This is a genomic window from Streptomyces sp. NPDC046308, from assembly GCF_055588065.1.
In genome coordinates this window covers 54,411-106,708 of the sequence record NZ_JBVJFB010000005.1, presented here as the reverse complement: position 1 = coordinate 106,708, position 52,298 = coordinate 54,411, and the positions used below count along the sequence as shown (strand labels likewise).

The 52,298-nt window shown below is 73.4% G+C and carries 60 protein-coding genes and 2 pseudogenes (1 of these 62 only partly in view); 35 read left to right on the top strand and 27 right to left on the bottom strand.

The genetic code is table 11. From position 1 onward, the window contains the following. Positions 1–392, bottom strand: the 5' portion of a protein-coding gene (locus ACZ6JT_RS21135) for a DoxX family membrane protein (protein WP_469211767.1). It extends 154 nt beyond the left edge of the window; the window shows 392 of its 546 coding nt (coding positions 1–392); the start codon lies at positions 390–392; its stop codon lies beyond the left edge, outside the window. 90 nt (positions 393–482) lie between these two features. Continuing rightward, positions 483–791: a hypothetical protein gene (locus ACZ6JT_RS21130; protein ID WP_365478770.1), complete on the bottom strand. Its 309-nt coding sequence runs from the start codon at positions 789–791 to the stop codon at positions 483–485. Between the two features lie 220 nt (positions 792–1,011). Between ACZ6JT_RS21130 and ACZ6JT_RS21125 the strand changes: the two genes are divergently transcribed. Then, complete coding sequence (locus ACZ6JT_RS21125) at positions 1,012–1,269, top strand: WhiB family transcriptional regulator (protein WP_469211765.1); 258 nt, start codon at positions 1,012–1,014, stop codon at positions 1,267–1,269. A 359-nt stretch (positions 1,270–1,628) separates the two neighbouring features. Beyond that, positions 1,629–2,063 (top strand): VOC family protein, encoded by a 435-nt coding sequence (locus ACZ6JT_RS21120; RefSeq protein WP_469211764.1) that lies wholly within the window; start codon positions 1,629–1,631, stop codon positions 2,061–2,063. 8 nt (positions 2,064–2,071) lie between these two features. Here the strand turns inward: ACZ6JT_RS21120 and ACZ6JT_RS21115 are convergent, their stop codons facing one another. Together ACZ6JT_RS21115 and ACZ6JT_RS21110 are read right to left on the bottom strand one after the other, a co-directional pair. Further along, complete coding sequence (locus ACZ6JT_RS21115) at positions 2,072–2,611, bottom strand: GNAT family N-acetyltransferase (protein WP_469211762.1); 540 nt, start codon at positions 2,609–2,611, stop codon at positions 2,072–2,074. A gap of 310 nt (positions 2,612–2,921) precedes the next feature. Further along, the gene (locus ACZ6JT_RS21110) at positions 2,922–3,557 is read right to left on the bottom strand and encodes a VOC family protein (RefSeq protein ID WP_469211760.1); all 636 of its coding nucleotides are present in this window, start codon (positions 3,555–3,557) and stop codon (positions 2,922–2,924) included. Positions 3,558–3,989: 432 nt separating this feature from the next. Here ACZ6JT_RS21110 and ACZ6JT_RS21105 point away from each other — a divergent pair, with 432 nt between their 5' ends. Then, complete coding sequence (locus ACZ6JT_RS21105) at positions 3,990–4,523, top strand: hypothetical protein (protein ID WP_469211758.1); 534 nt, start codon at positions 3,990–3,992, stop codon at positions 4,521–4,523. Positions 4,524–4,816: 293 nt separating this feature from the next. Continuing rightward, positions 4,817–5,032 (top strand): hypothetical protein, encoded by a 216-nt coding sequence (locus ACZ6JT_RS21100; protein ID WP_469211756.1) that lies wholly within the window; start codon positions 4,817–4,819, stop codon positions 5,030–5,032. 107 nt (positions 5,033–5,139) lie between these two features. Here ACZ6JT_RS21100 and ACZ6JT_RS21095 read toward each other — a convergent pair whose 3' ends face one another. From ACZ6JT_RS21095 to ACZ6JT_RS21085, 3 genes are all read right to left on the bottom strand, one after another. Then, positions 5,140–5,580: an STAS domain-containing protein gene (locus ACZ6JT_RS21095; RefSeq protein ID WP_469211754.1), complete on the bottom strand. Its 441-nt coding sequence runs from the start codon at positions 5,578–5,580 to the stop codon at positions 5,140–5,142. A gap of 241 nt (positions 5,581–5,821) precedes the next feature. Further along, entirely contained in the window at positions 5,822–6,859 is a 1,038-nt protein-coding gene (locus ACZ6JT_RS21090; RefSeq protein ID WP_469211752.1) for a DUF5954 family protein, read from the bottom strand. A gap of 125 nt (positions 6,860–6,984) precedes the next feature. Continuing rightward, a complete protein-coding gene (locus ACZ6JT_RS21085) occupies positions 6,985–7,428 on the bottom strand; it encodes a DUF3224 domain-containing protein (RefSeq protein ID WP_469211750.1) in 444 nt (147 codons plus the stop codon). Positions 7,429–7,555: 127 nt separating this feature from the next. Between ACZ6JT_RS21085 and ACZ6JT_RS21080 the strand changes: the two genes are divergently transcribed. The 3 genes from ACZ6JT_RS21080 to ACZ6JT_RS21070 all read left to right on the top strand — a co-directional run bounded on the left by ACZ6JT_RS21080 (position 7,556) and on the right by ACZ6JT_RS21070 (position 9,965). Beyond that, the gene (locus ACZ6JT_RS21080) at positions 7,556–8,665 is read left to right on the top strand and encodes a helix-turn-helix transcriptional regulator (RefSeq protein ID WP_469211748.1); all 1,110 of its coding nucleotides are present in this window, start codon (positions 7,556–7,558) and stop codon (positions 8,663–8,665) included. Positions 8,666–8,736: 71 nt separating this feature from the next. Next, positions 8,737–9,447, top strand: a complete 711-nt coding sequence (locus ACZ6JT_RS21075) for a helix-turn-helix transcriptional regulator (protein WP_469211746.1) — start codon at positions 8,737–8,739, stop codon at positions 9,445–9,447. Between the two features lie 89 nt (positions 9,448–9,536). Further along, a complete protein-coding gene (locus ACZ6JT_RS21070) occupies positions 9,537–9,965 on the top strand; it encodes a hypothetical protein (protein ID WP_469211745.1) in 429 nt (142 codons plus the stop codon). Positions 9,966–10,191: 226 nt separating this feature from the next. Here ACZ6JT_RS21070 and ACZ6JT_RS21065 read toward each other — a convergent pair whose 3' ends face one another. After that, positions 10,192–10,653: a hypothetical protein gene (locus ACZ6JT_RS21065; RefSeq protein WP_469211742.1), complete on the bottom strand. Its 462-nt coding sequence runs from the start codon at positions 10,651–10,653 to the stop codon at positions 10,192–10,194. A 127-nt stretch (positions 10,654–10,780) separates the two neighbouring features. On the opposite strand from ACZ6JT_RS21065, the gene ACZ6JT_RS21060 reads away from it, so the two are divergent. Next, positions 10,781–11,077: a hypothetical protein gene (locus tag ACZ6JT_RS21060; protein ID WP_037806522.1), complete on the top strand. Its 297-nt coding sequence runs from the start codon at positions 10,781–10,783 to the stop codon at positions 11,075–11,077. Positions 11,078–11,089: 12 nt separating this feature from the next. On the opposite strand, the gene ACZ6JT_RS21055 is transcribed toward ACZ6JT_RS21060, so the two are convergent. Then, a complete protein-coding gene (locus ACZ6JT_RS21055) occupies positions 11,090–11,929 on the bottom strand; it encodes a MerR family transcriptional regulator (protein ID WP_469212546.1) in 840 nt (279 codons plus the stop codon). 99 nt (positions 11,930–12,028) lie between these two features. Continuing rightward, positions 12,029–12,484 (bottom strand): hypothetical protein, encoded by a 456-nt coding sequence (locus ACZ6JT_RS21050; RefSeq protein ID WP_469211740.1) that lies wholly within the window; start codon positions 12,482–12,484, stop codon positions 12,029–12,031. A gap of 190 nt (positions 12,485–12,674) precedes the next feature. Here ACZ6JT_RS21050 and ACZ6JT_RS21045 point away from each other — a divergent pair, with 190 nt between their 5' ends. Next, positions 12,675–13,991, top strand: coding sequence for an MFS transporter (locus ACZ6JT_RS21045; RefSeq protein WP_469211738.1), 1,317 nt, complete (start codon positions 12,675–12,677; stop codon positions 13,989–13,991). Positions 13,992–14,254: 263 nt separating this feature from the next. Then, on the top strand, positions 14,255–15,007 hold the full coding sequence (locus ACZ6JT_RS21040) for a peptidoglycan-binding domain-containing protein (protein ID WP_469211737.1): 753 nt from the start codon (positions 14,255–14,257) through the stop codon (positions 15,005–15,007). Between the two features lie 70 nt (positions 15,008–15,077). On the opposite strand, the gene ACZ6JT_RS21035 is transcribed toward ACZ6JT_RS21040, so the two are convergent. Next, the gene (locus ACZ6JT_RS21035; protein ID WP_469211735.1) at positions 15,078–15,830 is read right to left on the bottom strand and encodes an SDR family NAD(P)-dependent oxidoreductase; all 753 of its coding nucleotides are present in this window, start codon (positions 15,828–15,830) and stop codon (positions 15,078–15,080) included. A 159-nt stretch (positions 15,831–15,989) separates the two neighbouring features. On the opposite strand from ACZ6JT_RS21035, the gene ACZ6JT_RS21030 reads away from it, so the two are divergent. The 3 genes from ACZ6JT_RS21030 to ACZ6JT_RS21020 all read left to right on the top strand — a co-directional run bounded on the left by ACZ6JT_RS21030 (position 15,990) and on the right by ACZ6JT_RS21020 (position 18,832). Then, positions 15,990–17,066: an RNA ligase (ATP) gene (locus ACZ6JT_RS21030; RefSeq protein ID WP_469211733.1), complete on the top strand. Its 1,077-nt coding sequence runs from the start codon at positions 15,990–15,992 to the stop codon at positions 17,064–17,066. A gap of 26 nt (positions 17,067–17,092) precedes the next feature. Continuing rightward, positions 17,093–17,689: an HD domain-containing protein gene (locus ACZ6JT_RS21025; RefSeq protein ID WP_469211731.1), complete on the top strand. Its 597-nt coding sequence runs from the start codon at positions 17,093–17,095 to the stop codon at positions 17,687–17,689. 225 nt (positions 17,690–17,914) lie between these two features. Next, on the top strand, positions 17,915–18,832 hold the full coding sequence (locus tag ACZ6JT_RS21020) for an NADP-dependent oxidoreductase (protein ID WP_469212544.1): 918 nt from the start codon (positions 17,915–17,917) through the stop codon (positions 18,830–18,832). 25 nt (positions 18,833–18,857) lie between these two features. Here ACZ6JT_RS21020 and ACZ6JT_RS21015 read toward each other — a convergent pair whose 3' ends face one another. From ACZ6JT_RS21015 to ACZ6JT_RS21005, 3 genes are all read right to left on the bottom strand, one after another. Continuing rightward, entirely contained in the window at positions 18,858–21,791 is a 2,934-nt protein-coding gene (locus ACZ6JT_RS21015) for a poly(A) polymerase (protein WP_469211730.1), read from the bottom strand. Then, a complete protein-coding gene (locus ACZ6JT_RS21010; protein ID WP_469212542.1) occupies positions 21,778–23,601 on the bottom strand; it encodes an RNA ligase family protein in 1,824 nt (607 codons plus the stop codon). The genes ACZ6JT_RS21015 and ACZ6JT_RS21010 overlap by 14 nt, the downstream gene beginning before the upstream one ends. Before the next feature lie 102 nt (positions 23,602–23,703). Continuing rightward, positions 23,704–24,363 (bottom strand): NAD(P)-dependent oxidoreductase, encoded by a 660-nt coding sequence (locus tag ACZ6JT_RS21005; protein ID WP_469211728.1) that lies wholly within the window; start codon positions 24,361–24,363, stop codon positions 23,704–23,706. Positions 24,364–24,793: 430 nt separating this feature from the next. Here ACZ6JT_RS21005 and ACZ6JT_RS21000 point away from each other — a divergent pair, with 430 nt between their 5' ends. The 7 genes from ACZ6JT_RS21000 to ACZ6JT_RS20970 all read left to right on the top strand — a co-directional run bounded on the left by ACZ6JT_RS21000 (position 24,794) and on the right by ACZ6JT_RS20970 (position 32,015). After that, positions 24,794–26,470: an NAD(P)/FAD-dependent oxidoreductase gene (locus tag ACZ6JT_RS21000; protein WP_469211726.1), complete on the top strand. Its 1,677-nt coding sequence runs from the start codon at positions 24,794–24,796 to the stop codon at positions 26,468–26,470. Next, entirely contained in the window at positions 26,467–28,014 is a 1,548-nt protein-coding gene (locus tag ACZ6JT_RS20995; RefSeq protein WP_469211725.1) for an ATP-binding protein, read from the top strand. Before ACZ6JT_RS21000 ends, ACZ6JT_RS20995 begins: the two co-directional genes overlap by 4 nt. Beyond that, on the top strand, positions 28,011–28,364 hold the full coding sequence (locus ACZ6JT_RS20990) for a UBP-type zinc finger domain-containing protein (RefSeq protein WP_469211724.1): 354 nt from the start codon (positions 28,011–28,013) through the stop codon (positions 28,362–28,364). Before ACZ6JT_RS20995 ends, ACZ6JT_RS20990 begins: the two co-directional genes overlap by 4 nt. A gap of 385 nt (positions 28,365–28,749) precedes the next feature. Next, complete coding sequence (locus ACZ6JT_RS20985) at positions 28,750–29,937, top strand: NUDIX domain-containing protein (RefSeq protein WP_469211722.1); 1,188 nt, start codon at positions 28,750–28,752, stop codon at positions 29,935–29,937. Between the two features lie 82 nt (positions 29,938–30,019). Next, entirely contained in the window at positions 30,020–30,577 is a 558-nt protein-coding gene (locus tag ACZ6JT_RS20980) for an SRPBCC domain-containing protein (RefSeq protein WP_469211720.1), read from the top strand. A 152-nt stretch (positions 30,578–30,729) separates the two neighbouring features. Then, on the top strand, positions 30,730–31,377 hold the full coding sequence (locus tag ACZ6JT_RS20975; RefSeq protein ID WP_469211719.1) for a GNAT family protein: 648 nt from the start codon (positions 30,730–30,732) through the stop codon (positions 31,375–31,377). 167 nt (positions 31,378–31,544) lie between these two features. Further along, positions 31,545–32,015 (top strand): hypothetical protein, encoded by a 471-nt coding sequence (locus ACZ6JT_RS20970; protein WP_469211717.1) that lies wholly within the window; start codon positions 31,545–31,547, stop codon positions 32,013–32,015. A 39-nt stretch (positions 32,016–32,054) separates the two neighbouring features. Here the strand turns inward: ACZ6JT_RS20970 and ACZ6JT_RS20965 are convergent, their stop codons facing one another. Both ACZ6JT_RS20965 and ACZ6JT_RS20960 read right to left on the bottom strand, forming a co-directional pair. Beyond that, positions 32,055–33,542: a DEAD/DEAH box helicase gene (locus tag ACZ6JT_RS20965; RefSeq protein ID WP_469211716.1), complete on the bottom strand. Its 1,488-nt coding sequence runs from the start codon at positions 33,540–33,542 to the stop codon at positions 32,055–32,057. Between the two features lie 67 nt (positions 33,543–33,609). Then, complete coding sequence (locus tag ACZ6JT_RS20960) at positions 33,610–34,104, bottom strand: MarR family winged helix-turn-helix transcriptional regulator (RefSeq protein ID WP_469211715.1); 495 nt, start codon at positions 34,102–34,104, stop codon at positions 33,610–33,612. 92 nt (positions 34,105–34,196) lie between these two features. Here ACZ6JT_RS20960 and ACZ6JT_RS20955 point away from each other — a divergent pair, with 92 nt between their 5' ends. After that, a complete protein-coding gene (locus ACZ6JT_RS20955) occupies positions 34,197–34,565 on the top strand; it encodes an HGxxPAAW family protein (RefSeq protein ID WP_469211713.1) in 369 nt (122 codons plus the stop codon). Here ACZ6JT_RS20955 and ACZ6JT_RS20950 read toward each other — a convergent pair. Next, complete coding sequence (locus ACZ6JT_RS20950; protein ID WP_469211712.1) at positions 34,483–35,508, bottom strand: 2-oxoglutarate and iron-dependent oxygenase domain-containing protein; 1,026 nt, start codon at positions 35,506–35,508, stop codon at positions 34,483–34,485. The genes ACZ6JT_RS20955 and ACZ6JT_RS20950 overlap by 83 nt on opposite strands. Before the next feature lie 198 nt (positions 35,509–35,706). Here ACZ6JT_RS20950 and ACZ6JT_RS20945 point away from each other — a divergent pair, with 198 nt between their 5' ends. Further along, on the top strand, positions 35,707–35,913 hold the full coding sequence (locus ACZ6JT_RS20945) for a cold-shock protein (RefSeq protein ID WP_469211711.1): 207 nt from the start codon (positions 35,707–35,709) through the stop codon (positions 35,911–35,913). Positions 35,914–35,991: 78 nt separating this feature from the next. Here the strand turns inward: ACZ6JT_RS20945 and ACZ6JT_RS20940 are convergent, their stop codons facing one another. The 3 genes from ACZ6JT_RS20940 to ACZ6JT_RS20930 all read right to left on the bottom strand — a co-directional run bounded on the left by ACZ6JT_RS20940 (position 35,992) and on the right by ACZ6JT_RS20930 (position 37,386). Continuing rightward, positions 35,992–36,570 carry a TetR/AcrR family transcriptional regulator gene (locus tag ACZ6JT_RS20940; protein WP_469211709.1) on the bottom strand — a complete coding sequence of 193 codons (579 nt, stop codon included), beginning with the start codon at positions 36,568–36,570 and terminating at the stop codon, positions 35,992–35,994. Then, on the bottom strand, positions 36,567–36,920 hold the full coding sequence (locus tag ACZ6JT_RS20935) for a DUF1304 domain-containing protein (RefSeq protein WP_469211707.1): 354 nt from the start codon (positions 36,918–36,920) through the stop codon (positions 36,567–36,569). The genes ACZ6JT_RS20940 and ACZ6JT_RS20935 overlap by 4 nt, the downstream gene beginning before the upstream one ends. Positions 36,921–37,047: 127 nt before the next feature. Next, entirely contained in the window at positions 37,048–37,386 is a 339-nt protein-coding gene (locus ACZ6JT_RS20930) for a thioredoxin family protein (RefSeq protein WP_469211706.1), read from the bottom strand. 91 nt (positions 37,387–37,477) lie between these two features. Between ACZ6JT_RS20930 and ACZ6JT_RS20925 the strand changes: the two genes are divergently transcribed. The 3 genes from ACZ6JT_RS20925 to ACZ6JT_RS20915 all read left to right on the top strand — a co-directional run bounded on the left by ACZ6JT_RS20925 (position 37,478) and on the right by ACZ6JT_RS20915 (position 39,522). Beyond that, positions 37,478–37,747 (top strand): hypothetical protein, encoded by a 270-nt coding sequence (locus ACZ6JT_RS20925; protein WP_469212540.1) that lies wholly within the window; start codon positions 37,478–37,480, stop codon positions 37,745–37,747. 126 nt (positions 37,748–37,873) lie between these two features. Further along, positions 37,874–38,233 carry a YciI family protein gene (locus tag ACZ6JT_RS20920; RefSeq protein WP_469211704.1) on the top strand — a complete coding sequence of 120 codons (360 nt, stop codon included), beginning with the start codon at positions 37,874–37,876 and terminating at the stop codon, positions 38,231–38,233. 68 nt (positions 38,234–38,301) lie between these two features. After that, positions 38,302–39,522 (top strand): RNA polymerase sigma factor, encoded by a 1,221-nt coding sequence (locus tag ACZ6JT_RS20915; protein ID WP_469212538.1) that lies wholly within the window; start codon positions 38,302–38,304, stop codon positions 39,520–39,522. 30 nt (positions 39,523–39,552) lie between these two features. Here the strand turns inward: ACZ6JT_RS20915 and ACZ6JT_RS20910 are convergent, their stop codons facing one another. From ACZ6JT_RS20910 to ACZ6JT_RS20900, 3 genes are all read right to left on the bottom strand, one after another. After that, the gene (locus ACZ6JT_RS20910; protein ID WP_469211702.1) at positions 39,553–41,031 is read right to left on the bottom strand and encodes a condensation domain-containing protein; all 1,479 of its coding nucleotides are present in this window, start codon (positions 41,029–41,031) and stop codon (positions 39,553–39,555) included. Between the two features lie 450 nt (positions 41,032–41,481). Beyond that, positions 41,482–42,036, bottom strand: coding sequence for a DUF4232 domain-containing protein (locus tag ACZ6JT_RS20905; RefSeq protein ID WP_469211700.1), 555 nt, complete (start codon positions 42,034–42,036; stop codon positions 41,482–41,484). A gap of 111 nt (positions 42,037–42,147) precedes the next feature. Further along, the gene (locus ACZ6JT_RS20900) at positions 42,148–42,660 is read right to left on the bottom strand and encodes a hypothetical protein (RefSeq protein ID WP_365478917.1); all 513 of its coding nucleotides are present in this window, start codon (positions 42,658–42,660) and stop codon (positions 42,148–42,150) included. A gap of 86 nt (positions 42,661–42,746) precedes the next feature. Here ACZ6JT_RS20900 and ACZ6JT_RS20895 point away from each other — a divergent pair, with 86 nt between their 5' ends. After that, positions 42,747–43,832: a DUF2330 domain-containing protein gene (locus ACZ6JT_RS20895; RefSeq protein ID WP_469211698.1), complete on the top strand. Its 1,086-nt coding sequence runs from the start codon at positions 42,747–42,749 to the stop codon at positions 43,830–43,832. Between the two features lie 52 nt (positions 43,833–43,884). Here the strand turns inward: ACZ6JT_RS20895 and ACZ6JT_RS20890 are convergent, their stop codons facing one another. Then, positions 43,885–44,307, bottom strand: coding sequence for a carboxylesterase family protein (locus ACZ6JT_RS20890; RefSeq protein WP_469211696.1), 423 nt, complete (start codon positions 44,305–44,307; stop codon positions 43,885–43,887). 59 nt (positions 44,308–44,366) lie between these two features. Here ACZ6JT_RS20890 and ACZ6JT_RS20885 point away from each other — a divergent pair, with 59 nt between their 5' ends. The 6 genes and pseudogenes from ACZ6JT_RS20885 (at position 44,367) to ACZ6JT_RS20860 (ending at position 46,366) form a co-directional block, all read left to right on the top strand. Beyond that, the gene (locus ACZ6JT_RS20885; protein ID WP_469211695.1) at positions 44,367–45,047 is read left to right on the top strand and encodes a hypothetical protein; all 681 of its coding nucleotides are present in this window, start codon (positions 44,367–44,369) and stop codon (positions 45,045–45,047) included. Beyond that, entirely contained in the window at positions 45,031–45,237 is a 207-nt protein-coding gene (locus ACZ6JT_RS20880; protein ID WP_469211693.1) for a Tn3 family transposase, read from the top strand. Before ACZ6JT_RS20885 ends, ACZ6JT_RS20880 begins: the two co-directional genes overlap by 17 nt. Next, a complete protein-coding gene (locus ACZ6JT_RS20875; protein ID WP_469211691.1) occupies positions 45,234–45,479 on the top strand; it encodes a Tn3 family transposase in 246 nt (81 codons plus the stop codon). Before ACZ6JT_RS20880 ends, ACZ6JT_RS20875 begins: the two co-directional genes overlap by 4 nt. A 79-nt stretch (positions 45,480–45,558) precedes the next feature. Beyond that, the gene (locus tag ACZ6JT_RS20870) at positions 45,559–45,774 is read left to right on the top strand and encodes a Tn3 family transposase (RefSeq protein ID WP_469211689.1); all 216 of its coding nucleotides are present in this window, start codon (positions 45,559–45,561) and stop codon (positions 45,772–45,774) included. Between the two features lie 41 nt (positions 45,775–45,815). Continuing rightward, positions 45,816–45,929: pseudogene (locus tag ACZ6JT_RS20865) on the top strand (Tn3 family transposase); the annotation flags it as partial. 80 nt (positions 45,930–46,009) lie between these two features. Then, a complete protein-coding gene (locus ACZ6JT_RS20860) occupies positions 46,010–46,366 on the top strand; it encodes a Tn3 family transposase (protein ID WP_469211687.1) in 357 nt (118 codons plus the stop codon). A gap of 121 nt (positions 46,367–46,487) precedes the next feature. Here the strand turns inward: ACZ6JT_RS20860 and ACZ6JT_RS20855 are convergent, their stop codons facing one another. Next, a complete protein-coding gene (locus ACZ6JT_RS20855; RefSeq protein WP_469211685.1) occupies positions 46,488–47,159 on the bottom strand; it encodes a response regulator in 672 nt (223 codons plus the stop codon). Then, the gene (locus ACZ6JT_RS20850; protein WP_469211684.1) at positions 47,156–48,331 is read right to left on the bottom strand and encodes a sensor histidine kinase; all 1,176 of its coding nucleotides are present in this window, start codon (positions 48,329–48,331) and stop codon (positions 47,156–47,158) included. The genes ACZ6JT_RS20855 and ACZ6JT_RS20850 overlap by 4 nt, the downstream gene beginning before the upstream one ends. Positions 48,332–48,556: 225 nt before the next feature. Here ACZ6JT_RS20850 and ACZ6JT_RS20845 point away from each other — a divergent pair, with 225 nt between their 5' ends. The 3 genes and pseudogenes from ACZ6JT_RS20845 to ACZ6JT_RS20835 form a co-directional block, all read left to right on the top strand. Beyond that, positions 48,557–49,477: an ABC transporter ATP-binding protein gene (locus ACZ6JT_RS20845; protein ID WP_469211682.1), complete on the top strand. Its 921-nt coding sequence runs from the start codon at positions 48,557–48,559 to the stop codon at positions 49,475–49,477. Beyond that, positions 49,474–50,307 (top strand): ABC transporter permease, encoded by an 834-nt coding sequence (locus tag ACZ6JT_RS20840; protein WP_469211680.1) that lies wholly within the window; start codon positions 49,474–49,476, stop codon positions 50,305–50,307. Before ACZ6JT_RS20845 ends, ACZ6JT_RS20840 begins: the two co-directional genes overlap by 4 nt. Positions 50,308–50,527: 220 nt before the next feature. Continuing rightward, positions 50,528–51,154, top strand: a pseudogene (locus tag ACZ6JT_RS20835) (recombinase family protein); the annotation flags it as partial. 132 nt (positions 51,155–51,286) lie between these two features. Here ACZ6JT_RS20835 and surE read toward each other — a convergent pair. After that, entirely contained in the window at positions 51,287–52,195 is a 909-nt protein-coding gene (surE, locus tag ACZ6JT_RS20830; RefSeq protein WP_469211678.1) for a 5'/3'-nucleotidase SurE, read from the bottom strand. Positions 52,196–52,298 lie beyond the last annotated feature (103 nt).

Below are 52,298 nucleotides of genomic sequence, written 5' to 3'. Positions count from 1 at the left end.
GCGGCGATGAGGAGTCCTCCCAGGGCGGACAGGTCGGTCAGGAAGTGAACGCGCTGCCGCGCGCGCTCCTCCGGATCCTCCACTGTCCAGAAAGCGTGAGCGGCGAGGGAGGTCGGCACCAGCGTGGCCGCGAGCGTGAGCGCGGCCAGGCGCGGGGCACGTCCCGTCGCGAGCAGCAGTCCCGCCCCGGCCTGGATCGCGCCGGTGGCACGGAGGAGTCGCAGCGGATCCCCGGCGAGAGCGGGCACGCGCTTCCCGACCGCCCGGGCGACGGGCTCGAGGAGGGGTCGGGTGACTTCCGTTACGGCCTCTGGGCGGCGCAGGGTGCGCAGTCCGCCGGTGACGAAGGGGGCGGCGAGCAGGGGGCGGGCGAGTTTACGTACGACAGCCATGTCCCGCTGCTGCCCCGTCCCGGCGAGTCCATCCGTCCATCCGGTCCATCCGGTCCATCCGGTCCATCCGGTCCGTGAACTGAAGGGTTCTCAGAACTCGCCTTCGAGCCCCGTGACCGCCGGAGGCCCCAGGGGCGCGTCCTTCTCCGAGAACCCCAGCTCCTCCAGGGCGCCGGCCAGCAGGCGTACGGCTTCGTCCTCGGCCGTGGCGCGGTCCGGGGCCTCGACTTCGAGCCTGGCGGAGAAGGTTCCGCCCTCGTGGACCGTGAGCAGTTCCACGTCCTCGGCCTCGCTCAAGTCGGTGTGGTGCGAAGCCAGCCTCCTCGCCAGCTTGGAGCGGGCTGCGTCGTCGACGTCCTTCAGGAACGTGCCGGGCACGGTGATGACGTAGGTGGTCACTGCTGCCTCCTGTGGGCGGGCAAAGGGCTGCGTTGCCGATGCCCCAGTCTCGCGCCTCGAACCTCCCCGAGCCCGGCACATCGGCCTGCCGGGTGTCGCCGCGCGCCCCCGCACCGGGACGGGGCGGCCGGCAAGCGGTGGCGCCCGTACTGAATAGAGCGGCCGGTAGCGGCCAGGAGGGGAGAGTGAGGATTCGGACGAATTGGATGGAGGAACGACGATGAACTGGCGCCACGAGGCCGCCTGCAAGTGGGAAGACCCCGATCTCTTCTTCCCGGTGGGCTCCAGCGGCCCGGCCCTCGTCCAGATCGAGGAGGCCAAAGCGGTGTGCCGCCGATGCCCGGTGCAGGAGCAGTGCCTCGAGTGGGCCCTCGAAGGAGGGCAGGACTTCGGTGTGTGCGGCGGCATGAGCGAGGAGGAACGCCGGGCAGCCAAGCGGCGCGCGGCCCGGGCCGCCCGCGGCCGATCGGCGGGCTGACCCGCGTCCGGCAGGCGGCCCGCTCGCCCGGACCGGCGTACCGGCGGTGCGTTGCCCAGGTACAGCAGCTGCGGGTGTGCCCGGTACCGGGCGATCTGCGCGTCGTGCCTGTGCCCGTGCCTGCGTGCCCGTGCCCGTGCCTGCGCCGGCCCGGCGAGGCCTCCGTAGGCCACCGCGGTCGCCGACGCGGCCATCGCCCCCGCCCGCACCCGCCGCGGCCACGGCGTAGGGCACCCCCGTCAGGGCGAGCCCCGCGTACTGGCGCTCCCCAGGGGAACGTCCCGGTCATAGGAGGCCAGGTCCGCCAGGACGCCGAGCGTCGGCACCCCGGCCCTCCCTCCGGGCGTTAGCGTGATCGCATGGAACAGCGCATCACCCTGGTCACCCTGGGAGTCTCCGATCTCGCACGTGCCAAGGGCTTCTACGAGGCCTTGGGCTGGCGGGGACAGGAGGTCGAGGAGACGGTCTTCTTCCAGGCCGGCGGACTCGGGCTGGTGCTGTGGGACCGGCACAAGCTGGCCCGCGACTGCGGCGTGGAGCCCGGACCCGCCGGCGGAGTCGGCGGGATCGTCCTGGCACACAACGTCCGCTCCGAGACCGATGTGGACGAGCTGCTCGCCGCGGTACGAGGGGCAGGCGGCAGCGTCACCAAGCCGGCGGCCGTCAACGCGATCGGCTTCTACTCCGGCGCTTTCACGGACCCAGACGGCCACTCCTGGGAAGTCGCCTACAACCCGGGCTTCCCCCTCGCGCCAGACGGCTCGCTCACCCTGCCCGACTTCGGCGGTTCGTGAGCGTACCGTCAGGCCCCGGCCCCACGGGCGATGCGGTACAGCACGTTCCGACGCAAGGGCCCTTCGGGCACGGTGGGGTCGTCGAAGTCGTCGGCCGGATCCCGCGTCATTCCGATGCGCCGCATCACCGCCTGTGAGCGGTGGTTGGTCGCCGTCGTCACGGCAAGGATCTCGGGGAGTCCAAGGGTGTCGAACCCGTGGGCGAGCACCGCCCGCGCGGCCTCGGAGGCGTAGCCCCGGCCCCAGGCCGAGCGGGCGAGCCGCCAGCCGATCTCCACACCGGTGAACGGCATGCCGTCGTCGACCTGATCCAGGCCCGCGAAGCCGATGAACTCACCCGTGGCCCGTACCTCGACCGACAACCACCCGTAGCCCCGCCGGTCGAAATCGGCCTGGAACCGTGCCACGGAGGCGTCGCTCCGTTCGCGGGTCAGCAGGTCGCCCAAGTGCTCCCGGACCTCGGGATCGGCGTTCATCGCCGCCCACGGTGCAAGGTCGGAGTCACGCCATCGACGGACGGTGAGGCGGTCGGTACGCAGTTCGGTCATGCCGCCCAGCCAACGCGAAGACCGGGCCGCAAGGCAATTCCATTTCCGGGTGTCCTCGCACGCGGCCACCGTCCCGCGGACGCGCGGCGACCTCCCGTGGGGAGCCGGGAGGGCGACGGGCCCGGGGTGATCCGGAGCCACACCATAAGCGCCGGGCCCGACAGGCCGATAGGCATATGACACGAGAGATTCCGGATCCGGTGGGCGGCGACGCCACCAGAGCGGTCGTCCGCGGTGGCCCCCCGTCAAAGAGGCACGCGCCGGTCGGGGGACCCCAGCCGACTGCTCCCGCGGGGTGGTCGGGCGCTGGTCAGATCGTGACCGGGCCGCGGGCCGTGGCGAACTCGACCGAGACGAGGCCCGGTTCCTCGTCCTCGACCCAGCTGACGTCGATCTGGTCGAGGGGGTGGTCGGCCGGTTCGCCGAGGAATTCGGCGATGGAGGCCGCGTCGCCGGCGATGGAGACCCCGTGGATGGTGGTGGAGGTGCGCGGGTCGGCGCTCGGGCGCTGCTCGCTGGGGACCAGCCACTGGAGGAAGTAGGGCAGTTGTGGGTCGTCCAGCAGCTCCAGCAGACCGATCTGCTTCCACCGCAGGTCGAACCCGTCGGGGCGGACACGGTGGCCCTCGGCCGAGGTGCGGCCGAGGCGGGCCTCGACCGGGGCGATGTCGTCGACGGAGACCACCCAACCGAGCCAGCCGCCGCCCTCGGCTGCGCGGCGCGCGACCGCCTGGCCGAAGGGTGCGCGGTCGGCGGCGGGGTGGTCGAGCGTGGTGACGACCTCGACGTAGGTGCCGCCGCTCAGCGGGAGGATGAAATTGCGGGTGCCGAATCGCGGGTGTACGCCCCCGTCGACGAACCCGCCGCCGAGGGCCGATCCGATCCACTGGACGGTGGAGACGAAGCTGTCGCGGGCCACCGCATAGGACACGTGATCAAGTCGCACTGAGCCATCATCACCCGACAACCCGCACACATCCCTACAACACGCCCGCCGCCCCGGCCGTGTCTGCGGTGGATTCAGCCGTGGAACGGATCGATCATCCCGGCATGCAGCACCATGCGGACCGCACTTCCGAGAGGCAGGCTCCAGATGGTGCCGTACGGGCCCTTGGCCGCGGCCGATCGCTGGGGGGTGCGGCTGTCACCCGTTCGGGTGCGGCGGATTCCGGCGGAGCGGGAAGCGGTCCGCGCGGGCGAGGGCGCGGGGCGTGCGGCGACGGCCGACGCCCGGCCGCAGGCCGCCGAGGCCCGGCACCTGCGGACCGCCCCTGACTGCCTCGGCGTGCCGGCGGCGCCGGCCGCCGTTCCCGCCAGGGGGGCCGGGTGGGCGATCATGTGTGGCGTGGGGTTCGGCTCGGGCGCGGAAGGTACGGCAATGGAGGCTGCGCGGGAGGCGGAGTTCGTGACGGTCGCGGGGCTGGTCGCGGCGGTGGCTCAGGGGCAGAGCGGCGCGCTGTGGCGGCTGGAAGGCGTCGACCGGCAGTTGGACGCGAACCTGGTGCGCCACCTGCCCGGGACCGGCGGGGCGCCGCACACCGAGGACGAGGTCGACGTGATGCTGGTCGTCCTCGGCGGCGGTGGAACGCTCACCCTCGACGGTGCCCAGTCCCAGCTGGCCCCCGGATTCCTCGGCGTGCTGCCGCGCGGCACGTCCCGGTCGCTGCTGGCCGGCTCCGAAGGACTGCTCGTCCTGACCGTGCACCGCAGGCGCCGCGGCATGCGCATCGGACGGACCACCCCCGCCGCCGCGCCCCGACCGTGCGAGGTGCACCTGGTGTGCGGCCGGTGCCACCGGCACGCGATCGAGGCGGACGCCCGCTACTGCAGCGCCTGCGGCACGGCCCTGCAGCCCGAGAACCCGACGAGGCAGATCGGAGAAGGCAGCGGAGGGCGAGCGCGAGACCGGTAAGTGCGGCCAGGGCCACAGCCGGAGGGACCCGAGCGGGGCGATGGATTCCGCCGGCACCCCAACTGCCCCTGCACGGGCTGGGAACACACCCGCGCCGGTACACCCGTAGATGATCCGCCGTCCCCGGCGCCAGACCGGATCCGTATCAACGTCCCGCACCGCCAACACGCTTGATGCACACAGGGCGTCGGTGGCGTGACCTGCTCTAAACATCACTCAACGTGTTTATCGCAGTCGGTATTGGAAACGCTGAGTAGCTACAGAGATAAGGGTCAACGCGAAAGGCGGGAATCATGTCCGTGAGCATCGGAATCATCCTCGTTGTGGTGACGGCGGTCATCGCTGCGATCGCGCTCGCCCCGGCGGTGGCACCCGCGGAACCCGACCAGGCCGCGAAGCGGTCCGGGGGCGGGGACGCGCGTAGGGCCGACCGGAGCCGGCGTGCTCGTCGCCGGCTGCACCACATCCCGCCGCAGCAGACGGGCGACCGCAGGCGAAGCTTCGGCTGACCGGCGGTCGGCGCCCGGCCCGGCCCGGCGCCCGGCCCCGCCCGGCTGCAGGGACGAGGCAGGCCGGCCGGTGGGCCCGCGGTCATCGCGGGCCCACCGGGCCGGGGTTACCCCATCGGGCCGAAGACCGGGGGCGCCAGGGGCGTCAGTGAGGCGGTCCGGGACGGCTGTTGTGTCGTCGCGGCGGCCGCCCGCAGGAGGCGTCTCACGGCCGGGGAGCGGGTGGCGAGCCTGAGGCGACGCCCGTGCCGGGGCCACCAGTCGAGGACGGCGAGGAGGCCGGAGTCGGCGAAGGTGACGTCGGAGGTGTCCAGCACGAGGCCGGTGTAGCCGTCGTCGGCCGCCGAGGCCAGGAGCGCCCGCAGCGGGGCGGCACTGAAGTGGTCGATCTCCCCGCTGAGGCGGACGATCAGGGTGGCGCCGAGGGTGGTGCAGGAGCGGATGTCTATGACGCCGGGCGCGGTGTCAGCGCCCGAGTCGTGCACGGTGGGAGGGGCCAGGGGCGCGAGAGTGGCGGCCAGTATCGGGGCGGTGCTTGAGGTACTCACATCCCCATCAACGCGTCCCACCCGGTGTCGGGAAACGAGCCACGCGGTCCTTTCACCCCATGTGACCAGCGTCGATCCCCGACAGGAGGAAAGTTTCACCCGGATGAGGCGTCAGGCGCCCGCCGTGCCGCGCTCGCCGCGCCGGCCGGGCGTCCCCATGAGGCATCCCGCACGGGCGTGCCGGTCGGGCGCCCCGGGCAGACACCCCGCTCGGGTGCCGGTCAGGTGTCGGCGGTTCCGGTCAGTCTCCGGGGAGGACGTGACCGTCCTCGTCGAGGGGGAGGTGGATGCGTACGGGGTCCTGGCTGTTGGTGTCGGACGGGCGAGGGCCCTCCGGGCCGTCGGGGCCCCAGCGCAGCAGGCGGCGGGTGCGGGCGATCCGGTACACGGTGTCCTGGAACTCCAGCTGGTTGACGCGCCCGGCCCGCAGGGTGTCGGCGGCCTCGGCGTACGCCGCCAGCTCCGCGGGCCGGGAGGCGGCCGACGCCCCGCCCGGCGCCGTCCAGGTGCGGGCATCGGCCTGCGGGCCGGCGTCGCCGGGGATGTGGCCGTGCATGCGCGGCCACATCCATGTCAGCGCGAAGTCCAGTGACTTGCGGGCCTCGTGCGCGCTCGCGTGGGGGCCGCTGACCGGCCTCCAGCCGCGGGCGGCGCTCTGTTCCACGACGGTGAACGTCGGGGGCAGCAGCAGTACGTCCGGGTGGGTGTCCAGGGCCCGCTGCGCGTCGGCGCGCACGTCTTCGGGGAACCGTTCGCCGGTGTAGCACAGGCCTCGAAGCGCCAGCCGCTCCACGGCCTGGGTGGGGGTGATCGGTGCGTCCGGGTCCAGGAGCAGGTCGTCGTCGACCCCCGGTCCCTTGACGGAGCGGTCCCAATGGGGGGAGAGGGGATCGGGATCGGTGGGACGGGGCTGTTCGATGCCGTCCGGGCCCGCGCCCGCGTACTCCTCGGCGCGTACGACCCGGTACCGGGTCCCCGCCACTTCGAGTTCGTCGACGCGCTCGCTCTCCAGCCGGGCGACCGCCGCCAGCAGTGCGCGCCGTTCCGCCCTGTCGCGGGCATCGTCCTTCGCGCGGAACCACAGCAGCGAGTTCAGCCCGTCGCGCGCCTGCTGCGGGCAGCCGTCCGTCACCGCGAGCACCACCCGCCACCGCGGCCCGTCCCCGGCGCCCTGCGCCGCCACCCCGAACAACGGGCCGCGTACCACCACGCCGGCGGTCCGCGCCACGGCGTCGACCGCGTCGGCCTCCACCGCGGCCTCCACCGGCTCCACGGGCACTCGTACCACCATCGGTCGGGACCCGCCCGGCCCCACATCCCCACGGTCCATGCGCCCATCCTGCCGATCGTGGTACGGCACCGTCCCTGATTCGCCGATTCCCGTCCGGGCGGGGGCGGGATCGACTATGCGGTGGACCCCAGCTCGTACGTGAAGGAGTAGGCGACGGAGGTTTCGCCGTGGCGGTACGTGAATCCTCCCGAGCCCGTCAGGCCGGCGAGGTCCCCGGTGGCGGAGCCGGGCACGACCTCGAAGCGGCAGACGGTGCCCCCGGAGTCGAAGCTGCCGCGCTCCTCCAGAACGAAACTGCCCTTGCGGCCGTCGACGGTGCCGGTGAGCAGTTCCATGCCGCTGTAGGTGCCGACGCTCTCGCCGGTATAGGCGATCGTGTAGTCGCAGGCGGTCTCAGCCGCCACGATCGCGCCGGTGAAGGCATTGGTGACATGGGCGTGGGCGAGCCGCGGGACGGCCTCCGCGGAGCCGACGGGGTTCTCCTCCCAGTTGGCGAAGGTGAAGTGGCCACCGGTCTCTACGGGCGCGGGGGTGGGCGAGGGCGTGGGCGTGGGCATGGTTGTCCTATCGGTCGGCGGTCGGGTGGCCAAACGGAGCGGTCCGCCCGGTGGTTGACCGGGCTGTGCCCCCAGGCTGGCAGGGGTACCTGACACCTTCCGTCAGGTATGGCGGACAATGAGATCCATGCGCGCCGACCGGCTCCTCTCCCTGCTCCTGCTGCTGCAGAACCGCGGCCGGATGACCGCACCCGAACTCGCCGCCGAGCTGGAAGTGTCCTTGCGCACGGTGTACCGGGACGTCGAGGCCCTCGGGGCCTCCGGCGTCCCCGTCCTCGCCGACCGGGGCCCGGCCGGCGGGTACCGGCTGGCCGAGGGCTACCGCACCCGCCTCACCGGCCTCACCGACGCCCAGGCCGGCTCCCTGTTCCTGGCCGGCGCCCCCGGGCCCGCGCGGGAGCTCGGCCTGGGCGCCGACCTGGCCGCCGCCCAGCTGAAGCTCCAGGCCGCACTGCCCGCCGCACTCGCCGGACGGGCGCGGCGGATCCAGGACCGCTTCCACCTCGACGCGCCCGCCTGGTTCCGGGAGGCCGACCCCGTCCCGTACCTCGCGCAGATCGCCCAGGCCGTGTGGGACCAGCGCGTCCTGCGTGTCCACTACCGCCGCTGGCGCGGCGAGGTGCGGCGCGAGCTGCACCCGCTCGGCCTCGTCCTCAAGGCGGGCATCTGGTACCTGGTGGCCGAGGTCGACGAGGGCGCCGTACGGACCTACCGGGTCGCCCGGTTCCTGGCCGTGGACACCGCGGCGGAGGGGTTCGAACGGCCCGTCGGCTTCGAACTCCCCGCGTACTGGCGGGAGTCCACCCGCCGCCTGGACGCCGTACTCCACCAGCAGACCGCGGAGCTGCGCCTGTCGCCGCGCGGACAGCGGCTGCTCCCCATGCAGTTCGGGGCGGCGGCCGACCGGGCCCTGGCCGAGGCCGGCCCGGCCGACGCCGACGGCTGGGTCCGGGTGCACCTGCCCGTCGAGTCGGAGGCGATCGCCGTCGGCGACCTGCTCAGGCTGGGCGCCGAGGCCGAGCTGCTCGGCCCGCCCGAACTGCGCCGCGCACTCACCGAAACGGTGGCCACACTGGCCCGACGCTACGCTCTCCCCGCCCATCCCGGCCGCCCTGGAGGAGCAGACACGGCGCAGGGGAGTGCGGAGGAACGGCCCGGCATCGCCGCCGCGATGGTCGTCCGTGAGGGCCGCGCCCCGGTGCAGAACTACCTGAACACCGCCGCGGCCAAAGGGTGATGGGTTTCGCGTCGGGGTGATCAAGGGCTCGGCGCCTCGTGGTCGCCGGGTATCGGCTACGGTCCTTGGGTGTGAACCGTACCGAGCGTCTGTACGCCCTGGTGGAGGAGTTACGTGCGGTCTCGCCCCGGCCGCGCAGCGCCCGGTGGCTCGCCGAGCGCTTCGGCGTCAGCACCCGCACGATCGAGCGCGACCTCAGCGCCCTGCAGCAGTCCGGTGTGCCGGTCTACGCCGAACCGGGCCGCAGCGGCGGGTACGTCGTGGACAAGGACCACACCCTGCCGCCCCTGACCATCAACCCGGCCGAGGCGGCTGCCCTGGCCGTCGCCCTGCACGGGCTGGCCGGGACACCGTTCGCCGTGGACGCCCACTCGGCGCTGTCCAAGGTGTTCGCCGTCATGCCGCAGCGCGAACGCCAGGCCGCGCGCGAGCTGGCCGCCCGAGTACGGCTCGCCGTGCACCCCGCCCGGCCCTCCGCCCTCCCGCACACCCTGCGCGAGGCGCTCTCGACCCACCGGCTGCTGCGCCTGCGCTACGCCGACGACGTGGACGGCGAGGTCACCGACCGCACCGTCGAACCCCTGGGCTTCCTCGGCGGCGACCCCTGGTACCTCGTCGGCTGGTGCCGGCTGCACTCCGCCGTGCGGGGCTTCCGCCTCGACCACATCCGGGAGGCGCGCGCACTGGAGGAGACGGCGGAGCCCCGTCCCGTGGACCTGTCCGAACTGGGCGGTCTCGGAAGGGATTTCGTCGCGCTCGACGACCTCTACAGTTTCACTTGAGCCGCTGCCCGGAGGGCTAAACACCGACAGAGGGTTGTCGCCTGCGGCCCGGAGGCTGGGTGACCACGAACCGACCCTGGAAGGCACCCATGTCTGTGACGACGATCCCCACCACCGACTCCGCGCCGCTGACCCGGGAGGCCGGCACCCGGCTGGTGGAGGGCTGGACGGCGCTCTGGAACGGAGACCTCGCCCTCGCCGAACAGATCCTCGCCCCCGGCTTCCGGCTGCACTTCGCGGACGACTTCGACGGCACCGGTTCCGCCGCCACCTTCGGCCGGGACGAACTGACGGCGTTCATCTCGGCCAACAGCCTCGCCCTCACCGGCCTGACGTTCGCCGCCGACGCCGCACCGCTGGTCGACACCGAGCGCGGCGAGATGGCCTGCCGGTGGCTCGAAAGCAACACCGGCGGCGCAGACGTCGTCGTCAAGAGCGGCATCGACATGTTCGCGGTCACGGACGGCCGGATCTCCGCCGTGTGGTCACTGACCGGCAACCGTCGCTTCGACGCCTGAAGAGGCGTTCCCCCGGCCGTCACGGGACTCCCAGCGGACCTCGCCGTCCCGGAGCCGCCCGTTCGGGCGCAGTCCGCAGCGCGCGGCGACCACCGCCGAGGCGGCATGCTCCGGATCGGCCGGTGCGACGGTCCGCCTGTGTGTCGAGCATGCCCATCGGGCGAGCCTCGCGACCCGCGGCGCTCCCGGCCACCGGATTTCACCCACCCGGACAGGGCCGGACCCGCTAGCGGTCGGCCGTGCCGGGTTCGACCTCCAGGAAACGGCGCCGGCGCGGGCCCCGGTACAGGAGGCAGACCCACCCCAGCGGTTCCAGCACGGCCGCGCAGGCCGTCAGCCGCTCCTGTTCCTCCTCGGCCGCGCCGCCGCCCGGGGGCCCGAGCCAGGTCACGTGCACCCGCCCGGGATCCGGCGCGGCGGCCACCCGGTACCCCGTCCGCGTGCGCCGGCCCTCCGCGTCCAGTGCCGACGGGGTGATCCCCGACGCCTCCAGTACGAGGGCCACCGCGCGCGGCGGCTGCCGTACCTCCCACGGCGCGGGAACCGCCGTACCCGCCGGGCCGTTGACCAGACGACGGATCTGCAGCAGCCCCTCGTAGGCCGTCCGCAACTCGGCCTCCCGCCGGCCGGGTGGCGCGGCCGGGCCGTCACCGGTGGCGGGCTCGAAGCCCTGCCCGGGTACCGTCATCGGCTCACACCCTCCCGCTCGTCGAGCGCCCGGTGGGCTCCTCGCGCACCCGTCTGAGTACGTCGTGCCCAACGGCCTGAGTATCCGCCCCCATTCCCCGCCGGGCCGCCGCTGGTCGAATGGGGTCATGACTTCCGACGCCCCGCGCAGCGCGACCGTCCGTCCGCGCATGCAGCACGTGACCACCGCAGGCTCGGCCCTGGCCGTGGCCCTGGTCCCGCTCGTCGTCGGCGTCCTGTTCGCCAAGGCGATGGCCGCCGACCCGATGACCCCGGTCAACGCCCTGATCGCGGGCGGCGGCCAGCGCGCCGCCCTGCCGCGGGGCGAGTGGAAGCGGCGCGGCCACAGCACCCTGCGCAGGTTCCGTACGGTGCGGCGTGACACGGCCCGCCGGTGCGCCCACGTCTGCGGCCGCCGCCCCTGACGCCCCCGGGCGTCAGGGCCCGGCGAGGGGCTCCTGCAGTTCGGTGACCCACTGGTCCGGGTCCTCCGGGCAGGAGAGGGTCAGCTCCCGCGCGTACCCCGCCGAGCGGTGGCCGTGCGCGTCGATCCACCGCGCCAGGGCCTGCGCCGTGGGCAGTACGCCGTCCATCGCGCCCCGGTGGACCACGGTCGCGGCCCGCTCCACCCCGGGCAGCGTGACGATCCGCACCTCGCCCCCGAGTTCCTCGGCGCGGACGGAGGCCGCCACCGGAAGACCGGCGTGGACGAGGATCGCCGTTCCGGAATCGGCGCCCGGCGCGTCCTCGTAGTAGGCGGTGCCGGGACCGGTCGGGACGACCCCGGCCTCCTCGACGCGGCGGCACAGCTCGTCGTAGAGCTGGCCGATGACCGGTCCGATGTCCTGCGGGGCGAAACTCCCGGCCGTGCCGGTCAGCTCGGCGAGCCGGACGGGCGGGAGGCTCTTCACGACGATGTCGTCGGCAGGCATGGTTCCCTCGCTTTCGATGGTCCGGAGCCTCGCCTCGACCTGGAGCAGCCGGGCCGCCGCGGCGGCCATGGCGCCCTCCAGTTCCGCCTGCCGCAGCCGCAGCATGCCCCGCAACTCCTCCGCGCCCACGCGCTCGTCGAGGATCGTCCCGACCTGGTCGAGGCTGAACCCGAGTTTCTTGAGCGCGATGACACGGTTGAGGCGGGCGAGCTGCCCGGCCTCGTAGAAGCGGTAGCCGGTGAAGGGGTCGACACGCGCGGGGCGCAGCAGTCCGAGGGCGTCGTAGTGACGCAGCATGCGGACCGACACCCGGCCGTGTTTGGCGAAGTCTCCGATGGTGAACATGACGTGCTCCACTACAAGGTCTGACACAGGGAGAGGGTCAAGCCTCGCATCCGGCACGGGGACGGCCGGCGCCGGTACGGCGGCGGACCGCGGGAACGGTCAGCGGCCGTACTGCCGCAGGCACAGGTCGACGATGGACGGCGGTACGACCCCGTCCGCGGCCGCGCAGAGCTCGTCCATGCGCGCCGGCGGGGCCGGCGGGGCCGGCCGCCGGCGCGGGTGCGGATGCGCGGTCGCGGGCCCGGGCACCCGCGTCCGCCGGGGCGGCACGGCCTTGGCGCGGGTCCGTTCGCGCGACGGCTCGCGCTCCGGGCCGGAGCCCTGTGCCGCCGCTGGTTCCGGTTCCGGGTCCGGGTCCGGGCGCGGGTCGGTTTCGGGCGTCGCGGGCAGTTCCCCCAGGGGCAGTGCCAGGGGGGTGGGGAGCTCGGGCGCGTCGGCGGGCGGTACGGAGCCGCGTACGGGAACCGGAGCCGAATCCTGCGGTGCGACGGAGACACAGCCGGCGCTCGCGAGGAGCGCGAGGAGGGAGAGGGGCACGGCCCGGCGTAACTGCATCCGACCACCTTGCCGTACGGTTCGGCCAGCCTGCTTCCCCGCCTCACGCGTCCGGGTGACACGGCCCCCGTGGTTGCGGCCGAGGCGTGTGGGAAATTGGAACGGCAGTGCGGGTGACGGGGGAGGCGCGACCTCCGGCGCCCCGCGCCGTCGTGTCCAGCCCGCCGAACACCGTACGGAGTGCCCGTCCATGACCTCAGCCGCCGCGCCCGGCAGCCCCACGCCGCCCCCGCAGCCCCCGGCCCGCCCCGCGTCCCCGCCCCCACCCCCGCCCCCGGCCGCGTCCGTCCAAGACGAGGGGAGCGGACTCGGCTCGGGGAGCGGGCTCGCGCCGTGGAAGGGCTGGGCGGCCGTGTGCGCCGTCGCCCTCGGGATCTTCTGCCTCATCACCTCCGAACTGCTCCCCGTCGGGCTGCTCACCCCCGTCGGGGACGACCTGGGCGTCTCCGACGGGACCGCCGGGCTGATGGTCACCGTCCCGGGGCTGGTCGCCGGATGCTGCGCCCCGCTGGTCACCGTCGGGGCCGGCCGGCTCGATCGGCGGCTCGTGCTCTGCGTGCTCATCGCCCTGATGGCTGCCGCCAACCTCGCCGCCGCCCTCGCCCCTCACTTCTCCGTGGTGCTGGCGGCCCGTCTGCTGGTCGGCGTGAGCGTCGGCGGATTCTGGGCCATAGCGGGCGGGCTCGCCGTACGCCTCGTCCCCGCGCCCCAGGTGGCCCGGGCGACCGCGCTCGTCTTCGGCGGCGTTCCCACCGCCTCCGTGCTCGGCGTGCCCGCAGGCACCCTGCTCGGCGAACTCGGTGGCTGGCGCACCGCCTTCGCGGCCGTCGGCGCCCTCGGCCTCGTCACACTCACCGCGCTGCTCCTGCTGCTGCCCCCGCTTCCGCCGACCCGGCACATCACCTTCCCCGAACTGCCGGCCCTGCTCCGCGAGAACCCCGCGGTCCGGGCGGGGGTGATCGTCACGTTCCTGGTGGTGACCGGGCAGTTCGCCGCCTACACCTTCGTCCGGCCGATCCTGCGGGACGTCTCCGGGGTCGACGCCGCATACGTCAGCACGCTCCTGCTCGGCTACGGCGTCGCCGGTGTCGCCGGAAACTTCCTGGCCGGGACCCGTGACGCGTACCGGACCCTGCTCGTGGTCAGTTCCTCCCTCACCGCGATCCTCGCGCTGATCGCCGTCCTCCCGGGACCGGTCGCCGGCACCACGCTGCTGCTCGCCTGGGGACTGGCGTACGGAGGGGTCTCCGTGAGCGTGCAGCGCTGGATGATCAAGGCGTCCCCCGACGCGCCCGAGGCGGCCACCTCGCTGATGGTGGCCGTGTTCAACCTCGCCATAGCCGCGGGCGCGCTGTTCGGCGGTCTCGCCGTCGACGGCATCTCCGTACCCGCCGCCCCGCTCGGCGGAGCCGCCCTGATGCTCGCGGCCGCGTGCACCGTCTGGGCCACGGCGGTCCGCCGCGCCGACAGACGGGATGACCAGGCGGATACCGGACATCCGGCTTGACCCGGACCCCGCCGGAGGGAAAGAGTGCGCCGATCAAGAACCACCGCTTGAGCCGCACTTCGGAGATACGCCAGATGTCCCCATTCGTTCGCACTTCGCTCGCCCCGGCCACGGTCGGCGGTTCTCCGGCACTCGGCACCCCCGGCGTCCCCGCCACCGGTGCCCCCCTGGCTCCCGCCGCCCGGCGGCGCAGAGCCTGACCGGCCGGGTGGGGGCCGGCACCGCACCGCCGCGCCGGCCCCCGTCCCAGCCGGGGAGCCACCATGTCCCAGGACCCTGATGAGAGCGGGCTCGTCCCCGACGACCACCTGCTCGTACGCCCGTACGTCGGCCCCTCGGGCCATCCGACCCGGTCGGCGGCGTCGCCCGCCTGGCCGCAGGCCGGCCCCCTCGCCTTCCCCGGCCCGGCGCGCGGCCCACAGCCCGGTGACCCCGCCGCGGTCCCGGCCGCCGCCACCCCCGCAGGCGTGCGCGAAGCCGTGGACGGTGCGAGCGGCAGCCGCAGTCGACTTCCGCTGGCCGTCGGCACCCTGCTCGCACTCGCCGTGGCCGGAGGCCTGGTGCTCCTGCTGGACGGGTCCGAACCGGAGCCGTCCCGGGCCGGACGGCCTCCCGAGCTGTCCCTGCCCGCGCTCCCGGCGCGCAGCCCGGACGCCGGCGCCAGCGGGAAACCCGGGCCGGCCGTGTCCGCTCGGGCCGGGGCGTCCCCGGCCTCCGCGACGGCGAAGCCTTCCGAGAGCGCGAAGGCGAGCGAGGGACCCGAGCCGACGCGCTCACCGAGCGCGTCCGCGGCGCGAGCGTCGAGTGCCCCCGTGACCCTGCGGATGGGGGACAAGGGGCCCGAAGTGCGCGCGTTGCAGGAGATGCTTTACGGCCAGGGTTTCACGTACGTCTCCGTCACCGGCGTCTTCGACAGCCAGACCAAGCGCGGCGTCAGCCAGCTCCAGCGCGACCGGTCCATCAAGGGCGACCCGCCGGGCGTCTACGGGCCCGCCACCCAGGCGGCCATGAGGTAGCGCCGCCCGCCCCTCGGAGGCCGACCGGCGGCTTCCGGAGGCCACCGGCGGCCTCCGCGCCCGACGGTGCTCAGCGCCCGCCCGCGACCCGCAGCACCGTTCCCGTCGTGTACGAGGCGTCCGGGGACAGCAGCCAGGCAATGGGTCCGGCGATCTCCTCGGGCCGGCCGGGCCGCCCGAGCGGGATTCCGGCCGCGGCCCGTGCCGGCCGGTCCGGATCCCCCATCGCCGCGTGCATGTCGGTCTCGATGATGCCGGGAGCCACGGCGTTGACCCGGATCCCGTCCGGGCCGAGCTCCTTGGAGAGGCCCACGGTCAGCGCGTCGGTGGCCGCCTTGGTCGCCGCGTAGTGCACGTAGTCCCCGGGGCTGCCGAGGGTGGCGGCCGCGGAGGAGACGTTCACGATCGCCCCGCCACCGGACTCCGCCATGTCCCGGGCGGCCCGGCGGCAGCACAGCAGGTACCCGAGGAAGTTCACCTCGACCACTCGTCGCAGGTCCTCGGTGCGGGCGTCGGCGAGCCGGCCGAGCGGGCCGGTCACCCCGGCGTTGTTGACCAGGCCGGTCAGCACGCCCAGTTCGGCGCCGGCGATGTCGAAGAGCCGCTCTACGGCGCACTCCTCGGAGGTGTCACCGCGTACGGTCACACAGCGCGCCCCGGTGGCCCGCACCCGTTCGGCGACGGCCTCGGCGGCCGACTCGTCGCGGACGTACGCCAGCGCCAGGTCGTGCCCGTCGGCGGCCAGCCGCAGCGCGGTCGCCGCACCGATGCCCCTGCTGCCGCCGGTGACGACGGTGACCGGGCGAGGAAGGGGACGTGACACGGGGGCCTCCTGCGGAGCGTGGAACAGAGCGCGCGGTGCGGCAGGTTAACACCGTCATAATCGCTGGACCAGCGAAAATGGCGCCCGGAGAGTGATCGTCACCGACGCGCCGCAGGACCGGCACGTCGTCCGCGTCCCTGACGACTGCAGGAGCCGTCCATGTCGACCTTGAGAGTCACCGCCGAAGAGCTGACCGTCCACGAGCACCCGAACGCCGACGCGTTGGAGCTGGCCCAGGTGGGCCTCTACCGCGCCGTCATCGCCAAGGGCGCCTACCGTACGGGCGAATTCGCGCTCTACATACCCGAACAGGCCGTGCTGCCCGCCGAGCTGATCGAGGAGCTCGGCCTCACCGGACGGCTGGCCGGGGCCTCCGCCGACCGGGTCAAGGCGGTCCGGCTGCGCGGCGAACTCTCGCAGGGCCTGGTGTGCCGCCCGCGCGCGCTCGCCGACGTGGACCTCGTGCAAGCGGCCAAGGAGGGCACGGACTTCGCGGAGCTGCTCGGCATCACCAAGTGGTCCCCGCCCATCCCCACCACCATGAGCGGCGACGTCGAAGCCGCCGCCGACCTGATGCCGTGGGTCGACATCGAGAACCTCCAGCGCTACCCGCACATCTTCGAGCCGGGCGAGCAGGTCGTCCTCACGGAGAAACTGCACGGCACCGCCTGCCTGTTCACGTACGTGGTCCAGGAGGAGCGGTCGATCGTCTCGTCCAAGGGATTCGGCTCGAAGGGGCTGGCGCTCAAGGAGGACGAGCGCAACCTCTACTGGCGGGCCGTACGCGGCCACGGCGTGCCGGCCGTCGCCGCGGCCCTCGCCGCCCGCCTCGGCGCCACCCGGGTCGGCGTCTTCGCCGAGGTGTACGGCGCCGGCGTCCAGGACCTGGCCTACGGGACCGACGTGCGCACCGCCGACACGCCACCCGGATACGCCGTCTTCGACGTGGCCGCCGAGATCGACGGACAGGTGCGCTGGCTGGACCCGACCGCCGTCCTGACGGACGGGGAACTGCCGCTGGTGCCCAGGCTGTACGAGGGCCCGTACGACCTCGACACCGTGCTGGAGCTGGCGAGCGGCCGCGAGACCGTGTCCGGGCGGTCCGTGCACCTGCGCGAAGGCGTCGTCATCCGTCCCTCGACGGAACGCCACAGCCCGGTCGTCGGCGGCCGCGCCATCGCCAAGGCGGTCAGCCCGGCCTACCTGACCCGCAAGGGCGGTACCGAGTACGAGTGATCGTCCGGCGCTCCTAGCATGATCCGATGTCCTGTTCCGATGCCTTGTCGAGGGCGCTCGACACCCCGGGGGAACCGCTGCTGCGGCCCCTTCCGCCCACCGTGTCCACACTGTTGCGCGCGCTGGCCGCCCCGCCCCGGCTGGCCGCGCACCTGCGGCTCGTGCACGACGTCGCGTACGAACTGGCCGACTGGCTGGCCGGGCACTGCCCCGGTCTGGCGTTCGACCGGGAGGCGGTGCTTTTCGGGGCGGCCACGCACGACATCGGCAAGACCGTCCACACGGCCGAACTCAGCGGGCCGGGCTCCGCGCACGAGCCGGCGGGGCGGGAACTCCTGCTCGCGCACGGGTTCACACAGGGGCAGGCCCGGTTCGCCGCGACGCACGCCGCGTGGGGCGAAGACGGTGTGACCATGGAGGAGTTGCTGGTCAGCCTCGCGGACAAGGTGTGGAAGGGCAAGCGGGTCCAGGACCTGGAGGACCTGGTCGTGGACCGCCTCGCCGCGGCGACCGGAGCCGAGCGCTGGGAGGCGTACCTGGAGCTGGACGGGGTGCTCGGGCGGGTCGCCGAGGGAGCGGACGGACGGCTCGACTTCCAGGCGGCCTTTCCCGTCCACGGGTGACCGCCCGCGTCTGACCGGCCGGTCCGTGTCGGCCGGGCAGTGGTGTGGGGCCGGACCGGGCCGAGCAGTGGTGTGGGCCGGGCCGTGGGGGACGCGCCGCGCCGCGTTCGCCCCGCATCGTGGGGCGGGCGCGGCGTGCGTGGTGGGATGGACCGGGGGGTGGGTCCACCAGCACACGGAGAGGTCGGGTACATGTCCCAGTCGGGCCGGAGCAGCCAGGAAACCATGCGGGCGATGGCGTACGAGACGTACGGCGGGACGGAGGTGCTCTCCGAGATCCGGCTGCCGGTGCCCAAGTACGGCCCGGGCGAGGTGCTCGTCCGGGTGAAGTACGCCGGGGTCAACCCCGTCGACTGGAAGATCATGTCGGGCGGGCTCGACGCCCTGATGGACGTCGTCTTCCCCGTGATCCCCGGCTGGGACGTGGCCGGCACCGTCGAGCACGTCGGCATCGACGTCCCCGAGTACGCCGTGGGCGACGAGGTCATCGCCTACGCCCGCAAGGACTACATTCACGGCGGGACCTTCGCCGAGTTCGTCACCGTGCCCGTACGCGCCCTCGCGCGCAAGCCCGCCTCGCTGACCTGGGCCGAGGCGGGCGGGCTCCCGCTGGCCGGGCTCACCGCCTACCAGCTGCTCACCCGCCTCGGCACCGGCAAGGACGACACGGTCCTCATCCACGGCGCCGCGGGCGGTGTCGGCTCCCTCGGCGTGCAGATCGCCCGCGCGCTCGGCGCCCGCGTCATCGGCACCGCCTCCCCGCGCAACCACGACCGGGTGCGCGAACTCGGCGGCGAACCCGTCGAGTACGGAGACGGGCTCGCCGAGCGCGTCCGCGCCCTCGTGCCCGACGGGCCCACCGTCGTCGCGGACTTCGTCGGTGGCGTCGGCGGGGTCACCCGGGAAGTGCTCCACGACGACGGCCGGCACGCCTCCATCGCCGACCCCAGCGTGCTCGGATCGGGTGGCGAGTGGATCTGGGTCCGCCCGGTCGGCAGCGACCTGGCCGAACTGGGCCGGCTCGCCGACGCCGGACAGCTGAAGGTACCGGTGGCCAAGACCTTCCCGCTGGCCGAACTCGCCGCGGCTTTCGAACTCAGCCAGGGCGGCCACACCCCGGGAAAGATCGTCATCGAGGTCTGATCCCGCCCGCAGGACGGTCCAGGGGTCAGGCCAGGTCCGGCACCTCGCCGCAGGCCGCCCGGGTGACCTCGACCCCCCGCAGGCCGGCCCGCCACGGGCCGGCCAGCGCGGCCAGGGCCGCCGCGTCCGGCGGAGCGGAGCCGAGGCCGATCGCGTAACGGGCCAGGCCCGGGGCGGACTCGAAGGGGCGCGGCCAGGCGTGCGCGTCCGTGACACCGGCCTCCTCCAGCGCGCCGAGCAGCGCCCGCAGCCGTCCCCGCACGCGGCCCAGGGTCTCCTCGAACTCCCCACCGGGCGCGCGTACGGTCACCACCGCCCAGGCGGCGTGCCGGCGGTGCAGCGGCGGCGGGGCCACCAGGGCTCGGCCGGCGCCGCCGGGGTCGGCCTCCAGCAGCTCCCAGGCCCGGTACAACTCCTGGACCAGCAGGTCGCGCAGGCCCGCCCCCACCTGGGCGGTGCAGCTGCGCACCGGCTCCGAGGGCGTGAGCACCGTGACCGGGTCGAGGAACGCGGCCGGGTCCGGGCTGCCCACCGCGACCTCGTCCGGCCTGCCCGCCGCGGCCGGGTCATGCCCGCCCTCCGCGGCCTGATCGGCCGTCGCCGCGGTCGACGGCAACAGCGCGACCGGCTCCCGCCAGTCCCAGGCGGCCCACCGGCCGAAGAACTCCCGCAGCAGGTCGTCCGGGGCCCGTGCCCCGGCCTCCTGGACCGTACGCGCCGCGAGGACCGCCCAGGCCAGCCCCGGCAGCCCGCCGAACGGCGCCGAGTCCAGCCCGCGGGCCCGCGCCCACGCCTTCACCTCCCGCGCCAGCCGGGCGAAGGCGGCGTGCTCGGCGCTCACCCGCTCCCGTACGGTGTCGGCGTCGCTCACTGCGCTCAGCGCGACGGCGGCCGCCTCACCCAGCTCGGCCCGCCGTGCTACCGCGTGCGCGGGATCCAGTCCCTCGGCGGCCACCGTCACCAGGTCCACCGGCAGCGTCCCGACGCGGAACCGCAGACCCGGCACCCGTGCCCCCGTCACCTCGCGCAGCGGCCCGGCCTCCGGCAGGGCCGCCGCCAGCCGGTCCCGTACCGCGGTGACCTCGTCCGGCCCGGGCAGCACCGCGACCAGGTCCAGGTCGGCCTCCGGCAGGGCGCAGCCCATCCGGCGCGATCCGGCCAGGTGCACCTGAGCCCCGCCCAGGGCGGCCCGGACGCGGGCGGTGACCTCCTCGGCCAGGTCGGACCCGGACCCACGACCGCGCGCCGCACCCCCGTCCCGGGCCGGCTCCGGCTCCCAGCGCACCTCGCCCGTTCCCAGCGCCACCGTCGCGCGGACCCGCATCGGTCCGTCCCCGCGCCGTGAGAGCACCGCCAGTTCCCCGACCCGCGAGGGCATGCCCTCCCGCAGCCGCGCCGTGAACTCCGCGACCGCCCGCTGCGGGTCCTGGCTGCGCCCGAGCGTCAGGTGCGGGGTGTAGCCCTCGGCGCGCCCCCGGCAGCCTGGGAACCGATCCGTCAGCGCGCGCCGCAGTTCCTGCCACGGCTCCTCTCCAGCGGCCGCCGGGTCCAGCCAGAGGGTGGCGTCCTCACGGTGCCCGAAGCTGTGCACGCCCTCCAGCAGGACGTCGAAGGGCTCCGTCCCGGCGGCCGCTTCGGCCAGCAGCGGCAGGGCCTCGTCGAAGGAGGACTCCGGCACGAAGCCGAAGAGCAGGTTCACGTGCGCGGGCCAGCGGCCGGCCTGCGGGTCGTGCCGTTCGCGCACCTCCCGTACCGCCCCCGGCAGCTGCGGCGGCAGCCACGCCACCGCCGTGCGCGCGGTCGCCGGTACGTCGAGCCGCGCCGGCCCGCCGTCGGGCGCCCCGAACTCCACGGTCGCCTCGACACCGAAGTGGTCGGAGACGAACAGCCCCTCCGCGGCGGGCGCGTCGCCGCGCAGCGCCGCCCGCGTCACCCGCGCCTCCGTGGACCCGAGCAGGATCCGGTCCAGCCGGGCCGCCCGCCCGGACAGGGAGCCCACCGCGGCCAGCGGGTTGGCCGCCGGATCGAAGGTCGGCGTACCGTCGGCCGCCCCGTGTACGTCGCTCCAGGCGTCCCGCATGCCGAGCGCGGCCGCGGGCCCCTCGGCGCCGTGGCGGCCGTCGTTGAAGTCGCCCAGCAGGGCCACGGCGGCCTCGATGCCGCCCAGGCCCTCCGCGAGCCGGGCCAGTTCGGCGTCCCGCCGCAGGTGCCCGTTCTCGGTGTGGTCGCTGGTCAGGTGTGTGGCGGCGACGACCAGGGCGCCGGCCGCGGTGTCCACGGTCACGGCGGTGACCGCCTTGTGCCTGCCGAGCAGGTGCATGCCCGCCTCCCGCACCGGCAGCCGGCTCAGTACCAGCAGCCCGCACTCGGCGACGTCCCGGCCGCCGGGATCCGTACCGAGGGTGTAACCGGCCCGCACCCACGGCGCCGCCAGCAGCATGCCGACCAGCTCGGGCTCGACCTCCTGGAGGGCGATGACATCGGCGTCGGCGGCCGCCAGCTCGGCCAGCAGCAGCGGCCTGCGCCGGGCGGTGGCGATGCGCGGGGCGTCGTACCGGTCCCAGAGCGTGTTCCACGTCAGCAGCCGCACCGCGGCGGGGCCCGCCGAAGGGCCCGGGGACGGCGGCGGCGTCGCGGGCCGCCAGGCGCCGCCGGCCGGATCCCACGCGTACGGGGTGCGCGCGGTGAAGAACGGCGCCCGCAGCAGGCGCGGATCGCGGACCCGCCCCGCCGCGCTGACATCGATCCGGTCCAGGCCCGTGGCCCGGTCCCAGACGAGTTCGCCGTCCGCCTCGACGAACAGCACCCGGTGCCAGGGGATGTCGCCGCCGGGCACGAACGAGGGCAGCGGAACCCGCTTCGGCGCGGCCCCGCGCTGGAGCAGGCCGAGCACGAACCGCGCCGGATCGAACCGGGGATCCCAGCGGACCTGGTGGTATAGCTGCTCACTGGTGCGCATCAGAACTCCCGCAGATCGGATCCGGGCCGTCCGCGAGGCCGCCCGCCGTGTCCTCGACGGCCCCGCCCCCACCGATGTACCACGTACGGTGCGCCTGGCCGGCGTACGGGGGGCTGAACCGGTGCAGCTGGGAGGCCAGCACCTGATCCGGCACCGGGTGCGTGCGCACGGTGTTGCGGCGCAGCAGCTCCGGCTCGTCGACCAGCACCACGGCGTGGGTGACCAGGGCGTCGCGGCGCCGCGCGACCGAGCCGGCCAGGCCGCGCTGCTGATCGGTGAGCGAGGTCGCGTCCCACACCACGGTTGCGCCGCGGGCGAGGGCGGCGTCGAGTCGGTCCAGGCCCTGGCTCAGCACGTCCGCGTTGGCGCGCTGGTCCGCGCGGGAACCCCGGGCGGTGCGCAGGTCGTCAAGACTGATGTACGCGTCCACGCCGGGCAGGCCGCGGCCGAAGGTGCTCTTCCCGCTGCCCGAGGGGCCGCTGAGCTGTATCAGTCGGGGAAACGTTCCGTCCCGCCACTGCCAGGTCGCCGCCACCGCCTCCTCGACGCCGGCGCAGCCGGCTGCGGAACCCCGGCCGAGGCGGGCGGCCCCGATCCTTCCCTGCCCGAACGCGCGCCGGGCCTCCGCCCAGCAACGGTCCGCCGCCTCCGCGTCCAGCCCGGCCAGGGGCTCCCGCAGCGCGGTGCGCAAGGCGTCCAGCGGGTCCTGGCCGCCGAGCAGCCCCGCCTCCTCCGCCCACAGCGCGGACCACTCCACGCACTCCCGCGCCTCCGGCCCGTCGGCCAGCGCCCCGGCGAGCGCGTGCAGCACCCCGAGATCGGCCGCCGTGGCCATCCGGACCAGCCCGGCCCGCCGGTCCGAGTCGGGGAACGGCCGCTGCACGTACGGGTACAGGCCCACCAGGTCGGCGACCCGGCGCGCGAGTCCCATCCCGGCCGGGCCGGCCGCGAGCCGCGCCGCGATCCGGCCGCGCGGCTCGCGCCGCAGCAGGGCTGCCAGTACGCCGACCAGCCGGTCCTCGCCGCGCCGCGCCGCCCCGTCGATCCGGGCGGTGATCTCGGCGAGATCACCGGACGCGGCCTCGTCCACACCGGCGCCATCGGTCCCGCGGATGCCGCCACCCGCCCCGACGGCGGCGGCCAGCCCGGCCGCGTCCGGCTCGGCCCCCGAGCGCACCGCCCACAACGGCGCCGCCGGACCGAGCCCGTTGGGCACGACCTCGGCGAACATCCAGTGCGTATCGGTCTGTACGTGCCCGGCCCGCACCCACTTGGCCACGCACCGCCCGAAGTCCTCGCGTGCGAAACCGGCCGCCGTCCGCACGACGTAGCCCTCCTCACGCGCGGTGTCGAGCTTCAGCTTGCGCAGCGTGCGCGCGTCGAAGGTGCCCCGCCAGAGCACGCGCGGCGTGGGCACTCCGAGGCCCCGCAGGAACCGTACGGTCCGGTCCCAGTCCAGGCAGTGGTCCCCGTCCCACACCGAGAACCCGTAGAACCAGCTGTCCAGGTCCTCGTACGGGATCGAGTGCCGGGCGTACAGGTTCTCCCCGCACACCCGCCAGCCGGCCGGAATCCCCGGGCCGATCCTGCCCTGGAGGCCCTTGACCCAGGCCCGCGACGGATGGTGCGCCGAGTCGAGCGAGCGGGCGTGCAGGCCGTCCGCGTACAGGGTGGTGTTCTCCCCGTCGAGCTTCTCCGTCACCACCACCTCGCGCCCGGCCAGCCCCTCCAGCCCGAGCGCCCGGACGTCGTCCGCGGAGGCCCCGGGGGACCAGGGCAGGTGCGGCGTACGGGGATAGTGGGTGCGCATGATCCGCTCCTGCTCGACGATGTGGTGCCTCGTCACTGTAGGTATCCGGAGCAGACCCATCCACCCAATAACCGCACGGGCGAGGCGGGACCTGCGGGGCGCTCAGTAGCCGACGGTGAACCGCCGGCCCGCGTGCGCGTCCAGCTCGATCTCGTCGAGCACGGCGACGGCGCAGTCCTCCGTCGAGATCCGGCTGCGGCCCTCGTCGTCGACGACCAGGTCGTCGATCGCCAGCCGGTACGTCCCCGTTCGCTCGCCCGGAGCGATCTGCGCGGCCGGGCTCAGACAGGTCCAGTGGACCTCCTCCACGGGTACGGTCCGCAGGAAGTCCAGCGCGTCCCCGTGGGCGTGCATCAAGGCCAGCAGGGGCTCGGGGACGCCCGCCCGGTCCCAGACCAGCGGGCCGCCGGGGGTCCGCAGCGAGCCCGCCCCGCCGACGACCACCACCCGCGGCCGGGGCGTGTCCGTGCCGAGCGAACGCACTCCGCCGATCAGCGACTTGGCGGCGGCCACGAGGACGGCGGGGTCCCCCGAGCCGGGACCGACCGCGCTGATCACCACGTCCTGCCCGGCCGCCGCCCCGGCCACGGACGCCGGGTCGAGCACGTCGCCGCGCACCACCGCCGTGGCCCCGCCGCCGGAATCCGCGAGCTTCGCGGGATCACGTACGACGGCGGTGACCTCGTGGCCGCGCCGAACCGCTTCGCGCAGCACCTGCGCTCCGATGCTGCCGGTCGCGCCGAAGAGGGCGATCTTCGCCATGGCCACTCCCTGGGGACGAAAGGCTGTACGGAACCCCGTCCGAGCCCCGCCCCACCCATCCAACCGAACCACTCCACCCCCCCCGGTCAGCCAGGCCGAAGCCACTCGGATGATCCGGCCCGGAGGAGCCGCGAGAACGCCCAGACCGCCGCTACCGGTTCGGCCGAGACGACGGGGGAGGGAAGAAGGTCGAGGGGCCGGCCGTGCGGTGGTCGGCGGCGTTCATGATGAACCGTACGCCGGTGCCCAGCGCGCAGCGCGACACCGGCTCGGGCTGGGACTGTGGTGGCGGCGGCGCGGGCAGACGCACGGGTGACCTCCTCCCCGGGACCGGCTCCCGGAGCGGATTCGGGCGATCGAACATACGATGGGCGGGAACCGGGGCGGGCGGCTCGCCGTGTCCGCCGGTCCAGGCCGTCGTGGGAGACGTATGGCAGAGGTCGCCGACCCAGCACGGACCGTCATCCTGACCGTGGACGACGATCCCGGGGTCTCCCGCGCCGTCGCCCGCGACCTGCGACGTCGCTATGGCGCCGGGTACCGCATCGTGCGCGCCGAGTCCGGTGCGTCCGCCCTGGAGGCACTGCACGAGCTGAAGCTGCGGGGCGACCTGGTGGCCGTGATCCTGGCCGACTACCGCATGCCGCAGATGAACGGCATCGAGTTCCTCGAGCAGGCCCTGAACGTGTACCCGGGCGCGCGGCGCGTGCTCCTGACCGCTTACGCCGACACCAGCGCGGCCATCGACGCGATCAACGTCGTCGATCTCGACCACTACCTGCTCAAGCCGTGGGACCCGCCGGAGGAGAAGCTCTACCCGGTCGTCGACGACCTGCTCACCGCCTGGCGCTCCAGCGACTACCGGCCGGTACCCGCCACCAAGGTGGTCGGCCACCGCTGGTCGGCGCGCTCCTCGCAGGTGCGGGACTTCCTCGCCCGCAACCAGGTGCCCTACCGCTGGTACTCCTCCGACGAGCCCGAGGGACTGCGCCTGCTGGAGGCGGCCGGGGTCGACGGGCAGCGACTGCCCCTCGTGATCACCCCCGGGGGCACCGTGCTGGTCGAGCCGGAGGCGCCGGACCTGGCCGCCCACGTGGGGCTCGCGACGACGCCGACCGCCGAGTTCTACGACCTCGTCGTGATCGGCGGCGGCCCGGCCGGGCTCGGCGCGGCCGTGTACGGGGCCTCCGAGGGGCTGCGTACCGTACTCGTCGAGCGGTCGGCCACCGGCGGCCAGGCCGGGCAGAGCTCCCGCATCGAGAACTACCTCGGCTTCCCCGACGGCGTCTCCGGCGCCCAGCTCACCGAACGCGCCCGCCGCCAGGCCGGCCGGTTCGGCGCCGAGCTCCTCACCGCGCGCGAGGTCACCGGGCTGGAGGTCAACGGCCCGGCGCGCGTCGTCCGCTTCTCCGACGGCTCGTCGGTCGCCGCGCACAGCGTCATCCTGGCGACCGGCGTGTCGTACCGGCAGCTCCAGGCACCGGGCTGCGCGGACCTGACCGGCCGGGGGGTGTACTACGGCTCCTCGCTCACCGAGGCCGCCTCCTGCCAGGGCTACGACGTCTACATCGTGGGCGGCGCCAACTCCGCCGGGCAGGCCGCCCTGTACCTGGCGCGGGGCGCGAAGTCGGTGACGCTGCTGGTGCGCGGGGAGTCCCTGACCGCGTCGATGTCGTACTACCTGATCCAGCAGATCCAGGAGGCGCCGAACATCTCGGTGCGCACCCGGACCGTGGTCGAGGCGGCGCACGGCGAGGAGCACCTGGAACAGCTGGTGCTGCGGAACGTGGACAGCGGCGCCACCGAACGCGCCGACGCGCAGTGGATGTTCGTCTTCATCGGCGCGGCTCCGTTCACCGACTGGCTGGACGGCACGGTGCTGCGCGACGAACGCGGCTTCATCCTGGCCGGACCGGACCTCACCGCGGACGGACGGCCACCGGCCGAGTGGCCGCTGGACCGGCCGCCCTACCACCTGGAGACCAACATTCCCGGCGTGTTCGTGGCCGGCGACGCGCGGGCCCGGTCCGCGAAGCGCGTCGCGTCCGCCGTCGGAGAGGGAGCCATGGCCGTGATGCTCGTCCACCGGTACCTGGAGCAGTCATGAGCGGGCCGGCGATGCCCTGCAGCCCGCAGGAGATCGCCTCGCTGTTCCTGTTCGAGAAGCTCTCCCCGGAGCAGCTCGGGCGGTTGTGCGCCGAAGGGCGCGTGGAACGGTTCGAAGCCGGTCCCGTGTACACCGAAGGCGACCCGGCGACCTGCTTCTACGTGATGATCGAGGGCACCGTCGTCCTGTCCCGCCGGGTGGGCGGCGACGACGTCGAGGTGAGCCGGACCTCGCAGCGCGGGGTGTACGCCGGAGCCATGCAGGCCTACCTGGGCGACCGGGTGCCGCAGACGTACACCAACTCGATGCGGGTGACCGAGCGGACGCGGTTCTTCGTGCTGCCCGCCCAGTCGTTCGCGGACTTCATGCAGGAATGGTTCCCGATGGCCGCCCACCTGCTGGAAGGGCTGTTCTTCGGGGCGAAGAACACCCAGCGGGCCATCGGCCAGCGCGAACGGCTCCTGGCCCTCGGGTCGTTGTCCGCCGGACTCACCCACGAGCTCAACAACCCGGCGGCGGCGGCCGTCCGGGCCACCGCGACCCTGCGCGAACGGGTCGGCAAGATGCGGCACAAGCTGGCCGTCATCTCCCAGGGCGGCTACTCCCGCGAGACCATCGCCGACCTCATCGAGATCCAGGAACGCACCGTCGAACGCGTCGCCAAGGCACCGGTGCTGAGCCCGCTGGAGGCCTCCGACCGGGAGGACGAGCTCACCGACTGGCTCGACGACCACGGCATCCAGGAGGGCTGGCGGATCGCGCCGACCTTCGTACAGGCCGGACTGGACACGGACTGGCTGGACCAGGTCGCGGCGACCGTGGCGGAGGACATCCTGCCGGCGGCGATCGGCTGGCTCAACTACTCGGTCGAGACCGAGCTGTTGATGGACGAGATCGACGACTCCACCACCCGCATCTCCCACCTCGTGGACGCGGCGAAGCAGTACTCGCAGCTGGACCGGGCCCCGCACCGGGTCGTCGACGTCCACGAACTCCTCGACAGCACCCTGCTGATGCTGTCCGGGAAGATCGGGCGCCGGATCCGGGTGGTCAAGGACTACGACCGTTCCCTGCCGGACGTGCCCGCCTACCCGGCGGAGCTCAACCAGGTGTGGACCAACCTCATCGACAACGCCGTCTTCGCCATGGGGAGCACCGGCGGCGAGGGCACGCTCACGGTCCGCACGGCGCGCGAAGGGGACCGGCTGCTGGTGGAGTTCCGCGACACCGGGCCGGGCATCCCCGCGGACATCCGCACCCGCATCTTCGATCCCTTCTTCACCACGAAGCCGGTGGGTGAGGGCACGGGTCTGGGTCTGGACATCTCCTGGCGGATCGTCGTCAACAAGCACCACGGCAGCCTTCAGGTCGAGTCCGAGCCCGGCGACACCCGATTCCAGGTGCTGCTGCCGCTGACCGCACCGGAAACCGAGAACGAGAACGAGAACGAGGCCGACAGCGCAGCCGAGAGCGAAGCCGCTACCGAGACCGAGACCGAGACCGAGACCGAGAGCGAAGCCGAGACCGCCGAGGAGCCCGTATGACCGACATCGTGGGAATCGACCCGAGCGTCCCGCCCACCGGTACCGGATGCGCCGACTGCGACGCGCTGGGCGGCTGGTGGTTCCACCTGCGGCGCTGCGCCCAATGCGGCCACGTCGGCTGCTGCGACTCGTCGCCGGCCCAGCACGCCACCGCCCACTGGAAGTCCGCCGGTCACCCCCTCGTGCAGAGCTTCGAACCGGGCGAGGACTGGTTCTGGGACTACGACCGCGACGAGATGTACGAATCCGGGCCGGCGCTGGCGCCGCCGGACTGCCATCCCGCTGACCAGTCGGTGCCGGGACCGGCCGATCGGGTCCCGCCGGACTGGATGCAACGGCTCCACCGCTGAAGGCTCGCGCCCGCCGGCATGCCGAGGACCGCGAGACCGCGGGACCGCGCACGGCGTCGGCCCCGGCCGGCCGGGCGGGGCCGACGCTCCCGCCGGCTGCCGGGGCTGTGAGCGAAGCCGCGCCTTCCGTGGGGGAAGCGCGTCGCACGCGGATCCCTCCTCGGTCCGGCCGGGTGCGGTGCGGTGCGGTGAAGTGGTCGGACCGGCGGGTTTCGCGCCGCCAGTCCGCCAGCGGACCGTACCAAGGACGGCATAACCGCGTAATAAAGAGGTATAGGGGTGGCAAAGGCGAGGGCCGGGGGTCGTGGTGCGCGGACCGCCGTAACCCGTGGGCCGCGCCCGCTGTTGCACAGTCGGCGGGTCCACCCACGGTGAACGGAGTCCGATGCCGCAGCTGACCGACCAGGGCACGATCGACCAGGCCGAGACCGACCACGCGAAGAGCGACCACGCGAAGATCGACCAGGCGGAGAGCGATCTGATCGCTGTCGAGCAGGCCCCTGCCGGTCAAACCGAGACGGGTCAGGCCCGGAGCGAAGCGGCCGAGGCCGAACGGGTCGCATGCGCGCGGGCCGGTCACGACGATCACGAGCGGGCGGGCACCTGGATGACCCCCGAGGAGTACGGCGCCTCGCGCGCCGCCGTGTGGACCGCGGCCGTCGTCCTCGTCACCGACACCGACGGCCGGATCCTCGTCCAGAGCGTCGACTACCGCGCCGACCGACTGCTCCCCGGCGGAGCCGTCGACGCGGGCGAGGCACCCTCCGCGGCCGCCGCCCGCGAGCTGCGCGAGGAACTCGGCATCGACGGCCACTACCCGCGAGGCCTCGCCGTGGACTGGATCCCGGCCGACACCCCCGGCTTCGCGCCCGAGATGCGCTTCCCCGGCGAGATCCTGCACGTCTACGACGGCGGTACCTGGACGGCCGAGCGGATCGCCGCCGTCCGGCTCCCGGACCAGGAGATCCTCGGCATCCACTTCGCAGAGCCGGCCGACCTGCCCGCCCTGATGGACGCGGGAGACGCCCGCCGCGCCCTGTCCGCCCTGCGCGCCCGCATCAACGGCTCCGGCACCGCCCTGCTGGAGGGCGGCCGCCCCACCGCGCCGACCGCCCTCGACCGCCTGGGAGTGCTCCGCACCCGGCGGACCCCGCAGCACGGCACCTGGCACCCGGGTCCGGTCCCGGCGCAGCTGACGGTACGGGATCACTGCGGCTGGCTGTTCGGCCCCGACGGCCGGGTGTTGCTCCTGATCGCGCGGGCCACCGGCACGGCCCATCTGCCGCCTCCGACGGCCGGATCGACCACCGGGGCGGTCCCGCTCGGCTACCGGCAGGTCGGCGAGGGCGCCCACGCCCGTGCCGCCGCCCGCCTCACCGGCCTCCCGCCCGCCACGGACCCGTCGTACGCCCGGCTGCTGGCCACTCCCGAACAGGTCCGCGAGCTGAGCGACTGGGGCCCGGCCGGCGCGCACGAACTCGAGGCGGTGCACACGGCCCGCGCCCGGCTGTCCCTCCCCGTCCCCACCCGGACGCCGCCCACGGAACTCCCGGAGGACGGCGTGCGCTGGTGACGCGGGGCCCCGTTCCGGCGCCGGCGGTCGCCATGATCGGGAAATCCGGCGTCCGCCGTCCCCGGTCCCGCAGCATGGGGCCATGAGCGACAGTGCGATCACCTACACCCTGTACATCCAGGCCGATCCCGCCCGGGTCTGGCAGGCTCTCACCGACCCCGCCCTCACCCGCCGGTACTGGGGCCTGACCTTCGAGACCGACTGGGCGGTGGGCTCGGCGATGGACTGGGTCGAGCGCGGGGCCCGCACCAGCGACCCCGAGCAGGTGGTCCTCGACTGCATCCCGGACCGGGTGCTCTCCTACACCTGGCACACCTTCACCCCGCAGTGGGCGGCCTCGGTCGGAATCGGCGAGGAGCTGCGCGCCGAACTGGCCAAGGAGCGGCGCACGAAGGTGACGTACGAGATCGAGCCGGTCGGCGAGACCCTGGCACGGCTGACCATCCTGCACGAGGGGTTCGAGCCCGGCGGCACCCTGATCGGCATGTGCGGGCGGGCCTGGCCGATGCTCGCGTCGAGCCTCAAGACCCTGCTGGAGACCGGGGCTCCGCTGCCCGAGCCGGAGCACGAGGGGAGCCAAGGGGCGGGCGGTCACGAGGCGCACGAGACCCGCCCGACCCGCCGGGCGCAGGAGGAGTGACCGCACGGCGGAGAGCCGGCGCCCCGGCGGGCCGGGCGCGGCCCGGCTCTCCGCCGTCCCCGGCCGAACGGCCCCGTACCGCACCTGAGATCATGTGTAGCGACCACGAAACAGGAGCGCGGACATGGCACGCGAGCGGCAGGGCTGACGGCATGGGACGAACGCTGACGGAGATCCTGGACGCGGCGGCCGAGGGGCGGTTCCCGCCCCCGGACGGCGCCACCACCGTGGTCCCGCAGGAGAACCGGCGCGACGCGGGCGTCATCGCCTTCACCGCGCACTCCGTGGTGTTCACCGACGAGGACCCCGACTGGGTGCGCTCCACCCTCGCCGCCCTCGACTGCGACGCGCTCGCGGCCACCATGAACGCCCGCTTCCTGACCGCGCTGCTGGACCGCACCGGACGCAGCACCGACACGATAGACCTCCTCACCGTCGCGGACCCGCTGCCCGGCGAACCCCCGCTGAAGCTCGACGAGATGGCAGACCCCGACCACCCGCGGGTGCGGCGGGCCCTGAAGCGCCGTGACGACGTACGGGTCTGGTCGGCCGACGGCGGAGTCCTCGTCCTCGGCCGGGGCGTCGCGGGCCGTTGGGAGACGGCGATCGAGGTGGACGAGGGCGTCCGGCACCGGGGCCTGGGCCGGGAGCTGGCCCGCGCCGCCCGCCACCTCGTCCCCGACGGGCAGCCCGTCTGGTCCCAGCAGGCCACCGGCAACGCGCGCAGCATCCGCGCCTTCCAGGCCGCCGGATACCGGCCGGTCGGCGCGGAGTCCCTGCTGCTGGCCCCGGCGGGCTGAGAACGCCCCGACGGCACCCTGACGACGGGCCGTTCACGGCGGTCGTGTGGAATGGGTGCCATGGGGAGAGGAAAGCAGCAGCAGCGACCCGCCACCGGCATACCGGAGCGGGTCCCGGCCGTGCCGGACGCCGGCCGGGCCCGGCGCGTGCGCGAAGGCGTCGCCCGATGAACCGTTCCGATGCCGCCACGCCGCCGGAGCACTGGCGCTACGGCCGCCACCTCGAGGCACTGGCCGTCGCGCCGGGGGAGAACGCCGAAGCCGAGGCCGTGGCCGCCGTGCTGCGCGATCCCGATCCGGTGATGGCCGAGAGCGCCGTGGTCACCCACCTCGACCGCAGGGCGGTGCGGCTGCTGGCCGACGAGGCCTTCCCCGCCTGGGCCCGGGCGATGTCCGACGTGCTCGCGGGGCGGGCCTTCCCCGAGCGCCGGCTGCGGGAGTGGATCCTGCTCAAGGCCATCACCCAGGGCGAGACCTGGTCCGCCGCGGAGCTGACCGCCGCCTCCGACTGGTGCCAGCGCACCGCCGCCCAGTCGCTCACCTCGTACGAGGCCCTGCGGCTGCTCGCCGCCGGCGCCCGGACCCGCCGCGTCCGCAACGCCGCGGCGGTCCGCCTGCGCAGGCGGACCGCGGTCTGAAGCGGAAACGGCCGGCCGCGGCGGCGCCGCGGCCCGGCGTCAGACGCCCCGGCGGACCCGGGCCGCGCGGCGGGCCTCGGCCTGCTGGCGGGCCTCCACCGTCTTGCGGGACTCCTTGCCCTTCCCCGGCCGGCCCGGCCGGGTGCCGATGCCGCGGAAGCCGAGGTCCGAGCCCGAGGGCCGGCCCTTGGCGTCGGTCGGCGCGGATCCGGCCAGCGGCACGCCGGGGGCGGCCTTGGCTCCGGTGATCCGGCTCAGTGCCGCCTCACCGGAGCGGACCTGCGTGATCGTCGGCCGGATCCGGGCGTCGGCCATCAGCCGGACGATGTCACGGCGCTGGTTCGGGGTGACGAGGGTGACGACCCGGCCGGTCTCGCCCGCGCGGGCGGTGCGGCCGCCCCGGTGCAGGTAGTCCTTGTGGTCGGCGGGCGGGTCCACGTTGACCACGAGGTCGAGGTCGTCGATGTGGATGCCGCGCGCGGCGACGTTGGTCGCGACCAGGACGGTGAGTTCCCCGCTCTTGAACTGGGCCAGGGTGCGGGTGCGCTGCGGCTGCGACTTGCCGCTGTGCAGCCCCTCCGCCCGTACGCCCATGGCCCGCAGGTGCTTCACGAACTGGTCGACGCCGTGCTTGGTGTCGAGGAACATCAGCACCCGGTTGTCCCGGGCCGCGATCTCGGTCGCCGCCGAGATCTTGTCGGCCGCGTGGATGTGCAGCACGTGGTGGTCCATCGTCGTCACCGCGCCCGCCTGCGGGTCGACGGAGTGCGAGACCGGGTCCTTCAGGTACCGGCGGACCAGCTGGTCCACGTTGCGGTCCAGGGTCGCCGAGAACAGCATCCGCTGCCCCGCGTGGTGCACCTGGTCCAGGATCTCGGTGACCTGCGGCATGAAGCCCATGTCGCACATCTGGTCGGCCTCGTCGAGCACGGCGATCTTCACGCGCTCCAGGTGTACGTCCCGCCGTCCGACCAGGTCGCTGAGCCGCCCCGGGGTGGCCACCACGACCTCGACACCGGTGCGCAGGGCACTCACCTGCCGCCCGATGGACAGCCCGCCGACCACAGTGGCCATCCGCAGCTTCAGGGCCGCCGCGTACGGCTCCAGTGCCTCGGTCACCTGCTGCGCCAGCTCGCGCGTCGGTACGAGGACCAGCGCCAGCGGGCGCTTCGGGTCCGCCTGCTGTCCCGCCGTACGCGCCAGCAGGGCCAGGCCGAAGGCGAGGGTCTTGCCGGATCCGGTCCGTGCGCGGCCGAGGACGTCCCGCCCGGCCAGTGCGTTCGGCAGCGTCGCGGCCTGGATGGGGAACGGCTCCTTGACCTGCAGGGAGGCCATGGTCGTCACCAGTTCACGGGGGAGGTCGAGCTCCGAGAACGACTCCACCGGCGCCAGCCCCGGCACCTTCGGCTCGTGCATGGTGAACTCGCCCTGCGGCCCGATGCTCCGGGGGGTCTTGCCGCCGGACTTGGCTCCGGGCCGGGCACCGCCCTTCGCACCGAAGCGTCCGTGAACTGACGGGTTCCTCATGCAGGGCCTTTCGGAGCAATAAGCAGACGAGAAGAAGTTGGTCAACCGCCCATGGTACCAGCGGCCCCTAGTCCTCCTTGGTGTCCAGCTCCCCGGAGCGCACCTGGGCGCAGTGGGCGCGGACCTCGACCGCGGCACGTTCGAACCAGTCGGCGATGACGGCGACCTCGTCGGGGGTGTAGTCGGCGAACAGGGCGCCGAGCCGGTCGTAGAACGGCTGGTAGACGGCGACGACCCGGGCGGCGGCCTCGGGCTCGGCCACCACCCGTACCCGGCGCCGGTCGGTGGGGTCCGGCTGGCGGCGCGCGTATCCGGCGCGTTCGAGGCGGTTGAGGACCCCGGTGACGGCGCCGGTGGTGAGGTCCACCAGTTCGGCGAGGTCACCGGCGGCCAGCGGGGTGTCCCCGGCTCCCAGGATGTGGCCCAGGCAGGTCAGGTCGGTGACGTTGAGCCCGAGCCGCTGTGCCACCTCCTGCTGGCCGACGATGCCCAGGGCGACGTACTGGTCCATGCGCGACATCGCCTCCGCGGCCGTGGCCGCGGGGCGGGGCTTGCCGTCCACGCAAATACTCCTTAGCATCTAAGTTACTTAGCTCGTGAGATAAATGATTCCTCTCTCCGAGCCTACTGCCGACCCTCCGACCAGGGAGAACCATGAGCGCGCACGGCCACGTCGATCTCGGCCACACGGTGGCCGGCTGGACCGGTACCACCCTGGCCCTGCTGGGCTTCGCCGGAGCGGGCGTCGCCGTGTGCGCGTCCTGGAACCCCGGGATCTGGCTCGGCCTCGGCGTCGTCGCCGCCGCCGGGCTCGTCACCTGGCTGCTGCACCTCGCCGGCTGGGGCAAGCCGAGCGGGCCCCGACCCGAGGCCGACTGGGACTGGCGCACCCGGGACGCCACCGCCCGCACCGGGCACGCCGACTGCCTGGGCTGCAGGGTCAGCGGACCGCGCCGAGCCGCCGCAGCAGCCCCTCGGCCTCGATCCGCCGTGTCGTTGCCCGCCGCGGATAGCAGCGCATGAACATGCGGGTGAAGTGCTCCCCGTAGTGGATCGCCGTGTCGTCCCCCGGCTCCGGCCGCAGCGGCCGGACCACGGCGTCGAAGCGCGGCTCGTGGAAATAGGCCAGCGTGTGGCGCTCCCGGTCCGCGAGCCGCACCTTGTGCGGGGTCGACAGCAGCGCGCCGCCCGTCAGGAACTGCAGGATGTCCCCGGGGAACACCGTCAGCACCCCCGGTACGGGCGGCACGTACGACCAGCCGGGGGAGTCCTCGGCGAAACCCGCCGTGCTCTCGCCGGGCAGCCAGTTGCGGGGGCGGCGCTCGTCGGCGACCGGAGGGCGTACGAAGAGGCCGCCGACCTCGTCCTGGGCGGCGATCACGAGCAGCCCGTAGTCGGTGTGCGCGCCGATGCCGCGCTCCGTCGTGCGCGAGGCGGCCGGGAAGCGCAGCACCCGCATGTGGTGCCAGCCGCCGCGGGTCAGCCCGGCGAGCCGGTCGACACCGGCCGGCCCCGGCCCGAGGCCCAGCCCGAGCGCCACCAGTCGCAGCAGCCGCTCGCCGAGCGCGCCCACCCCCGCGAGGTAGGCCTCCATGGCCGCGCGGTACTCCGGATCGGGCCAGGGCACCGGCCCGTGGCACGGCAGTGCGCGCTCCGCCGGCAGGTCCGGGGTGATGGTGAAGATCTCCGCCGCGTCCCGCTCACCGGCCGTGACCTCCTCGCCGGAGGCGATGTACCCGCTGTACGAGGTGTCGTTGACGTACGCCGCCTTCTGCCCCGGCGGCCGGGCGAAGAACCGGCGGCTCGCCGCCATCGCCTCCCGCGTGCGTGCCCGCTGCCCCGCGTCGGCCGCGATCTGGAAGATCCCGTCCCGCTGCCAGGCCGCCGTCATCGCCCGGCCGAGGGCTCCGTCCGCCGCCGTCCCCGTCACCCGGTCGGGCACCCTGAATGTCGCGAACCCGCTCATGTCCGTCCCCTCTCGAAGGGCTTCCGGAAGGTCTCCGGAAGGAGCTGCTCCCCCTTTTCACGGACAGGCCGAGCGGAAGTTCGAATGCGCGCCGCGCCCCGGTTGGCCGCGTTCAGCGTGTGCTGTGGGGGACCGTTGGGGAGGATCGAGACGGCCGCATATGCGGCCCGCAGTGGAACGTTGAGAAGGATCAGCCAGATGGCAACAGGCATCGTGAAGTGGTTCAACTCGGAGAAGGGGTTCGGGTTCATCCAGCAGGACGACGGCGGCCCGGACGTGTTCGTGCACTTCTCCGCCATCGAGACCACCGGCTTCAAGTCGCTGGAGGAGAACCAGAAGGTCGAGTACAACGTCACCCAGGGCCCCAAGGGCCCGCAGGCAGAGCAGGTGGTCCCCCTCTCGTAGTGCCGCTTCGCGGGCCCGCCCGTGAGCCGAGCCCCGCCGGTCCCCGGCGGGGCTCGCGCACGTCCGGGGCCCGGGCCGCTACCCGGCCCGGTGGAGGGCCAGGAGCAGGCGCCACAGGTGGTCCGCCAGGGCGGGCGGATCGGCGGGGACGGCCCCGTGCAGCCAGTCCGCGAGCACGCCGGTGAAGGCGGCGGCCACCGCCGAGGCGACCAGGTCCGGGTGCGGGGCTCCCACGGCCGCGCGCTCGGCGCGGGCGCGTTCCCGCAGCTCCCGGTGGAGGCGGTCGCCGAGCGGGCCGCCACCGCCCGGGAGGAGCAGGGTGCGGTGCAGTGGACCCCGCTCGGCCGCCCCGGCCAGGAATGCGGCCAGTTCGGCGGGCGGCCGCGCCGGGGGCAGCGCCGCCGGGCCGGTCTGCCAGGCGTGCAGCGCGTCCACCGCGGCGTGCACCACATCGGCGCAGGCGTCCACGGCGAGCGCGGTGAGGTCCTCGTAGTGCAGGTAGAACGTGGCCCGGCCGACGCCGGCCCGGCGGACCACCGCCGCGACGCTGACCTCGGCGAGCGGTGTGGTGGCGCACTCCGCGAGCAGGCTCTCCCGCAGCCGCGCCTTCGTCCGGGCCGTGCGCGGGTCCGGTGCGCGGGAGTCGCCCGGGCTCACGCGGCCAGCAGCGCCGCGCCGAGGGCGAGGGCGCCGGGCAGGGCCTGTGCGACGAGGATCCGGCGGTTGGCGGTCGCGGCCCCGTACACCCCGGCGACGATCACGCAGACGAGGAAGAACACCTGCGTGGCCGGCGAGTCGATGACGAGCGACCAGATCAGACCAGCGGCGAGGAAACCGTTGTAGAGGCCCTGGTTGGCGGCGAGCGTCGCCGTGAGGCGGGCGGTGTCGGCGTCGAAGCCGGACAGCGCGCGGCCGGGCGGGCGCTGCCACAGGAACATCTCCAGGACCAGGAAGTACAGGTGTAGCGCGGCCACGAGGCCGATCAGGATCTGAGCGACCGTGTGCATGGCCGCCTCCACTTCTGGGGGCTGAATGGGACTGAGGGGGACAGCAGGGGAACCTTATTTCCTGGACGACTGTACAGGAAATAAGGTTCCGCCTGTCGCCCCGTTGCCCGTAGCCCTGTTCCGAGGCTCAGAGGTTGGCGTCCAGGAACGCCCGGAACTCCTCGCGCGTCATCGGGCCCGCCTGGCTCGCGACCGCCTCGCCGTCCCTGATGAGCACGGCGGTCGGCGCCGCGGTCACCCCGTAGCGCCGGGTCGGCTCCGGGCAGCGCGTCATGTCGGTGCGGACGGCGGTGAACCGCGTGCCGTACTCCTCGGTCAGTTCGCCGACCACCGCGTCCATCGCGCGGCAGGCCTCGACGGCCTTCGGCCAGCTGCCGCAGAAGTAGGCGAGAACGGGCCCGGTCGTCATCGACAGGATGAAGTCGAACTCCCCGTTCTCCAGTGGCTGGTGCACCCGACGTGCCATGCGTGTCGCTCCTCGCTCGTACGCCCCCGAGGTCCGGAGGGCGGCCCCCATCATCGCCGCATTGTCAGTGGCACCTGTGAAGCTGATCGGCATGGACGACAGGATGCTCCGGCGCCGGGTCTACGGCGCCGACCACGAGGACCCCGACCCCGGCCCGCGCCCCGGCCGCACCTACGGCGAACTGGTCGGCGGGCCGCTCGACGGGCTGCTCCTGGACATCACCGGCTGGACCGCGCCCCAGCTCGCCGAGGAGGCCAGGCTCCCCACGGAGATAGGACGGTACGGAGCGGGCGGGCGCGCCCACTACCGCCGCCGCGCCGGGGACCCGGGCCACTGGGACTGGACGGGTGACAGTCGCTGACGTCCCGGTGGCCGTCCCCGGAAAATCTTCGAAGAATTTCCCGGGAGCTGTCGATCGGGGCGTCTCCCGTTCGACGCAGGGGTGAGAGGCGGGGACAGCCCCCGCCCTCCCGACCGAGGAGTCACCATGCCGCGCTTCCTGACGCTGATCCGCATCAACGAGCAGGAACTCACCACCGACACCGAGTTCCCGCCCGAGTTCCTGGAGAAGATGGGCGCCTACATGGAGGAGATCACCAAGGCCGGGGTCATGCTCGACACGGCCGGCCTGCTCCGCACCCCCGAGGGGACCCGGGTCAACTGGTCCGGCGGGAAGATCAGCTACACCGACGGCCCCTTCACCGAGACCAAGGAGGTCGTCGGCGGCTACACCCTGATCCAGTGCAAGGACAAGGCCGAGGCCCTGGAGTGGACCAAGCGGTTCCTCGAGATCCACCCGGCCGAGTGGAACGTCGGCGCCGAGGTCCGGGAGATCGAGGAGATGTGATCCCGGGGCGTTCGCCCCGCGTTTGCCCCCGCTCGTCACGGCTGCTCTGATGGGTGGCCGTGACGGCAGTGAGTGCGGCCCAGGCGGTCGAAGCGGTGTTCAGGATCGAGTCCGCGCGGATCATCGCCGGCGTCGCCCGGATCGTGCGGGACGTCGGCATCGCCGAGGAGATCGCCCAGGACGCCCTGGTCGCGGCGCTCGAACAGTGGCCGGAGTCCGGCGTCCCGGACCGGCCGGGCGCCTGGCTCACGGCCACCGCCAAGCACCGCGCCATCGACCTCGTCCGCCGCAAGGAGACCTACGCGCGCAAGCTCGCCGAGGTGGGCCGCACCCTGGAGGACGTGCCGCCGCCGGCCGAACCGGCGGACCCCGACGACATCGACGACGACCTGCTGCGCCTGATCTTCACCGCCTGCCACCCCGTCCTGGCCACCGAGGCCCGGATCGCCCTCACCCTGCGCCTGATGGGCGGGCTGACGACCCAGGAGATCGCCCGCGCCTTCCTGGCCACCGAACCCGCCGTCGCCCAGCGCATCGTCCGGGCGAAGCGGGCCCTCGCCAAGGCCGGGGTCCCCTTCGAGGTCCCGTACGGAACCGACCGCGAGGCACGGCTCTCCTCGGTCCTGGAGGTCATCTACCTGATCTTCAACGAGGGCTACTCGGCCACCGCCGGGGACGATCTCCTGCGCCCCGCCCTCTGCGAGGACGCGCTGCGCCTGGCCCGCGTCCTGCAGGGCCTGATGCCACGGGAACCCGAGGTGCACGGCCTCGCCGCGCTGCTGGAGTTCCAGGCGTCCCGGACCGCCACCCGCACCGGCCCCGACGGGGAACCGGTGCTGCTCGCCGACCAGAACAGGGCCCGGTGGAACCGCCTGCTCATCGCCCGCGGCGTCCGGGCCCTCGGCCGCGCCGGGAACGGCCCCTACTCCGTGCAGGCCGCCATCGCCGGCTGCCACGCCGCAGCCGTCCGCTACGAGGACACGGACTGGCCGCGGATCACCGCGCTCTACGGCCGCCTCGTCCGGCTGGTCCCCTCGCCGGTGGTGGAGCTCAACCGGGCCGTCGCGGTCTCGATGGCCGAGGGGCCGCAGGCGGCCCTGCCGCTGGTCGACGCCCTGGCGGAGGAACCGGCCCTGCGCGCCTACCACTTGCTGCCGTCCGTACGGGGCGACCTGCTGGAGCGGCTCGGCCGGCCGCAGGAAGCCCGCGCGGAGTTCGAGCGCGCGGCCTCTCTCACGCGCAACGCGCAGGAGCGCGGTCTGCTCCTGCGGCGCGCGGCCCGCCTCTGAGCGCGGGACGACGACCCCCGGGCCCCGGGGTCAGCGGCGCCGGGCGTACGCGGCCACGTCCAGCGGGGTGCCCACGGGCCGCCGCGGCGGCGTCAGTGCGATGGGCCGGCGGAAGCCGCCGGAGCGGACGATGTCCTGGAGGGTGCGGCGCAGCGCCTCCTGGAAGTCGCCCATGGTCCGGCGGGCCGCCGGGGTGTCGACGTAGATGGAGTTCATGTGCAGCCCGTCCGTGTCCCGCTGGAACCACGAGCAGGCCCCGTTGGCACGCGCCGACCACACGTGGGTGGTGGGCCGCCACTCCTCGTGGCGCTCGGCGCCCGGGCACCTGCGCATGTCGATGTACGAGAAGAAGTTCACCGGATGCGGCCAGGCGCGGGCGGCGAACTCCTCGGGCGCCAGCAGCTCCCAGGCCCGCACGAACGGCACGTCGACGTGGCCGATCATCTCGCTGAAGCCGGCCCGCACCGAAGCCATGACCTGGGCGAAGTCGCGGCCGGGGGAGGCGTCGAACTCGATGGGCATGGTGTTGACGAACCAGCCCACCGAGTTCGTCCAGGTGTCCCGGCCGCGCTCGCTGACCGGCATGAGGCCCCGGTAGACGCCCGGCCCGCCGGCCTCGCGCAGACACACGGCGACGGAGGCGAGCACGCCCATGAAGGGCTTGCCGCCCACCGTCAGGCAGGTCTTCTCGAAGACCTCGGCCTCGCCGGCGTCCAGCAGCAGGGAGGCCTCGTTGACGATCGGGTACATCCGGTCGGGCTCGACGCCCAGGTCGAGCGGGAAGCGGGGGAAGAACTCGCCGGCCCGGCCCATGAAGGCCTTCCAGTAGTCCAGGCGTTCGTCGCGGGCGTCGATCGACAGGTAGCGGCGGCGCTGCTCGTCCGCGAAGTCGAGGTAGCTGGGGGCGGCCGGCAGTTCGGCGTCCTCGCCGCGGCACAGGCCCTCGTACGTGGTCATCACCTCGCGGGCGACGATCGGCATCGACATGCCGTCGCAGACGATGTGGTCGAAGGTGAGGTAGACCGTCGCGGAGTCCTCGCGGATCACCGCGCCCATGATGAACAGCGGCCAGGCGAGGGTGTCGATGCTCTGCTGGAACCGTTCGACGAGGAATCCGTTCAGCCGTTCGGCGGTCTCGAAGGTGCCCACGTGCAGGGGATCGAGGGCGAGTCCGGCGGGATCGAAGGGCTCGCAGGCCAGCTCGCCGGCCAGTCGCCGGAAGGCGCACCTCAGGACTTCGTGCCGCCGGACAAAGGACAGCAGGGCCTGCGCCAGGGCCTCCTCGTCGAGCGGGCCCGTCACCTCGAAGGTGACCGCGACCCAGGACGCGACCGGGTCGTCGGCCGCCCGGCTCTCCTCGGCGACGGTGAAGTGCTTGTCCTGGTTGAAGGACGCCTTCCTGCTCGCCGGATCGTCCGTGCCGCCGGCCTCCGCCGATGTGGACCGGAGCCGCCACTCGACCACCCGGCCGGGCGCCACCTGGTGCATTTCCAGAGGAAACTGCCGCATACCGTCATCCCTTCGTCCCCCGGATCAACCCCCAGGCCCTAACGACCCCCGGCCCGGGGAAGTGACGAACCACTTGCGCCGGGCCGACGGGCGGGGGCTGGGAGAGCGGGGATCGGAGGGAGCCGTGACGAAAGCCGGTCAGCGGTCGCCGGTGCGCCGTTTGCTCACACTGAAGGTCACGCTGCCGGCCCGGTAACGGGCGTCGGACCACTCGATCGGACGACCGGTGGCCGTCGCGGAGACGTGCTGTTCGGGTGGGTAGCAGCCGGGCCGGTTGGGCCGGGGTCGGGTGTGTGTCGGGGTGATCCCCGCAGGGCGCCGAACGCACTGCCGCCGAGCTGTCCGACCCCTCGTCACGTTCGGCGCCCGAGGAGACACCCCGGCGCGCACCCGACCCCGCCCGAGCGGCGCAGCCAGCCGGGGGCGCAGCCGACCGGCACCCCCCCCTCCTCAGGAGCCGCCGCCGCGGAAGGCCGTCGCGCGCACCGTGGTACCGCACAGCGCGAACTCCCCGCCGTCGGCGGGCGCGACCTGGAGGCCGCCGCCGCCCACGCCCACCACGATCGACGGCGCGACGGTCGGTTCGGCGCCGGAGGCGCAGTACCCGTCGGCCTCACCGAGCACCGGGGTGAAGGTCAGCTGGGTCCAGGCCCGGCCGCCCACCGGCAGTTCCACCGCGCGCGCCTGGCCCTGGGGGACCACGTTCAGGGGCTTGTTGAGGTCCGACGAACCCTGACCGGCGAGCGCCACCGTGGGGAACCCCTTCAGGGAGCACGCCTGCGGGCCTTCGTTGGTCACGGTGACCCGCACCTGGCTGCCGCGGATCTGCCGCGCGTCCGCGTCGAGCTGTGTGCTCGTGCAGGGCGGAGCGGGAGCCCGCAGCCCGGCCGGCTGCCGCGCCGCGGCGCCCGGGCCCGCGGCCAGCAACAGGCCGCAGGTCACGGCCCCCGTCGCGAGCCAGAGGGTCGAGGTCCTGGCCACGCCTGCACGCGTTGTGCCCTTCATGCGGTCTCCTCAAGGTCCGCGGGACGCCCGCTCACGCCGGGCCGCATCTCCTTCCCAGCCTCGCACCACCCCTGCCCCACGGCACCCGTAGCGCTCTGACCTGGACAGGGCCTAGGAGACCGGCAGGCCGAGGATCTCCAGGATGCCCTCCGCGTAGGCGGCCGCTCCCGAGCCGGGAGCCGCGGCGAGTTCGCGGCGGAAGCCGTCGGTGCCCGTACGGATGAAGGCGACGCACTGGCCGTGCAGCCCGGCCTCGTGGGTACCGCCGTCGTCCACCGTGCACAGCAGGGCCAGCAGCGTCCACAGCAGCGCCTCGCGGGTCGCCTGCCGCGGCGGCTGCGCGGACCACACGGCCATCAGCACGGCGCACACCGCAGGAGCGGGCGGTTTCAGGTTCTCCGCGAAGAAGACATGACCCTCCAGCGCGCGGAACGCGGACGGATGTCCCTCGGCGGCGTCCCGTACGGCCGCCACCAGATGGCCCGCCGAACGCCCGCAGCCGCACTCGGTCGACTCCCAGTCGTGCCGGGCGATCTCCGCCTCCACCGCGTCCGGAACCAGCGGACTGCGCGGCACGGCGCCCTGGCGCAGCAGAGCATGCTGCCGCTTCTCGCTCCCCCTCATGGGGCACAGTATGAGCCCAGGGCGCACCGCTCTGCGAGGGGGGTCGGAACCGGATCACCAGGGCCTTCGTCTGAGACGCCGTGTGGATGAAACGAAGAATTCCGGCCTTGCTCCTCGCGCTGCTCGTCACCCAGCTCGGCGCCCTCGTCAACCCCGCGTACGCGTGCGGATGCGGGGCCATGGTTCCCGACGGCCAGTCCCGGATCGGCGTCGACCGGGAGACCTCCGTCGTGCGCTGGGACGGCCGCACCGAGCAGATCGTCATGCGGTTCACCGTCCGCGGGGACGCCCGGCGGGCCGCCTGGATCATGCCGGTGCCCGGGCGGGCCTCGGTGGAGCTCGGCGACGGGGACGTGTTCGGCGAACTGCGGGACCTGACCCGGCCCGAGTCCAAGGCCCGGCACTACTTCTGGCCCCGCGACCGCGACTGGCCCTTCTCCTCCGGCCGGGGCGACCTCGCCGGCGGCGCACCCCCGCCCGCCGCCGACGCGGCCGTCGCAGTCGTCGGCCGCGAACAGCTCGGCGACTTCGACGTCGCCCGGCTCACCGCCACCGACCCGAACGCCCTGAAGACCTGGCTGGAGACCAACGGCTTCAAGCTCCCCGACCGGCTCGCCACCGAGGTCCAGCCGTACGTCGACCAGCGCTGGGAGTACGTGGCGGTACGGCTCGCCCCCCGCCGGCAGGGCGGGGTGCTGCGCGGCGACCTCGACCCGCTGAAGATCCGCTTCGACAGTGACCGGCTCGTCTACCCGATGCGGCTCTCCCGGATGGCCAAGACACCCCAGTCACTCGGCCTGTATGTGCTGGCCGACCACCGCATGGAGCCCGCCTCCCCGATCGGCGGCTCCAGGCCGGAGGTCACCTTCGCCGGCACCGTCCGCCCGAAGGACGGCCCGATCGCCGAACTGGCGGGCGGCAAGCCGGTGTTCCTGACCGCGATCGACCAGGAGTTCCCGGAGCCGGGCCGCATCGACGCCGACCACGAACTGCGCGCCACCGCGAAGGACACCCCGTACCGCCGGGCGGTCTACCACAACGAACTGCTCACCGTGGGGCCCGGCATCCCCGTCTGGCTCCTGACGGTCTCCGCCGTGCTGCTGGCACTGGCGGGCTCCTGCTTCGCGCTGGTCCGACGCCGTCGCCGGCTCCGCGAGGACCGGGCCGCCTGAACTTCCCCGCACGGGCGGCCCGGTCAACGTCGGCCCGCTCCGTCCCCGTCGGTCAGAGGGGCAGGGGAGGCCGGCTCCGCCAGAACGCGCACTGGTGGTCCTCGCCGAAGGACGTCGTCGTCCGCGTCGCCGCCGGGTTCAGGGTGAGGACCGTACCGGCGCCGGCGCCGGCCAGCGGCCACGCGATCTGGCCCGACACGACGGGGGAGCCCCAGCGCGCGAGCGCGGCCCAGTAGCGCTTCATCCGGGTGCCGAGCGCGGCCTGGGACGGGGTCAGCGGGCGCTCGCCCATCGTGACGTCGTACAGGCAGGCCAGCTCCGCGCTGTGCGCGTTCGACTCGTCCAGGCCCGGCACCTGCGCCCCCGCGAGGGTGGGCGACTGCGGGTCGTCGAACTCGTAGACGTACGTCGGTACCTGGGACGCGAACCGCTGCGCCGTCCACGCCGTGTGGCAGGCGAACGTTGAGTCCGTCATGACGACAGGGCCACGTACGGCGAGCCGTGGGCCGCGACGGGAGGGAATCGGTGCGGCGGGTGATCTACCCCGTGGTCGGCGGAGAGAAGACGCTCAAGGCACTGGCGGCGGAGGCCGCCGCGAACGAGGCCCGCTACAAGGCCCGGGTCCGCATGGTGATGCGCTCCTCGTACTCGGCGCACTGGCGCCGGATGCTCTCGCCGCTGCTGGGCGCGCTGGAGCTGAAGTGCAACAACACCGCCTACCGGCCGGTGATGGACGCGATCGACCTGCTGGGGCGGTACCTGGAGGAGCCGCTGAAGGAGGGCGCGTTCTTCGATCCGGCGGAGAGCGTGCCGCTGGCGGGGGTGGTGCCCGAGCACTGGCGGGCGGCGGTGGTGGACGACAAGGGCCGCATCGAGCGCATCCCGCACGAGCTGTGTGTGCTGGTCGCTTTGCGGCACGCGGTGCGGCGCCGGGAGATCTGGGTGGTGGGGGCGAACCGGTGGCGTAACCCGGAGGACGACCCGCCTGCGGACTTCGAGGACAACCGGGACGTGCACTACGCCGCGCTGGGCCAGCCGCAGGACGCCGGAGAGTTCATCGCCGCCCTCCAGGGCAAGCTGCGTACCTCGCTGGACCCTGGCGGAGGGTACGACGGGCGGGGTGGCGATCGTCAAGAAGCACGGCGAGCCGTGGATCAGGGTCTCCCCGCGCGGCAAGCAGGAGGAACCCGAGAGCCTGGTGGCCATCAAGGGTGAGATCGAGCGGCGCTGGGGCACCATCGACCTGCTGGACATCCTGAAGTACGCAGAGTTCGACACGGACTTCATCGCGGAGTTCACCTCGGTGGCTACCCGAGAGATGCTGTCGAAGGATGTGCTGCGGCGCCGGCTGCTGCTGGTCCTGTTCGGCTTGGGCACGAACATGGGATCAAGCGGGTCGCGGTGACCGGCAAGCACGGCGAGAGCGAGGCGACGCTGAGGCGGGTGCGGCACCTGTTCGTCAACCGCGCCAACATGCGCGCGGCCTTGCGGAAGCTGGTGAACGCCACCTTCGCCATCCGGGATGAGCTGTGGTGGGGTACCGGTACGGCGTGTGCCTCCGATAGCCGCAAGTTCGGCGCCTGGTCCAGCATCCTGATGACCGAGTGGCATCAGCGCTACCGGGGCCCCGGGGGGGGGGGGGGATGATCTACTAGCATGTCGAGCGAAAGAGTCGGTCTGCATCTACTCTCAGCTCAAGTCATGTTCGGCCTCCGAGGTCGCCTCGATGATCGAGGGCGTGCTGCGGCACTGCACCGACATGGAGGTGGACCGGCAGTACACCGACACGCACGGTGCCTCCATCGTCGGGTTCGCCTTCGCCCACATGCTCGACTTCAAGCTGATGCCGCGGCTGAAGAACATCGGCTCGGCGAAGCTGTACCGGCTGGCGGCCGGTCAGGACGACACCTTGCCGAACCTGGGCCCGGTCCTCTCCACCTAGACGATCGACTGGGACCTGATCGCCCAGCAGTACGCCAGATCGTGAAGTACACCACCGCCCTGCGGCTGGGTACCGCCGAGGCCGAGCAGGTCCTGCGGCGCTTCACCCGTGGAGGGCCCAAGCACCCGACGTACGGGGCGATCGAAGAGCTGGGCCGGGCGGTGCGGACCTCTTTCGTATGCGACTACCTCGCGGACGTCGAGATGCGCGCCAAGAGATCCATGAGGGATTGCAGGTGGTGGAGAACTGGAACTCCCCGAACAAGGACCTCTTCTACGGCAAGGACGGCGATCTGGCAGGTGCGGACAAGCAGTCCCAGGAGGTCAGCATGCTCGCGCTGCATCTGCTCCAGTCCGCTCTGGTGCACGTCAACACGCTGCTGAGGCAGGAGGTCCTGGCCGATCCGAAGTGGGCGGACAAACTCACCGACGCGGACCGCAGGGCGCTGTCGCCGCTGTTCTGGACCCATGTGAATCCGTACGGCAGGTTCGAGCTGGACATGAACAGCCGCCTCGATCTGGACCTGTCCATCCGGGCGGCGGTGCCCAGGCCGCGCACTCCGCAGAGGGAAGCAACAAGCACCCCGACGTGACGGCCCGGGCCTGGCCGGAGCCGCGGTGAAGACTAGTGAGCTGGTTGCCAGCGGCGGTGGAGTAGGTGATGCGGAGACGGCACGAGACTCCTGACTTCCGCTTAAGGGACCCAGGGACCCGTCAACCGGGCAGAGTGGCGAGCCCCATCTCATAGGCGGTGATGACGAGCTGGACCCGGTCCCGGGCACCCAGTTTGGTGAGCAGGCGTGACACATGCGATTTGGCCGTGGCCACCGTGATGAAGAGGTCCTCCGCGATCTCGGTGTTCGACAGGCCGCGCCCGACCAGGGTCAGGACCTCCCGTTCCCGTTCGGTGATGCCCTCGACCGACCTCGGGGATCGCTTCGGGGCGGCTTTGGGACGCCCGGCGAACTCCGCGATCAGGCGGCGCGTGACACCCGGCGCGATCAGCGCGTCGCCGACGGCGACCACGCGGATCGCCGCGAGGATGTCGTCGAGCGCCATGTCCTTGACCATGAAGCCGCTCGCTCCGGCCCGGAGCGCGCCGTAGACGTAGTCGTCCTCGTCGAAGGTGGTCAGGACGAGGACGCGGGTGCCCGCCGGGCCGGTGGTGATCAGGCGAGTGGCCTCGATCCCGTCCATGCCGGGCATCCGGATGTCCATCACCACGACGTCGGGCTGGATGTCCCCAGCCAGTTGGACCGCCTCGGCGCCGGTGGCGGCTTCACCGACGACCTCCAGGTCGGGGTGGTCGGCCATGATCACGCGCAGGCCGGACCGCACCAGCGGCTGGTCGTCGACGAGCAGAACACGTACGGGACCGCCGGTCATCGGGCCTCCACTGGAATTCCGACGGGTTCGGGCAGCGGCAGCCGCGCCGCCACCCGGAAGCCGCCCTCCGGGCGCGGTCCGGCACTGATGCGGCCGTGCAGCAGGGCGACTCGCTCGCGCATGCCCACGATGCCGAAGCCGTGGGCCGGGCCGTCCTCGGTGGCGCCGCGCCCGGCGTCGACGATTTCCACGGACAGCTCCTCGTCCCCGTAGTCGACGGCCACTCGGCAGTGCCCGGTGCCCGCGTGGCGGACCACGTTGGTCAGCGCCTCCTGGACGATACGGTAGGCCGACAGGTCGATGTCGGCCGGCAGCGGGCGCTGTTCCCCGCTGCGGCGCACGTCGACCCGTACCCCGGCGTCCGCCGTCGTCGTCGCCAGCCGTTCGAGGTCCGCCAGACCGGGCGAGGGCGCGAGCGGTGCCCGCCCCGAAGCCGCCGCGTCCTGGCCGGCCTGACGGAGTGCCACCAGCGTGCGCCGAAGGCCCGACAAGGTGTCCCTGCTGGTGGCTTCAATGGCTCGCAGCGCCTCGCGGGCCTCCTCGGGCTGCGTCTGGATGACCCGGCTCCCCACCCCGGCCTGGATGGCGATGATGCCGATGCTGTGCGCGACCATGTCGTGCAACTCCCGGGCTATCTGCAGTCGTTCGGCGACGACGGCCTCGGCCACCTCCTGTGCGCGCAGCGCCACCGCGTGCTCACGGCGCTCACGGATGAGCCGACCGGCCGTGCAGGCCGCGGCCATCGCCAGGAGGGCGATCACGAGGTTGACGGTCAGGCCGTCCCCGTGCGCGAAGCCGCCGACGCACAGCAGCTGGACGACGAGGGACGTGGCCACGGCGGCAGTCGAAGCCCGCCTCGCGCGGGTGGCGACGATGAACCCCTGGATGAGGTCCACCGCCAGGAACGGCAGGAACTGGTTCTGGTACGAAGCCGACAGGTCCACCGGGGCGGAGCTCGGGGGGCCCACCACCACGGCGATGGATCCGAAGAGCGCCATGGCCAGAGCCAGGATCGGCCCCCGTCGCAGAACGCCGACGAGCAGGCTCGCCGCCAGCAGCGCCCCGATGCCATGGACCGTGCCCGACGCCCGCGGCGCACCTCCGATGAGCAGACCCACCGCGAGGACATAGAGGACACCCCCCACCCAGGCCATGACCTTCGTTCTCGTCATCGCAGGTGTGCCCTCTCCAGGCGGTGCGCTCGCTCAAGAGAAAGGTCGTGCCCTGCGACGCGCGCGGGCAACGGGGTGGCCGGTATGTCGTTCATCCCGTGAGGTTATCCAGTCACCGACCCCGCGGCATCGGCCCGTGGGCGTACACCCACGGGCGAACCCGGCCGCGCGATTGCCACCCACGGCCCCATGACCGGACGGGGTCCGCCGGGCAGTGTTGTCCACGTGATCGAAGTCAACGAACTCACCAAGCACTACGGCGGCAAGACCGCCGTCGACCACCTGTCCTTCACCGTGCGGCCGGGCCAGGTCACCGGCTTCCTCGGCCCCAACGGAGCCGGCAAGTCCACCACCCTGAGGATGATCCTCGGCCTGGAGACGCCCACCGGCGGCACCGCCACCGTCAGCGGAGTCCCCTTCCGCAACCACCCCCGCGGACTGCGGCACGTCGGCGCCCTCCTCGACGCCAGCCAGGTCCACGGCGGACGCACCGCCACGGCCCACCTGTCCGCCCTGGCGCGCAGCAACGGGATCTCCCCGCGCCGGGTGGAGGAGGTGCTGCACGAGGTGGGCCTGACCGAGGCGGCGGGCCGCCGCATCGGCGGTTTCTCGCTCGGAATGAAGCAGCGGCTGGGGGTGGCCACTGCCCTGCTCGGCGACCCGCCGGTGATGATGTTCGACGAGCCGGTCAACGGCATGGACCCCGAAGGCGTGCTCTGGATGCGCCGCCTCTTCCGGCGCCTGGCGGCTGAGGGCCGTACGGTCTTCCTCTCCAGCCACCTCATGTCGGAGATGGAGAACACCGCCGACCAGCTCGTCGTCATCGGCCGGGGCAAGCTCATCGCCGCCGAGTCGGTACGGGAGTTCGCGGGCCGCAGCACCGGCCTCGGCGTGGTGGTGCGCACGCGGCAGGCCGCCGAGCTGTCGGCGGTGCTGAGCGCCGCGGGCGCGTCGGTCGAGCCTGAGGGATCGGCGGGCGCCGAGAAGCTCGCCGTGACCGGACTGCCGTCGGACCGGATCGCCGCGCTTGCCTTCGAGAACGGGATCCTGCTCAACGAACTCATAACCCGGGCGGCCTCATTGGAAGAGGCCTTCATGGAACTCACCGCCGACAGCATCGAATACCAGGCAGGACAGCCCCGATGACCACACTCGCCCCCGCCCGCGCGACCACCTCGGCCGGCTCCCTCACCGAGCCGCCCGCCCGCTTCCGCGACCTGATCGCCTCCGAGTGGATCAAGACGCGCTCCCTGCGCTCCACCCCGTGGACCCTCGCGCTTATCACCCTGTTCGTCATCGGGTCCGCCGCCGTGGCCACGCTATCCGATAAGGCGGCGGGCTCCGAACCCACCAGTTTCCTGGCCTACGACGCCTTCTCGTCGCCCGGCTACATGACGCTGATCCTCGTCGCCGGAAGCATGGGCGCCCTCACCGTCGTCAGCGAGTACAGCAGCGGCCTGATCCGCACCACCCTCGCGGCCGTCCCCACCCGCGGCGCGGTCGTGCTGGCCAAGGCGGTCGTCACCGCCTTGCTGTGGACCGCGGTCGGCACGGCCGCCGCCATCGGATCCTTCCTCGTCTCCCAGGCCATCCTGGACGGGCACGGTGCCGCCGTCCCGATCACCCACCCCGGTGTGCTCCGCCCGCTGGTGGCATCCGCGCTGCTGGCTCCGGTGTGCGCCCTGACCGGCCTGGGCCTCGCCGTCCTGCTCCGCCATGCCGCCGCCACCATGCTCACCAGCGCCTTCACCCTGCTGATGCTGCCCACCATGTTCTCGGAGAGCAACCGCTGGTCCGCCGACATCAAACACACGATGGTCTCGGCCGCCTGGACCCGCCTCGTACAGACCTGGGAGCCCGATCCCGGCTCCCTGGGCTACACCGCCACCCTCCCCGGCTCCTGGATCGTGTACGCCCTCTGGCCGCTGGTAGCGGTCGCCCTCGCGGTGATCGTCGTAAGGCGTCGCGACGTGTGAACGTACCTCCGAACGCGCGTATCGTGCCCCCCGGGCACAGGGGCAAGGCCCTCGATGCTTCTCGCAGCCCCAATGAACGTCTCTCATAAACGACCCTTTGCCCGAGCAAGATCAAAGACGGTGTCCTGGTGATCGCGAACTGGTGGTTCGGTTCGCAGAACCCGTTCTCACTCAAAGGCGAGTTCGGGGTGCTTGTGAGAATCGATTGTGACAGCACCCGGTGTCATGGCGGTCCCTCGCGGACGATGTCGAGCGCTACCCCTGCCCGCGCTGGCGGGCCGAACCCGGCTCGCCGTGCCGCTCGCGCTCCGGCGGGGTCGCCGGCACCTACCACACCGGGCGCTTCACCAAGGTGCCCCGGCTCGCCAAGCTCCTGCGCGTGCCCACCCCCGCCGACCGCGGACCCGGACAGCCGTGGCGCCCCGGCACCCTGGTTCCGCTCGCCCTCGCGCCGGACACCCCGAGCGCCGACTTCCGCATCGGGCACGCCCGGTGCTCGACGCTCACCCAGGAACTCCAGTCCCAGCTCGACGCCCTCGCGGGGCACGGCATCCCTCGCGACAAGGTGTTCTCCGAGAAGATCAGCACCCGCGTCCGCGTCCGGCCCCAGTTCGAGGCCGCGCTCGCGCTCGCCCGCCAGATCAAGGCCCACGCCCCGCACTGCCGCGTCATCTTCACCGTGTACGAGATGAAGCGCCTCGGCCGCGGCGTCGCCGAACTCACCGCGCTCGCCGACCACCTGACTGCCCGCGGCGTAGTGCTGGAGATGCTCGCCGGGCCGCTGCCCGGGATGTACGACCCCAGCGGGCCCGGACGCCTGCTGTTCGCGTTCTTCGCGGCGATGGCGGAGACGGGTCGTACGGGATGCGGGATGGGATGCGGGGTGGGGGTGCGGGGTGTGTGCGTGCGGGCGGGGGCGTGGCGTGAGGCCGGGGGGCGGAGCGGCCGGGGGCGCTCCGCCCCCGGCCGGTCCGCGGTCCTACGGACGGAGCCCGGCGATCAGGGTCGAGGTCACGGCCTGGTCCGCCGGTCCGGTGTTCCAGTCGGAGTTCATCGGGCTGACGGCAATCTTGCCGGCGGCCACCGCCTCGATGTCACCGCCCTTGGCGGCGGGCTTCAGGGCCACCTTCACGCCCACTTTCCACGTACCGTCACCCGCGTCGGTGAAGTCCGGCTCGAGGAAGTTCTGCGGGTCCTGGAAGGTGGTGGCCACACCGGCGGCCGTGCCCTTGCCGTCCGCGCCGACGATCGGGTGGTTGACGTTCAGGCCGACGCCCTTGGGCAGCAGCGAGCCGGAACGGGCCCGTACCTGCAGCCGGTCGATCAGCTTGACCGCGAAATCGAGCGTGGGATCCATGGCGTTGACCGTGGTGACCGGGTCGGGCGCGCTCAGACCGCCGGTGCTCAGCGCGATGGCGGGCACGCCGCTCTCCAGAGCGGCGACGGCGCCGCCGACCGTACCGGAGTGGGTGGCCAGTCCGGCGACGTTCGGGCCGAAGTTGGTGCCGGAGACGACCAGGTCGGGGGCCTTGCCGGCGAACACCTCGGCCAGCCCGAAGGCGACGGAGTCGCCGGGAGTGCCGTCCACGGCCCAGACCTTCGGCTCCGGGTGCTTCACCGAGATCGTGGGGGCGCCACTCATCATCTTGGTGCCGGTACCGCTCTGGTTGGTGAGTGGGGCGACGATCGTGACGTCGTGCCCGGCGGCGGTCAGCCGCTCGAAGGCCTTGCGGATGCCGGGCGCGTTGTAGCCGTCGTCGTTGGTGAGCAGGACCCGCAGCGGACCGGCGGGCGCGGTCTGCGGGGCTGCGACCGCGGGTGTGGTGCCGGCCAGGGCCGGCGTGCAGAGCAACAGGGCGGCCAGCGGCAGAACTCGCTTGCGTCTCACAGAGTGCTCCTTCAGAGCGGAGGGAGGTGAGGGTGGGCGGAAGCGGTGCAGCCCGGCGGGCGCGCGACCCTCGGCTCGCGCCCGCCGGAGCTCGGGCCGGGCC

Bases quoted from the DNA above. Each gene is read 5' to 3' on its own strand.
- ACZ6JT_RS21125 (WP_469211765.1), top strand. From the start codon at position 1,012: ATGAACTGGCGCCACGAGGCCGCCTGCAAGTGGGAAGACCCCGATCTC.
- ACZ6JT_RS21120 (WP_469211764.1), top strand. From the start codon at position 1,629: ATGGAACAGCGCATCACCCTGGTCACCCTGGGAGTCTCCGATCTCGCA.
- ACZ6JT_RS21115 (WP_469211762.1), bottom strand. From the start codon at position 2,611: ATGACCGAACTGCGTACCGACCGCCTCACCGTCCGTCGATGGCGTGAC.
- ACZ6JT_RS21105 (WP_469211758.1), top strand. From the start codon at position 3,990: ATGGAGGCTGCGCGGGAGGCGGAGTTCGTGACGGTCGCGGGGCTGGTC.
- ACZ6JT_RS21100 (WP_469211756.1), top strand. From the start codon at position 4,817: ATGTCCGTGAGCATCGGAATCATCCTCGTTGTGGTGACGGCGGTCATC.
- ACZ6JT_RS21085 (WP_469211750.1), bottom strand. From the start codon at position 7,428: ATGCCCACGCCCACGCCCTCGCCCACCCCCGCGCCCGTAGAGACCGGT.
- ACZ6JT_RS21080 (WP_469211748.1), top strand. From the start codon at position 7,556: ATGCGCGCCGACCGGCTCCTCTCCCTGCTCCTGCTGCTGCAGAACCGC.
- ACZ6JT_RS21070 (WP_469211745.1), top strand. From the start codon at position 9,537: ATGTCTGTGACGACGATCCCCACCACCGACTCCGCGCCGCTGACCCGG.
- ACZ6JT_RS21065 (WP_469211742.1), bottom strand. From the start codon at position 10,653: ATGACGGTACCCGGGCAGGGCTTCGAGCCCGCCACCGGTGACGGCCCG.
- ACZ6JT_RS21060 (WP_037806522.1), top strand. From the start codon at position 10,781: ATGACTTCCGACGCCCCGCGCAGCGCGACCGTCCGTCCGCGCATGCAG.
- ACZ6JT_RS21055 (WP_469212546.1), bottom strand. From the start codon at position 11,929: ATGTTCACCATCGGAGACTTCGCCAAACACGGCCGGGTGTCGGTCCGC.
- ACZ6JT_RS21050 (WP_469211740.1), bottom strand. From the start codon at position 12,484: ATGCAGTTACGCCGGGCCGTGCCCCTCTCCCTCCTCGCGCTCCTCGCG.
- ACZ6JT_RS21045 (WP_469211738.1), top strand. From the start codon at position 12,675: ATGACCTCAGCCGCCGCGCCCGGCAGCCCCACGCCGCCCCCGCAGCCC.
- ACZ6JT_RS21040 (WP_469211737.1), top strand. From the start codon at position 14,255: ATGTCCCAGGACCCTGATGAGAGCGGGCTCGTCCCCGACGACCACCTG.
- ACZ6JT_RS21030 (WP_469211733.1), top strand. From the start codon at position 15,990: ATGTCGACCTTGAGAGTCACCGCCGAAGAGCTGACCGTCCACGAGCAC.
- ACZ6JT_RS21025 (WP_469211731.1), top strand. From the start codon at position 17,093: ATGTCCTGTTCCGATGCCTTGTCGAGGGCGCTCGACACCCCGGGGGAA.
- ACZ6JT_RS21020 (WP_469212544.1), top strand. From the start codon at position 17,915: ATGCGGGCGATGGCGTACGAGACGTACGGCGGGACGGAGGTGCTCTCC.
- ACZ6JT_RS21015 (WP_469211730.1), bottom strand. From the start codon at position 21,791: ATGCGCACCAGTGAGCAGCTATACCACCAGGTCCGCTGGGATCCCCGG.
- ACZ6JT_RS21010 (WP_469212542.1), bottom strand. From the start codon at position 23,601: ATGCGCACCCACTATCCCCGTACGCCGCACCTGCCCTGGTCCCCCGGG.
- ACZ6JT_RS21005 (WP_469211728.1), bottom strand. From the start codon at position 24,363: ATGGCGAAGATCGCCCTCTTCGGCGCGACCGGCAGCATCGGAGCGCAG.
- ACZ6JT_RS21000 (WP_469211726.1), top strand. From the start codon at position 24,794: ATGGCAGAGGTCGCCGACCCAGCACGGACCGTCATCCTGACCGTGGAC.
- ACZ6JT_RS20995 (WP_469211725.1), top strand. From the start codon at position 26,467: ATGAGCGGGCCGGCGATGCCCTGCAGCCCGCAGGAGATCGCCTCGCTG.
- ACZ6JT_RS20990 (WP_469211724.1), top strand. From the start codon at position 28,011: ATGACCGACATCGTGGGAATCGACCCGAGCGTCCCGCCCACCGGTACC.
- ACZ6JT_RS20985 (WP_469211722.1), top strand. From the start codon at position 28,750: ATGCCGCAGCTGACCGACCAGGGCACGATCGACCAGGCCGAGACCGAC.
- ACZ6JT_RS20980 (WP_469211720.1), top strand. From the start codon at position 30,020: ATGAGCGACAGTGCGATCACCTACACCCTGTACATCCAGGCCGATCCC.
- ACZ6JT_RS20975 (WP_469211719.1), top strand. From the start codon at position 30,730: ATGGGACGAACGCTGACGGAGATCCTGGACGCGGCGGCCGAGGGGCGG.
- ACZ6JT_RS20970 (WP_469211717.1), top strand. From the start codon at position 31,545: ATGAACCGTTCCGATGCCGCCACGCCGCCGGAGCACTGGCGCTACGGC.
- ACZ6JT_RS20965 (WP_469211716.1), bottom strand. From the start codon at position 33,542: ATGAGGAACCCGTCAGTTCACGGACGCTTCGGTGCGAAGGGCGGTGCC.
- ACZ6JT_RS20955 (WP_469211713.1), top strand. From the start codon at position 34,197: ATGAGCGCGCACGGCCACGTCGATCTCGGCCACACGGTGGCCGGCTGG.
- ACZ6JT_RS20950 (WP_469211712.1), bottom strand. From the start codon at position 35,508: ATGAGCGGGTTCGCGACATTCAGGGTGCCCGACCGGGTGACGGGGACG.
- ACZ6JT_RS20945 (WP_469211711.1), top strand. From the start codon at position 35,707: ATGGCAACAGGCATCGTGAAGTGGTTCAACTCGGAGAAGGGGTTCGGG.
- ACZ6JT_RS20935 (WP_469211707.1), bottom strand. From the start codon at position 36,920: ATGCACACGGTCGCTCAGATCCTGATCGGCCTCGTGGCCGCGCTACAC.
- ACZ6JT_RS20930 (WP_469211706.1), bottom strand. From the start codon at position 37,386: ATGGCACGTCGGGTGCACCAGCCACTGGAGAACGGGGAGTTCGACTTC.
- ACZ6JT_RS20925 (WP_469212540.1), top strand. From the start codon at position 37,478: ATGGACGACAGGATGCTCCGGCGCCGGGTCTACGGCGCCGACCACGAG.
- ACZ6JT_RS20920 (WP_469211704.1), top strand. From the start codon at position 37,874: ATGCCGCGCTTCCTGACGCTGATCCGCATCAACGAGCAGGAACTCACC.
- ACZ6JT_RS20910 (WP_469211702.1), bottom strand. From the start codon at position 41,031: ATGCGGCAGTTTCCTCTGGAAATGCACCAGGTGGCGCCCGGCCGGGTG.
- ACZ6JT_RS20905 (WP_469211700.1), bottom strand. From the start codon at position 42,036: ATGAAGGGCACAACGCGTGCAGGCGTGGCCAGGACCTCGACCCTCTGG.
- ACZ6JT_RS20900 (WP_365478917.1), bottom strand. From the start codon at position 42,660: ATGAGGGGGAGCGAGAAGCGGCAGCATGCTCTGCTGCGCCAGGGCGCC.
- ACZ6JT_RS20895 (WP_469211698.1), top strand. From the start codon at position 42,747: ATGAAACGAAGAATTCCGGCCTTGCTCCTCGCGCTGCTCGTCACCCAG.
- ACZ6JT_RS20890 (WP_469211696.1), bottom strand. From the start codon at position 44,307: ATGACGGACTCAACGTTCGCCTGCCACACGGCGTGGACGGCGCAGCGG.
- ACZ6JT_RS20870 (WP_469211689.1), top strand. From the start codon at position 45,559: ATGATCGAGGGCGTGCTGCGGCACTGCACCGACATGGAGGTGGACCGG.
- ACZ6JT_RS20855 (WP_469211685.1), bottom strand. From the start codon at position 47,159: ATGACCGGCGGTCCCGTACGTGTTCTGCTCGTCGACGACCAGCCGCTG.
- ACZ6JT_RS20850 (WP_469211684.1), bottom strand. From the start codon at position 48,331: ATGACGAGAACGAAGGTCATGGCCTGGGTGGGGGGTGTCCTCTATGTC.
- ACZ6JT_RS20840 (WP_469211680.1), top strand. From the start codon at position 49,474: ATGACCACACTCGCCCCCGCCCGCGCGACCACCTCGGCCGGCTCCCTC.